Genomic DNA, 57,149 nt, shown 5'->3' on the forward strand with positions numbered 1-57,149 from the left:
AGAGAGGCTGCCCATTTTGTCGATTAACAACAACGGTAAAGCTTAAGACTCAACGACGCCGCAGGCCATCCGGGTGCCGCCGCCGCCCAGGTGGGGTTCATCTTTGTAGGTGTCGCCACCTTCATGAATCATCAGGCTGCGCCCCGGCATATCTTCCATGCTTAGGCGAGGGGCTAGAACGGGTAGATTGGCTTCACCCTCTTCATTAACGGTTAGCACCGGCAGATCGCCTAAATGACCTTCGCCATAGGGGCCTTGGTGCGTGCCGGTTTCTTCGGGGTCATAGTGACCACCTGCTGACAGCGCAGCGGTCATTTCGCCGCTGTCATTCTCGGCAGGGTCGCAGCTGGCGTTCTGGTGGACGTGAAAACCGTAAACACCGGGCTCAAGATCCGTCAGCGAAGGTGTCAGCAGTAAGCCATGATCCGTATGCTCAAGGGATACGGTACCGATTGACTCTTCATTACCCTCGGTGCTGACTTTATGCATCTCGACATCAAGCGTTTCATTGGCTTGTGCCGCTGAGGTGGCGAGCAGCAGCGAGGCGGCAATAGCGGTAAGCGGTGTTGAGAAACGTATAGTTGAATAGCGCATGTTGATCTCCTTCCGAATCCATGGAAACGCTGTAGCAGCGTTGCTTACTCAAGGTAGTTGGCTAGCAGTTACATTGCCAATTTAACGTGCCGAAGCAAAGGATACATCGTGCAAATTCAATAACGTAGCAGCGAGTGCCTGAGTGCGCGGCACCAGTGTGTCCAGCAAACAGTACTCTTCGTCAGTGTGCATTTTTGCACCGACAGGGCCAAGACCGCACAGAGTGGGAATGCCCAGGCTGGCCGTCCAGCCCGCATCAGAACAGCCGCCAGTGAATTCGCCGTCAACAGCAAACCCGATCGCCTTAGCCTGAACCTGATAAAGCTCAAACAGCGCGCTGCTCATACGCGCTTCGAGAGGATAAAATTCAGAGGTTTGTTCTATGATCGCAAGAGTGCCGGGAACGTCGGGTTCCGCGATAATCGCCTCAATGGCTTTATACAGCTGATCACGCTGGGCAGTGGTTACAAAACGAGTGTCCAACTGTGCCGACGCGAAAGGCGCGACGGTATTGCGTGACACGCCTCCGGTGATGGTGCCCACATTGGTGGTGATGCCTGCCTCATAGTCGGTTAACGCATGCAGCTTGATGATTTTTCGAGCGATTGTTTCTATCGCGCTGGCGCCATCGGCATGGCTAACGCCCGAGTGGGCGGCCTTGCCAGTGACTTCGATTAAGAAACCAGCGCCCCCTTTGCGGCCCGTCACCACATTGCCACTGACCCGCCCTGGCTCGACATTTAAGGCGACGCGTGCCCCCTGGGCGGCCGCTTCGATAAATGCCCGCCCATCCGGCGAGCCAATTTCCTCATCGGCGGTAAACAGGGCGCGAACGGGTAGGGGGCAGGTGGGCAGGTGGCTTAGCGCACGCATAACAAAGCAGTTCATCACCAGGCCGCTTTTCATATCGGCAACGCCTGGGCCAAAGCCGATATTGTCTTGCTGGGTATAGCCTCGGCCCGCCACCGTACCGGTGGGGAAAACCGTATCCCGGTGGCCCATGAGTAAGACATGGCCTTGACCCGTTCCCCCCAGATGAGCTTCCAAAATATCGCCTGAGTCAGGGCGCTGGTGGCGTATAACCATGATGCCATCCTGCTCAAGCCACTGAGTGATCAGGTCGGCAACCGCATCGGTACCCGCTTTGTCATAGCTGTTGGAGTCGATATTGACCAACGCCTCAAGGCAATCTTGCATCGCCTGCTGCTGGCCTTCCAGCCACGCGCAAACCTGTTGGGTTAGTTCGTCTTGCATAAGGCTTTCTCTCTCATGATGTCTGATCCTTGGTCACTCAAATCCCAGAATAGCCCCGCCATTAAGATCAGTGCCTCTGAAGCGATGCTCCCCAATAGGTGTTCGTCAGGCGCGTGCTGGGAGCAGGAGGGGTAGGAGTGTGGAACCCATAGCGTGGGTAAGCCCAGGGTTTCGGCAAACACATCGTTGGGTAACGAGCCGCCTAAGTTGGGTAGCAGCGTCGGCGTTTTATAGGTGGAGCGTTGCATAGAGGCCAACGCCCAGCCCACCCAGGGGTCTTCAGGATCGAGTCGTGTCGCCGCCATTTGCGACATGCGCGCAGCGCTTACCTCAATATCGTGATAGCCGTGTTGATCCAGGTGATGGCGTAAATGGACTAGAAAATTGTCCTGGTCGCTGCCCACCACATAACGCAGTTGGCAGTGGGCATAGGCCGTTGGCGGAATAGCATTGGCCGGGGCATCCGGGTTGCCCGCCTTCATGGCGAGTACTTCTAAGGTGTTCCAGCCAAACAGTCGTTCAGCGGGCGATAGTCCTGGCTCACCCCAGTCAGTGTCGATAGTGGGGGCATTGTCGCCGACGCCGACTTCCAATGCGGCGAGCGCTTTACGCACGGCTTCGGGTATTGGGTCAGGCCGTAGGCCTTGGATTTGAATAACACCGTTGGCATCCACCAGTGTGGCGAGTGCATTGGCCAGACGCACCGCAGGGTTTTTTAATACGCCACCCCAGTTGCCCGAGTGGTGAGCGCCTTCACGGGCCTGGAGTTTAAGGTCGAAATTGAAGGAACCCCGTGAACCTAAAAACAGCGTGGGAGCGTCGGCATTCAAACGCGGCCCATCTGAGCCAATAAACACATCGGCGGCGAGGCGGTCACGGTAGCGGTGGCAGATCTCTTTTAAGCCAGGGGAGCCCGTCTCCTCGCCCATTTCCAGCACCAGCTTAACGTTATAGCCCAGGCGCCCGTTGCTCGCTTTCAGCACGCAGCCCAGCGCGGCTAAATTGATGGTGTGCTGGCCTTTGTTATCCGCCATGCCACGCCCGTACCAGCGATCCCCTTGCTGGGTGATTTTCCAAGGCGAAAGCCCTTCAGCCCATTGGTCGTCATAGCCGCGGATGACATCGCCATGACCATAAGTTAATACGCTGAACGATGCTTCTGGCTCAAGGCGTTCAGCAAGCAGAAACGGCCCAAACCCTTCAGTCGGGTTATCAACAATGTCCCAGCTAAAACCGAGCTGCTCAATATCCGGAATGATCTGCTCAGTAAGGTAGCGGTGAAGCTCTTCCTGTCTATTCGATTCCTGGCTTTCGCTGCGGATGGCAATGCGCGGGGCAAGCTGGTCATAAAAATCGCCGCTGTCAAAGTAAGCTTTGGCATGATCTAAGGCGTGTTGGCGCGTCATAGGCACTCCTTTTAACGTTAAATATTGATTACATATGTTTAGGCAAGGTGACAGGCGACACGCGCCTGGCTGCCCTTGCCAAAAGCTTGACCGGAAGCATGCGTAATAGCGCTCAGCTTGGGTGTCTGCTCTGAGCATTGCGGTTGAGCGATTGGGCAGCGGGGGTGAAAAGCGCAGCCTGAAGGTGGCTGAGTGGGGTCGGGCTGGCCTGCCCCCAGGCCTATGTCGGGCACGCCTAGACCTGGCTCCGGGGTCAACGCGGAAGCGAGTAGTGCTTGGGTATATGGGTGGCGTGGTGCGGTGAAGATTTGCTCACGGGTACCCTCTTCGACAATCTGGCCTAGATACATGACCGCGAGCCGGTCCGCGAGATGTTCGACCACGGCGAGGTCGTGGCTAATAAACAGGTAGGTAAGGCCAAACTCATCTTTAAGGTCGAGCAGTAGATTGAGGATCTGCGCCTGGATCGATACATCCAGCGCGGAAGTGGGTTCGTCACAAATCACCAGATCAGGGCGCATAATTAGCGCTCTGGCAATCGCCACCCGCTGGCGCTGCCCCCCTGACATTTGCCCAGGGTATTGCTGGGCGGCGCGTTTGGGTAGGCCGACCAGGTCAAGCATCTGATCGACCTTCGCTGCCTGTTCACGGGGCGTGCCTAGCGCGTGAATACGTAGCGGTAAACCAACGATCTGAGCAATCCGCTGGCGTGGGTTAAGCGACGAATAAGGGTCTTGGAATATCGGCTGTATATGCCGGGCCAGTGCCTTTTGGTTAGCGTTAACAATCGCTTTGCCATTGATCAGCACATCGCCTGAACTAGGGGGTGTCAGCCCCAGCAGCATCTTGGCCAAGGTGCTCTTGCCACAGCCTGATTCGCCCACCAGCCCCATCACCTGGCCGCGCGGAACGCGTAGCGATACCTCATTGACTGCTTTTAGGGTTTGAGGCTTATGTAGCATGCCACCGCCCAGTTTGAACGTTTTAGACAGCGCGCAGAGTTCGAGGGCAAGAGGATCCATACTGTTTGCAGGAGAGGTGGTGTTTGTCATGACGTTACCTCCTGATCGTTTAGTGGCGCTGGGCTGGCTAGCTGATGGGCAAAGTGGCAGCGTGAAAAGTGCTCGCCTGCCACTGCCTGTAAGGGGGGCGTGGTTCGGCACCGCTCATCCGCTTGATCGCAGCGATTGCAAAAGGCGCAGCCCTCGATTTTGCCTACCAAGCTGGGCACTACGCCTGGGATCGCCTGCAAACGACTGCCTGGCAGTGTCTTGCCGGGCGTCGGTATGCAGCGCAACAAACCTTGGGTATAGGGATGGCTGGGGGCTTTAAAGAGGGCCTGTGCAGAGGCGGTTTCAATCACTTCGCCGGCATACATCACGGCGACCCGGTCGGCGATACGCGCAACGACACCCAAGTCGTGGGTGATGAAAATGATCGCCGTGCCAAACTCCTGCTGTAAGTCGCGTAGCAGGTGCAGAATTTGCGCCTGAATCGTCACATCTAATGCAGTGGTGGGTTCATCGGCAATGATCAAATCGGGCTCACACATTAGTGCCATGGCGATCATCACCCGTTGGCGCAGCCCGCCCGAAAGCTGGTGAGGATATTGGCGCATACGCTCTTCGGCGGCGCTGATGCCTACTCGTTTAAGCAAATAGAGGGCGCGATCGTGGGCCGCTTGACGCGATACCCGCTGGTGGCGGCGCAGGGCTTCGCTGAGCTGATTGCCCAGGGTGTAGGCGGGGTTGAGGGCGGTCATGGGCTCTTGAAAAATCATCGCCATGCGTGCACCGCGAAGATTGCTGCGCTCGCGTTCAGGCACCGTAAGGAGATCAACGCCGTCAAAGTTGAGGCAGTCGGCGTTTACCTGCGCCTTGCGCGGCAGTAGGCCCATTAATGCCAGCGAGGTCATGGATTTACCACAGCCTGATTCACCTACAAGACAGAGCATTTCTCCACGCTCAACGTGAAAGTCGATACCCCGTACCGCGTGAAGGGTGCCCTTTGCCACGGGCAAGTCGACGCGCAGCTGTTTAACCGTCAGTAGAGGCGAGCTTGTTGCCGCGGAATGCTCAGCGGTTGATAGATTACTCATTGCGGCCTCCCGGTGCGCTGAGATCGCGCAGTCCATCACCCAGCAAGTTAATCGCCAGCACTAGCATAAACAGCGCACCGCCGGGGATCGTAATCACCCAGGGCTGAAAGAACATATAGGTTTTGCCTTCGGCGATCATTAGCCCCCAGGAGGGCGAGGGTGGCTGCACACCCATGCCTAGAAATGACAGCGTTGCTTCGAGCAAAATGGCGTTGGCGACCTCAAGGGTGGCGACGACAATCAACGCGCCTGCAATGTTAGGAAGCACTTCGCGTAGCAGAATGTAGGGCAGAGGGCAGCCCAACGCCTGGGCGGCTTGCACATACTCGGCATCGCGCAGTTGCTGGGTGGCCGAGCGGGCGACGACCGCGAAACGATCCCATAGCAGCAGGCCTAGCAGTAGCGTAACGGTTAGCATTGATCCGCCGATCAGCGAGGCCATGGCCAGCGCCACTAACACCACGGGCATGGCCAGGCGGGTGGTCAGCAGGTAACTCACCACCGCATCAACGCGACCACCAAAGTAGCCCGCCAAGACCCCCAGAGTGGTACCAATCAGGCCGGAAATCAGCGCGACCACCAACCCAATAAACAGCGAAATTCGCGCGCCAAAGATAAGGCGGCTCAGGTAGTCGCGGCCAAGGCGGTCGGTACCTAAGGGGTGCGTCCAGCTACCGGTGTCGTGCCAAAAAGGCGGCACCATGCGATTAGCGGTGTCCTGTAAGTAGGGATCATGGGGAGCCAGCCACGGTGCTAGAAGCGCCACAATCCCCAACGAGGCAATGATTAAGAGGCCGATGGCCAAGCTGCGATTATTGAGCGTGCTGCGCCATAGACGCGTCTGCCAAGCAGGAGTTAATTGGCTTTGTAGCGCGGTAGCCGATGGGGTAAGAGAGTCTGTCATGGTGTTCTCCGTTAGCGCGCGCGCAGGCGTGGGTCGAGGGCTGCGTTGAGAATGTCGGCCAGCAGCGTCAACACGATATAGAACAGCGCAATGATCAGTACGATGGCCTGAACGACCGGATAGTCATTGCGTGAAATAGCGTTCCACGCCAACTGCCCCAGCCCGCGTAGTGAAAACACGGTTTCGATAACCACTGACCCGCCGAGCATAAACCCGAGCTCCACGGCGGCCAGCGCGACCACCGGGATCACCGCATTGCGCAAGGCGTGTTTGAAGATCACCGTGCCGGTGCGCAGACCCTTGGCCCGGGCGGTGCGAATGTAGTCTGCCTCCAGTACTTCCAGCATGCCGCTGCGGGTCAGGCGCATCATGGCGGGGGTGGCGTAATAGCCCAGTGCAACGGCCGGTAGCACAAAGCCTTGCCAGCTATCGCTACCTGCGGCTGGAAACCATTGCAGCTTGACGGCAAATACGATGATTAGCGTTAAGCCAAACCAGAAGTTCGGCATTGCCTGACCGGTAACCGCAATCGCCATGGCCATACGGTCTATCCAGCTGCCACGTTTGAGCGCGGCGACCACACCGAGGGGAATAGACACGCCCAGCGCAATCGCCAAGGCCAATATTCCTAGGGTCATCGTCACCGGTAGTCGCTCAACGACTAGATCCATTACCTCGCTTTGGTAGTAATATGAACGCCCAAAGTCGAGCTGCACGGCTCCCCACAGCCAAGTGGTAAATTGCTGAATCACCGGGCGGTCCAGGCCGTAATCAACGCGGATTTGTTCTACCTGCTCGGCGGTGGCCTCGGGGCCGCCAATGGAGAGCGCCAAGTCACCCGAGAGCTGCAGCAGACTAAAGCAGAGAACCGAAATAGTCAGAGCGACGCTAAGCGCTATTAGCGTGCGCTTGAAAACAAATGCCCACATAAAGCATCACCCCTTCGCTATAGAAGGCTAGCCGTGGGAAGAGCCACGGCTGCCGATAGTTCAAATACCACGCCGTTACTTCCAGCTTGCCTCGTAAAAGCGCGGTAGTTCGTCGGGGTAAGCAGTGAACTCAAGATCAGCGGTGTGGGCGTAGTAGGTGGAGTAGGAAAACAGCGGTGCCCAGTACGCTTGCTCGGAAATGCGGGCGAACGCTTTTTGGTAGTGCTCTAAGCGCACATCAGGATCTACCGAGGTATCGGCGACTTGTAACCACTCCTGCACCTGGGTGTCCTGCCAGAGATCGTCAATGCCGTCTGTGAAATAAACGCTGACGAAAGCCGAGACATCGTTAATAGAGAAGGAGCCCCAGGCTTTGAACGACATATCGGTTTGGCCGTTACGCTGGAGCTCCAGCAACGCGGGGGAGGTCATAAAACGCAGGTTGGCATTAATACCTACGGCGCGTAGGTCGCCAATCATTGCTTCGGCGTAATCCCGTTCACGGTAGGCATGAAGGTCAATGTCGAAGCCATCGGCGTAACCGGCCTCGGCGAGTAGTTCGCGGGCTTTGTCAGGGTCGTACTCATACTTGATGACGTTCTCTGTTTCACAGCCGAATTGGGTGGGAAAGCAGGGGGCATAAAGAGGCTGGCTGCCGCCGCGCACCAAATCGTTAGCCAGGCCTTCTCTGTTCATTGCATGATTGATGGCTTGGCGTACGCGGATGTCATTTAGCGGTGAATCTTCTCGGGCCGCGGCATCCAGGCCGATATAACCGACTCGCATGGTTTCGCCGCCTAGCACGCTAAGCTGTGGCATAGTGCTTAACGACTCAGCTTGATCCGACGGCACGCGCCAGATCCAATCGACTTGACCGGACATTAATTGCGCCATACGTGAGTCCGCGTCGGCAATGGCCTTGAACTCGATATTGGCGATCTCCGGCTGACCAATAGGACTGTCGGCAAAGTAGTCATCAAAGCGCGTTAGGCTAACCCCATCCCCGGGGCGGACGTTGGTAATCCGGTAAGGGCCGGTACCTACGGGCTCACGACTAAAACCCTCGATACCCACTTCCTGGAAATACTCATCGGGGTAAATCGGCATCGGGCCGGAAAGGTACTCAAGGGCTGCCGGGAAAGGCTCTTTGAGGTGAATGCGCACTTGGTAGTCATCAAGCTTCTCAACGCTTTCGATCCAGTCAACATTTTGGCGTGTCACCACTCGCGATTCGGGGGATACCGCGTAGTTGAAGGTGAATGCCACATCGTCAGCGTTGAAGGCTTCGCCGTTGTGAAAGGTCACGCCTTCGCGCAGCACAAGATCCAGGGTTTTATCATCGGCCCACTCCCATTCGGTTGCCAAGCGCGGCTCGTACTCGTTGGTTTGCGGGTTGCGGTAAATCAGCGTGTCCCAGGCCAAATGGGCGAGAATAACCCCTTCACGCAGATTGTTATGGTAGGGGCTAACGTTTTCAGGTTCGCTGTCAGAGGCATAGACCAGCGTATCGTTGGCCTTGCCAGCTAATGCGGGTGTCGCGATGCTGAGTAAAGCAAGTGACGTAACGCAATAAAGAGTTCTCGATGTTTGCATGCCATACCTCGTTTTTTAATAAGGGAAGGTTATGAGCGTTTGGCGTACTGGCGAGGCTTGTTGTTTTTTAGATGAGCCGCCGCCTTGAATTAAAACTAATCTATTGCTTAGGAGTGCCACAAGTGCAATGTTTAGAACTTATCATTGCCGTTTTGGCAATGTTTGTGGTGAGGGGGAGCCACTATGAATCCACGCGTGTTACAAGAAACGGCGTTACGTTACTTTCTCGAGGTGGTTCGCTGTGGCTCTATTAGTGAAGCCTCAGGGAAGCTAAATGTGGCGCCCTCCGCCATTAGCCGTCAGATTGCCCGGCTGGAAAGCGAGCTGGATACGCTGCTGTTTGAGCGTCGTGCGCGCGGTATGGTGCCCAGCGCGGCAGGAGAGTTGCTGGCGATGCATGCCCGCCATATGCAGCTTGAGGCAGACCGTATTGGCAGCGAAATAATGGCCTTGCGTGGGTTACAGCGGGGCAAGGTACGTTTGGCTAGTTCGGAAGGCTTTGCCGTGGATTTTTTACCAGCGGCAATCGCGGCTTTTCGCAAGCGTTACAGCGGTATTCATTTCCACCTGATGGTGGGGGCGCCCGCCCAAGCGACTCGGTATGTCAGGGAAGGCGATGCAGATATCGGCATTACCTTTAGCCTCAAGCCCGAGGCGGATATTAACGTTGCCCTTAGGCAGCCCGCGCCAATTATGGCGCTGGTTTCTCCGCACCATGAGCTTGCCGTTAAAAAACATATTTCGCTGGCGCAGCTTCAGCACTATCCGCTGGCGTTACCCTCGCCAGACACGACCCTGCGCCAGCTGTTTGATATCTGCTGTAGCCGTCAAAACCTGGCGTTTGAATCCATTTTTAGCAGCGATTACACCGAGGCTTTGATTAACTTCGCCATGCTCGGGGGCGGTGTGGCGCTGGCAGGGGAAATATCGGTGCGCTACCGCATTCAGCAACAGCGCTTAGTGGCGATTCCTATTCGAGACCAGGGCATGGATTCCCGCTTTATTGAAGTCCAGACCCTTGCCAAGCGCACATTGCCGACGGCGACGCAGGCATTTTTAGCGTTTCTAAAAGAGCATATCCCGCCTGGGCAACTGCCGCTCTTTCCTACTCCACCAACAATTAACTGCTGATCACCTGCCTTCTTAGCAAGCGCTGGCGTGAATAGCGTATTGCGCGGATGACATCTCACGGCCAAGCCGCGACAATGGCGCCCTGTTTAGATTGTTAGCTTTAACCGGGGAGCGTTATGACGCCACTCAACATCCTCTATCAGGATGAGTATCTCGTCGCGGTGCATAAGCCGTCAGGGCTTTTGGTGCATCGCTCGGCGTTGGCGCGTGGTGAAACCGAATTTCTGCTTCAACGCTTACGCGACCAGCTTGGCAAGCGGGTTTACCCCGTTCACCGGCTGGATCGGCCGACCTCTGGGGTAATGGTATTTGCTCTCTCGTCGGCAGTGGCTGGCCTGCTCAGCGATGCGTTTAGCGAGCGCCAGGTGGAAAAGCGCTACCTGGCAGTGGTGCGCGGTAAAGCACCGGAAAATGAACGTTTGGATTACCCGCTAAGGGAAGAAGACGGTACGCGCCCCAAGGCGGAAATGCCCGCTATGCCCGCGATGACCGATATTCGCCGCCTGGATAGCGTCGAGCTGCCCGTGCAGGTCGACCGCTACCCGGTGGCGCGCTACTCCCTGGTAGAGGCGCGGCCGATGACCGGTCGCCGCCATCAAATTCGCCGCCATCTTTCCCGGCGTGGCTACCCGATTATTGGCGATGCCAAGCACGGTAAAAGTGTCCACAACCGCTTTTTTGCCGAGCAGATGAAGGCTCCGCGCTTACTGCTCGCCGCGACCTATTTGGCCTTTGACCATCCGCTGTTAGACAAGCGTGTACAATTGAGCTGTGCCTTGGATGACACCATGATCGCGCTGTTTAACCAGCTTGGCTGGGCGGGGCATTTACCGCTGGATAGCGTGCGCACGCCGCCCCACACCACGCCTTCCGCCCTTCAAGCGTTATGAGTGAGTTTGTGATGTCCTCAGCTACTACATCGAGCATGCCGTCCGCCTCGCCTGTGCCTACGGCTAACGTGAAACCTCCTTCTGCAGATTATGATTTTCGCTTTGGCGGCATTCGCCGTCTTTATGGCCAGCGTGCAGCCGAGGCATTTCGTCATGCCCACGTGGTGGTGGTGGGTGTCGGCGGGGTAGGCAGTTGGACGGTAGAGGCGCTGGCACGCTCGGGCATTGGCAAGCTGACGTTGATCGACCTGGACGACGTCTGCGTTTCCAACGTCAACCGCCAGCTCCACGCGCTGGATGGTACTATCGGTCAGCCCAAGGTTGATGTGCTGGCCGAGCGCTGCCGCTTGATTGCCCCGGAAATTGAGATTGTGGCGGATACTGCCTTCGTGACACCCACCAACCTGGCCCAGCGGATTCCCGATGACGCCGATCACGTGGTGGATGCCATCGACAGCGTGATTGCCAAGGCCGCCCTGATCGCCTGGTGCAAGCGACGCAAAATTCCCATCACGGTGACCGGTGCGGCTGGTGGGCAAACCGATCCCACGCGTGTTCAGGTCGCGGATCTCACCCGCACCGAGCACGACCCGCTGTTATCCAAAGTGCGCTCGCGGCTGCGTCGGGATTACGGCTTCTCCCGCAACCCCAAACGGCGCTTCTCGGTAGAGTGCGTCTACTCCGACGAGCAGTTGGTGTATCCCGGCGCCGACGGTGAAGTGTGCCTGCAAAAGCCTGGCAGTGGTGATGCCACGCGCTTGGACTGCGCTTCCGGTTTTGGTGCTGCGACTTTTTTAACCGGCACCTTTGGTTTTGTCGCCGCGTCAAAAGTGCTCGAACGCCTTACCAAAAAAGCCAACCAGCCAAGTGCCACAAACGCCACTCAAGAGGAGAGCCAATGACCGCCCCCGTTCCCGGTATTTATCGCCACTATAAAGGCAGCCTCTACGAAGTGCTTGGCACCGCCCAGCACAGCGAAAACGAAGAGCCGCTGGTGGTGTATCGTGCCCTTTACGGTGACTACGGCCTCTGGGTGCGCCCGATTGAGATGTTTACGGAAACAGTGACGAAAGAGGGCCACACCCAGCCGCGCTTTGCGCTGGAGAAGTCGTTTTAAGGCGGAATTTCGTTATCAAGGAGTGCTCATGCCCCCCTCATCACCCCAGCAGACGCTGAAAGAAGTATTCGGTTTCGATGACTTTCGCGGCGGCCAACAGGCGGTGGTGTCAAGAGTGCTGGAAAGGCACTCCACGGCGGCGATTTTTGCCACCGGCGCGGGGAAGTCGCTTTGCTATCAACTCCCGGCGCTGCATTTGCCGCACTTAACCCTGGTGGTATCGCCGCTGCTGGCGCTGATGCAGGATCAACTGGCGTTTCTGGCCCGCCACGGCGTGGCAGCGGCAAGCATTGATTCCACCCAAGACCGTGATGCTACCCGGGAGGTGATGGAGCGCGCTAAAAGCGGCGAGCTGAAAATCCTTATGATCTCGGTGGAGCGGCTCAAGAATGAGCGCTTTCGCCACTTTCTGCGCCAAGTGCATATTTCACTCATGGTGGTCGATGAAGCCCACTGCCTCTCTGAGTGGGGGCATAACTTCCGCCCTGACTACCTCAAACTGCCGGACTACCAGCGCGATTTTGCTATCCCTCAGGTGCTGCTGCTCACCGCCACGGCGACCCCAGCGGTGATAGCCGATATGGGTGAGAAGTTTGCCATTGCGCCGGAGAACGTGATTACTACCGGCTTTTACCGTTCCAATCTTGAGCTGCTGGTATCTCCGGCCATGGAAGGCCGCCAGCAGCAGCTGATCAACTGGCTAAAGCCGCAGATGCAGCCGGGTAGCGAAGCGCCAACGATTATTTACGTCACCCTGCAACAAACTGCCGAGCGAGTCGCTAAGGTGCTGGCGGCCCAGGGTATCGCTGCCCAGGCCTACCATGCAGGGCTAGATTCCCAGCGACGGGATGAGATTCAGCGGCAATTTATGAGCGGCGAGTCGCCCTGCATCGTGGCCACTATCGCCTTTGGCATGGGCATCGATAAGGGCGATATTCGCAACGTGGTGCATTATGACCTGCCTAAATCCATCGAGAACTATAGCCAGGAGATTGGCCGGGCGGGACGCGACGGCCTGCCTTCTACCTGCCTGACCCTGGCCGGGCGGGATGGCTTGCGGGTGCTGGAAAACTTCGTTTACGGCGATACCCCTGAATATGCTGGTATCTATCGCCTGCTGGAAGAGATCGCTGCGGCAGGCCAAGCGCCGGATCGTCAGTGGGAGGTGCTGCTCAATACGCTTTCCCGCGATACCAATATCCGCCCGTTGCCGCTGAAAACGCTGCTGGTGCGGTTGGAAATGCACGGCATTATCGCCCCGCGCTTCGCATTTCTAGCCGAGTACCGGCTGCGCTATCACATTGAGCCTAGTGAATTAGTTAGCCGCTTTGAAGGCGAGCGGGCGGCCTTTGTTCGGCTTTTAGTCGATAATATTCCTATCGCCCGCACCTGGGGAACGGTGGATTTTGACCGCCTACATCAGGCGGGGCAGGCGCAGCAGATTGACGCTTCCCGTGCTCGCGTCATTACCGCCCTTGAGTACTTTCAAGATAAGGGCTGGCTAACCCTGGAAGGCAAGCGGATGACCGATGTCTACGAGATCTGCCAGCCGAACTTTACCATTGAGGCGCTGGCGAGCCAGCTGTTTGAGGATTGCCTGAATCGGGAGCGAATCGAGATTGAGCGGCTACAGGCAATGCTAGCGCTGTTTGAGTCGGGGAGCTGTCTGACTCGGCGGCTAGCCATGCACTTTGGTGATAGTACCTTTGGTGACAGCACCTTTGATACACCATCCAATACTGAGCAGGGACGCTGCGGGCATTGCTCTGTGTGTTATGGCCACCCGATAAAACTACCGGATGCGCTGCCCGAGCCACCGCTAACGACGGCCGATTTTCAGCGCTACGCCACACCGCTGATTGAGCGCCACACCGAACAGTTCGGACAGCCGCCCAATGCCCAGCGGCTGGCGCACTTTCTGTGTGGCTTGACCATGCCGGTGTTTACACCGCTCAAAGCCCGCAGCCTGAACGGCTTCGCGGTTTTTGAGCAGCGCGCCTACCCAGAAGTGCGTGAGTGGGCGGAGGCGATGCTGGGACAATAAAGGCCGATCAAAGTCCGAACGGTAACCCCAGCCAGTACCAAATAAAGAACAGGCTGCTCCAGCCGGTTAACACGGCGAGGGAGTAGGGCATGGCGATGGTCAGTAGATGGCCGAGGGTAAATGACTTGTTGTAAAGGTGAATGACCGCCAGCACTAACGGTAGATAGGGGTTAATGGGTGAAATCACGTTCGTCGATGAGTCGGCTACCCTGTACGCCGCTTGGATGGCTTCTGGCTCAAGGCCCAACAGCATCAGCATGGGTAGAAAAATCGGCGCCATCAACGCCCACTGCGCAGAGCCACTGTAAAGAAATAGGTTCACGACGGCGGCCAGTAAAATAAAGCACACTAAAGCCAGCGCCGTAGGCATATTAATTTGCAGCAGTAGATCTGCGCCATTCACTGCGCTGACAATCGCCAAGTTTGACCAGTTAAAGATGGCAATAAACTGCGCCACCATAAAGACGATGACAATAAACCCACACATATCGCGCATCGCCGCTTCCATTAAGCGCGGCACATCGCTGGATTGTTTGATCTTACCTACCGAAACGCCGTACACAATGCCGCACAGGCTAAAGAACAGCACGATGATGGGCACCAAACCACTCATAAAGGGCGAAGGTAACAGACCCCCTTCAGCGCTGCGTAAGCCGGAACCCGCTGGCAGAATCAGCAGCAGGATAACCGCGATATAGGCCAGTGCCGCTATACCGGTGTAGCGCAGCGCACGCCGTTCTGTGTCGGTTAACTGTACGCCGTGGCTTTTGTTCTCATCATCACTCTGATCCTGAAAGCGCGCCAGCATGGGCTCGACATACTTGTCGTTCATGACGGTGATAATCAGGGTAATTAACGGCACCGAGGCACACATAAAGAACCAGTTGGACACCACGCTGACTTCGTAGCCGGGGCGAACGCTCTGAACGACTTCCGTCGAGATGCCGGATAGCAGCAGATCTGTGCCCGCAATAAAGAAATTGGCGCTAAAACCGGCAAAAACGGCGATAAAGGCCACCATAATGCCGGCAATCGGGTTCCGGCCAACAGTTTTAAACATGATGGCGGCCAAAGGGGGAATCAGGAAAACCGCCGCATCCGAAACCAGATTGCCGATGATCGAAGTGATGACCACCGCCGGGGTAATAAAGCGCGGCGCCACATTACTCAACATGCGTCGGATGGTGGCATCGGCGAGGCCAGTTTTCTGAATCAGCCCCAGCGCTAATACCATCACCAGTACCAGCCCTAGCGGGCGGAAACTAGTGAAGTTAGTGACTGCCCCGGTCACCATAAATCTTATCCCATCCCAGCTAAGCAGCGAACGAACCTGAACGAGCTCGTCGGTGGCAGGGTGGCGCACAGGCTCGACCCACACGCTCATCACAACCGACAGGCCTAGCGTGACGACAAAAAGTATAAAAAACATAATAAAAGGATGGGGCAGGGCATCGGCTATTCGCGCAATCCGGTGCATTAATCCGGTGTTGCCACCGGACGTTGAGAGTTTGTTCGCTTCCATGTTGTTCTCCGCTTTATATCTGGAAGTGCTGCTTCTTGAAGTGTGCTTTCTTGAACTGCGCTTTCTTGAAATGCTTAGCGAGAGGGGAGTTCACGCTGTATTAGCTGAACAAAATAAGAGGCGCCCACCGGGATAATGTTGTCGTTAAAGTCATAGCTGGGGTTGTGAACACTTACACCACCGGTTTCGCCTTCAACACCATTGCCCAGAAACACATAGCAACCCGGAACGGCTTGCAGCATGAAGGAGAAGTCTTCGCTGCCAGAAATCGGTAAGCAGTCAGGGTTGACCTTTGCATCGCCGACTACTGCGTGGGCAACATCGGTGGCGAGTTGGGTGGCTTGCGGGTCGTTGACCGTGGCCGGGTAGCTACCGGGGTGAATGGTGAGCGTTGCGGTGGCGCCGTAGGCTTTAGCAGTACTGGCAACCAGTTGTTCCAGTCGTTGAATTGCATGCTCCCGTACTGCGTCGTTAAAAGAGCGAATGCAGCCCTGCATGGTGGCGGTATCGGGAATGACGTTGAAGGTGCCCGAGCCGGCATGCAGGTCGGTAAAGGACAGCACGGCGGAATCGAGCGGGGCAGTATTGCGGCTAACGATAGACTGCGCGCCGCTGATAATCGCGCTCACGATCAGCATCGGATCAACGGTGTGCTGCGGCATTGCCGCATGGCCGCCTTTGCCGTGAACGTCAATGGTGAAACGGTCTGAGCTGGCCAGCAGGGGGCCTTCGCGAAACCAGAATTCGCCTTGGGGAATGCCCGGCATATTGTGGATACCGTAAACGCGGTCACAGGGGAAGCGCTCAAACAAACCATCATCCATCATTGCCTTAGCGCCGGCTAAGCCCTCTTCAGCGGGCTGGAAAATAAAGTGTACGGTGCCGGAAAAGTCGCGATGTTTAGCCAGATACCATGCGGCGGCTAACAGCATGGTGGTGTGACCGTCGTGGCCGCAGCCGTGCATTTTTCCCTGGTTAAGAGACGCATGAGCGAACTGATTGTTTTCCGTCATGGCGAGGGCATCCATATCGGCGCGCAGCCCGATGGTACGAGCGGCGAGCGTTTTGCCGCGCAGTACGCCGACGACCCCGGTTTTAGCGATGCCGGTATGAACCTCGTCAAATCCCCACTCTGTGAGCTTGTCCGCCACTAACTTGGCGGTGCGCTGCTCCTCAAAGCCCAGCTCCGGGTGCTGATGAATATCCTGTCGCCAAGCAGTGAACTGTGCGTTGTTACCCGCAATTTCATCGATCATAGGTAGCCCTTTAGGTTTATTGAAACGATAGCACTTAAGCTATAGCTAAATATTATGCTTTGAGTTTTGGGACGAAGTCTTTTAGCTACCTTTAACTGTATACTGGCTTTTTTAGTCAGATATATTGATTTTTGCTTATTGAAGGATGACGAAATGTTATGGCTTATCGAGGATTTACGGACAGCCAGATAGAAGCCTTCATGTGGATTATGAAAACCAGTAGCGCTACGGAAGCCGCCAGTAAGATGCTGATTTCACAACCGGCGATTAGCCGTTTGATAAAACAGTTGGAGGCGCGGCTTGGGTTTGATCTGTTCGAACGCCACAATAATCGCCTGCTCCCGACCCGGCGTGGCACGCTGTTTTATGACGAGGTGGAGCGGGTTTATATTGGTTTACACCATTTGCGACAGTTTGCCGAACGACTGAAAGAGAGAGTGGCAGGCCAGTTAAGAGTGGTCAGCATGCCTTCTTTTGCGGTGAGTCTGGTGCCAGATGCCGCTACGCTGCTTGCCGAGCAGTTCCCTGACCTTGAAATTAGTCTCTACTCCTACCGATCCAGCCAGATAGCGGAGGAAGTGGTGGCCCAGCGCTTCGATTTTGGCATTACCACCGATCCTCGAATCGATCCGCGCTACCAGAGCTTTCAGTACTCTCTACCTGGCATGTGCCTTATTCCGCCAGGGCATCCGCTGGAAGCTAAAGCGCTTATCGACATTGAAGATTTCGCCAATGAAACGCTGATTTGTGGTGAGCCCAATGAGCAAAGCCGTAATCGGATTACTCAGCGACTGAGGAAACATGCCGTTTCGCCCAAAAAAATATGGACAGTCTCGCTGGGGGAGATGGCGATCCGACTAGTAGCGAACGGTGCCGGTCTTGCGGTGTTAAACGCCGTATCGGCCTGTTATGCAAAGCGAGCGGGCGTGGTGGTTCGCCCGCTCGCGTTTGATATTCGTTATGACTTTCAAATTATTTTGCCGCTGGAAAAAGATCTTGAACCCGCTATCAACAACATCAATGCTGAGCTGATCGCGTTAGTCGAGCAGAAAATTTTCGAAAGCCTCAAAATGTTTGGCTAAAAATCGCCTGGCTGTAGGATAAAGGCAACGGGATTGACCTATTACTCCCTTTACTCCCAGGCAGGGAAGGGATCGGGCAGCTGTTTCCACGCCTCTATGCCTTCCACAAGCTCGTCTTCGCTCAAAAGGCAGGCGTCCAACGCTGCGCGCATCCGCGGTTGATCCAGGTTCTGGCCGATAAAGACCAGTTCCTGGCGCATATCCCCGAACCGCTCTTGCCACTTCTCCATAATAAACTGACGCGTTTCGGGATCCGTTGGCCAACGCTCTTCGGGAATCGCCTTCCAGAATACCCCGGCTGGGCCGTGGTGGGCGATGCCACCTGCTTGGCTCCACTGACCGGCGGCTTGGGGGCGAGTGGCCAGCCAGAAGAAGCCTTTCGAGCGCAACAGGCCCTTACCAAACCACTCCTGGTTCAGCAGATCGTGGAATTTCTGTGGATGGAAGGGGCGACGGGCATGATAAGCAAAGCTGCCAATCCCGTACTCCTCGGTCTCTGGCACATGCTCGCCGCGCATCTCTTTGAGCCAGCCCGGTGACAACTGGGCGCGCTCGAAATTGAACTTACCGGTATCCAGCACTTTATCGAGCGGCACGCCGCCTTGAGTGATCGGCACCAGTTCCGCGTCGGGGTTCAGCGAGAGCAGGATAGCCTTCAGCGCTTCTAACTCTTTCTCACTGATCAGGTCAGTCTTGCTGATCAGCAGCACATCACAAAACTCGATTTGATCGACCAGCAGGTCGGCGACATTGCGCTCGTCATCCTCACCTAAGCTTTCGCCCGCTTCGGCGAGGCTTTGCGCTTCGCGGTACTGTTCAAGAAAGTTGGCGCCATCCACTACGGTCACTAGCGTATCCAACCGAGCGACGTGGGAGAGACTCTGGCCGCGTTCATCTTCAAAGGTGAAGGTTTCTGCCACGGGCAGCGGCTCGGAAATCCCGGTGGACTCAATGACCAGGTAATCGAACTTGCCCTCTCGAGCCAACTGGCTGACTTCTACTAGCAAGTCTTCGCGCAGGGTGCAGCAGATGCAGCCATTGCTCATCTCTACCAAGCGCTCTTCTGATCGGTTCAATGCAACATCGCCATCCAGCGTCGACTCACCAGGGCCACCCCGCACCAGCGCACCGTCGATATTCACCTCGCTCATATCGTTAACGATGACCGCCACCCGGCGGCCCTCACGGTTGGCGAGAATATGATTAAGGACGGTGGTTTTACCGGCACCTAAAAAGCCCGACAGTACGGTGACGGGCAGGGGAGAAAACGCAGTCATTGCTAGCACACCTCTAAATGGTTTTATGTTATGTGATAATATAACAATATAAGTGCTTAGAGGAAGGTTTGTTTCAGAGGAGGTCGGGTCAGATTCGTATCTGCTAGTGGATCTCAGCGCTTATATTGCGTTGGGCAATATCCACGTAGAACATCCGGCTCGCTCATGCCAAACAGCGTTTCGATCGCTTCAAACGGTGTGCGGCCTTCCCAGGCCATTTCGATAACACGTGACTGTTCGTCATCAGGTAAGCGGCGAAAGCGCTTAATGGGGGCTTTTGGCATCGTCCACCTCATTGGTGGGCATCAAGGCTGCGGGCAGTGTAGTGCTTTTTAATAGACCAGCGCAGCGCATCGATCACGATGAAACATGCCAAGCTTACACCCAGTACGGGCAGTGCTACGCCAAGCGTGATAGCGACGAACAGCACGCCGAGTTGGGTCGTAAGCGGAAGCATTAGCCAGGGTTCAGTCACCGTTGGGAAGCGCTGACCACTCGCCGTGCGTAGCCGCCGCCACGCCATTACGTAACCCCACACCATCAGCGTCACAAGCCCCGCGGCGATCAACGCCAGCACTATTTGATTAGCGATACCAAACAGTACGCCCATATGCAGATCAATCCCCCAGCGGGTGAGCTTGGCGGCTAGTGGGAAGGTGGTAAAGTCGGTTTGATCGGTCACAGCCATGCTTTGCGGATGCAGCGCCACCTGGTCTACCTGCGTAGGCCACTGGCGATCAATTTCCGCTACCCGCCATGCCTCCTGGGAACTGCTCGGAGGCGTTAGTTGGATGCGCGCTGCGCTAAGCCCCGCCTTACGAGCAGCGCTCAGCGCCCGGTCAAAGTCCTCTAACGTGATAGACGTGGCCACCATTGCCATATGGCCGTGATGCTCAGCATGTTCATCGGCTACCTGGCTATCGGTATCGATCAGTGCCGTTGAGGCACTTGGCGTGCCCCAGCCCCAGGCATGACGAAGTTCCGCAATATTGCTCCCTGCCCACTGTGACCAAGTGAGCCCCGTTGCCGAAAAGAACAGCAGCCCGAAGGAAAGCACTACGCCAAGTGTTGCGTGGCGTTGGCGTGTGGTGTGGGCGCCTGACAGTGCTTTCAGTGTGCGGCGTTGGCGAATCCACAGCGTTATGCCACCCAGCGCGGCAAGCCAAAGCCATGAGGCAGCCAGCTCACTATAGAGACGCCCCGTCTCGCCCATTAACAGCTGGCGGTGAAAATGATCGATCGCTGTGCGCAGCGGTAAAATACCGCTGGTACCGTAAACCGTCGTATCACCGGTCACTTTCAGGGTAATGGGATCGACAAACAGCGCCCGATGTTCAGAAGGCCCCAGCCCTGGCTCGCTAAACATGAGTCGGGTGGTATCGCCTAAAGCCGGTGCAGGGCGCACCGCGCTGGGCAGGGTTGGTGCGCCCAGGTATTGCTGGGCCGTAGTGATCTGTTCGGCAAGTGAATGAGGTTCGCCCTGAGTAGCGCCATATAGGGTGTCATGGTAGAGCCACTCTTCAAGTGGTGGGCTAAGCAAGTAAGCGATACCAGACAGTGCCGCGATAAGAATAAAAGGGCCGACGAAGAGGCCAATATATAGGTGTAAGCGGCTAAGCAGGGCAAAAAGCAGCTTGCCGGTGCGGTTAGAGGAGTGGACTGTCATTGGCTTGAATCCGAGTGGTATCGGTAAATTAGCCAGACAGCTTAGATAGTTTAATTAGCAATCGCTAGCCTGTGCATAGCGGTAAAAAGTCACACGCTTAGCGGCTAGACGGAGCGGGCTTGACGGCCAGGAGTGCACGGAATAGACCATTCATTAGCACCGGTTCGTCGTGGTGAATCTGAAACCCAGCTTCGCTGAGCAGTGGCTGTGCTTGGCGTGTAATGTCGGTGGCAAGTGCCGATGTGACTCCATTCAGAAGACGTCGGCCCGCGCCCACAGATTGACCGTCTGGCTGGAACTTATCCATTACGCACAGCTGCCCACCGGGTTTTAACACGCGGTACGCTTCGGCAAGCCCTCGCTGTGGATCAGGCATTACCGCAATAATCAGATGCATGATGACGGCCTCAAAGTGCTCATCGGGGTAGTTGAGCGCCTCGGCATCCATCACACTACACTCCACATCGTGGCGAAGCTCCTCGGCTCTTTTTGCCGTGCGCTTCACCATGGCCGGAGCGATATCGGTGGCGTGCAATTCGATGTCATGAGGCAGAAAAGGCAGGTCTAACCCTGTGCCAGCCCCTACCAGCAGCACCCGCATACCAGGCTCCCAATCTACTTGTCCAAGCGCAATACGCCGTGGCCTACGAAACGCACGGGCGGCGACCGCATCGTAGAAAGGTGCGTAAACGGTGTAGCGAAGGCGATTCCACGCGGTGGTGTTGAACATAACGCCCCTTTGCAGCTCAACGCTGCGATTGCTGAATGCCGGGTGTCGACTATTTACATCAGACTACCTATAGCATGAAAGCAATCATTCAACCAATAAAGCGTGCTCATGTTGGATGATTTATTTTATATGGCTAATATTATCACCTTATCAAATTTATTGTGTGGGATTTATGAAATGGCAAACGTTATAGTGATCCTTTGGTTGATTTTTTGTAGTAATTTTTGATTGGTCTTAAAGTTGTAGAGATAAGTTTTTGTCATTGTGTTTGATTACCCTTTTTGTAGGCGTGTAGTTAAGCTTTCAACAATATCGATAACTAGCTGTCGATCATTTTGATTTAAAGGCTCTAAAAGCTGTTTCATTCTGCTTGACTGATCATCGATATGAAAACTGGCTTGCCCAAATAACTCAGCTGCCTCGCAGTTGAAAATTTCAGCAAGCTCTATTAAGCGCACAATGTTGGGGATCACCCGCCCGCGCTCGATGCGCGAAACGGCTTCGTTACCAACACCTAGGCGCTCAGCAACTTCCTCTTGGGTCAATTGACTGCGAACCCGCTGTTTGGCAATTGCCCGGCCGATACTGCCTGCAAGCCGTTTCTGTTCTGTTTTATTCACAATGTCCTCCATTAGACCTAGATGGTTGAGGAACGACCTATTGACATGAAGGACTGTTTAGGTTGAATATCATCTTCTAAGGTTGATTTGGATGCCTGTAGTTACTTTTTGTTTCGTTTGGTTACGCCGTGAAATGTGTAATTAAGGGGTAATGATTTAATTGGGTAGCCAAAAAAAATAAAAAGCATAGGTGTGATAGGTGAAAATGCCCGAAGCTATAAAGCATATAACTGAGGGCAGCTTTAGTAGTGTAAGTTATCAATATGTTTTCAGTGTTAATGTTCAAGTTGCTTTGGTTGGTTGTTTGAAGGTTGTTTAAAAGCTTATGAAAGAAGATTGTGAGGTGTTGAATGTTGGGTGGTTTTTCTTTTGTAAGCTTTAGGCGTTTATAAACTTTAGTCGTTGATCGGTTACCGAATGGCGTTTATGCGGCAGATCGGTGCGTTTTTTTAAATACTGTTCAGCAAGAGCGGGAGAGAAGCTTGATGTGTAAATCCGAAGGCGCTTAATAACATGCTCCCTACTTCTGCACCAGAGATTTTTCGACAGTTGGCGGATAAGTTGACCTGCGTCAGTGAAGAGGGCTTTTTTCAACACCTTGTGCGATCCCTGACGGGTATCCTTGGCGTTGATCATGCCGTTGTTGAATATGTCGATAGCCGCCAGGACACTGTGAGCACATTGGCAGCGTGGTCTCAGGGTGAGTTCATTGAGACAGCTCCGTATTCACTACAAAGCACGCCATGCCAACAGGTCGCGGAACACTCACGGTTGTTTGTGCCTGCTTCTGCTCGTCAGCAGTTCCCGGATGATCAGCGGCTGGACTCCCTGAGCGTTGAGGGGTATTTGGGTATCTCCATCGCAGCGCCTGGTGGCGGCTTTTTGGGTGCTATTGCGCTAATGCACTCATCCGTCCTGGAGCTTCCTTCTTATGCCGATGAAGTGTTACGTATCTCTGCGGCGTTGGCTGGCGCAGAGTTGGCGCGTCAGTTAGCAGAAAGCCAAACGCGCGAACGTCTGTTATATAAACAGCAGGCGTTGCAGCGCATTGGTCGACACAACACCGCCCTGATCAACACCATTAATGAGCAGCAACGCTTTCAACACGCCGTTGTTAGCTTGGCAACTGCGGTCTCAGCTGAGAATGGCGAAGCGTTTCTGCGCCGGCTAACCGCCCATATGGCCGAAGCGTTATCCGCTGAAGTGGGGTTTATAGCGCTACTGGACGAGCAGGATTCCGATATCGCGCATACCTTAACGCTGTATGTAAATGGTCAGTGCCAGGATAATTTTGCTTATTATCTTCCCGGCGTTCCTTGCCATAAGGTAATGGTGGAGCAAGAGTGTATCGTTCACGAGGGCGCCGCCATTAGGCTGCCTGCTGAAACCAACGGGGCGCTTTCGTGGGTAAACGGCTATGTTGGGCGGCGGCTGGATGATAGCCATGGTCAGCCGATGGGGCTTATTGGCGTCATGTTTAAGAAGCCGCTGGACGATGTGGATGTTGTGCGCAATGTCTTGCAGATATTTGCTGCGCGGGCCGCTTCAGAGCTTGAACGCCAACAAGACGAAGTACGCATTCGCCAATTGGCTTTTTCTGATTCGGGGACTCAATTGCCCAACCGTGCTGCCTTTATGCGCCACTTAGAGCGAGTGGTCGCCGATACGCAGACCACTGAATTGGCGCTATTGCTACTGGATCTTAATCATTTCAAAGAGATCAATGATACCGCTGGGCATGACCTGGGCGATTTAGTCCTAAAGGCCGTGGCCGAGCGCTTTGCAGCTTCGTTGACGGAGGGACAGTATTTAGCACGCTTAGCTGGTGATGAGTTTGTGGTGGTTTGCCCTGGTGTTGAGGCAAGCAGCGCGTTAGCCACAGCTCAGCAATTGTGCGACAGCATCGCGCAACCGTTTATTGTTGAGCAACACTCCTTTGAGCTTTCTGTGGGAATCGGTCTGGCGCTATATCCTCAGCATGCGGCAATGCCATTAGAGCTGTTGAAACACGCCGACATTGCCATGCATCAAGCCAAGCGGCAAAAGCTTCCCGTATGTGTATTTGAACCCTGGATGGGGCGCGTTGTGGCTGAACAGTTGCATATCGCCAAACGCCTGGCGTCCGCCATTGCCGAAAAACAACTGAGCCTGCACTTTCAGCCCCAGGTAGATTTGCACACCGGCCAGTTAATTGGCGCTGAGGCGCTGTGTCGGTGGCACGATGAGGAACTGGGTGACGTTTCACCGGGTAAATTTATTCCTATTGCCGAGGAGCGCGGCATGATTGTCGCGCTCGGCAGTTGGGTGATAGAGGAAGCCTGCAGGCAACTTGCCGCATGGCGAGAGCAGGGGCGCTCTATGCCTGGCCAGTTAGCGATTAATATTGCCGCCCAGCAGTTTGAAGAGGATGATTTGGTGACTGGCCTGCTCGGTTGCTGTGTCGACTTTGGCGTTGAGGCGTCACAACTTAGCCTGGAAATTACCGAAAGCGGTATCATGGAGAATCCTGAAAAAGCGATTGCTATGACCGAAGTGTTAAAGAGCAAAGGGTTAGGGCTTTCCATTGATGACTTTGGCACCGGGTATTCGTCGCTTGCCTACCTAAAGCGCTTCGCCGCCGATAAAATTAAAATCGATATCTCCTTCGTCCGCGATATGCTCACCAGCGACAACGACCGTGTCATTGTGGCAACGATCATTGCCATGGCAAACACGCTGGGCCTTGAAACCATTGCGGAAGGGATTGAGAACCAAAACCAGATTAACGCATTGCTTGCAATGGGCTGTGCCCAGGGCCAAGGCTACTACTTTGATCGGCCATTGGCAGCTAAAGAGTTTGCCCAGCGCTGGCTGCGCTAGGTGAGTAGGTCGTTTTTGCATTGAGCGTTTTTGAAGGGCGCCCACCAAACTGCTATCTATAATAGACAATAAGCTTAAGGTAGCGCCTGTTCTCCCGGTTCAACGAATCGAGCCCATTCTAATTTTAGCCTCAACCCTTTCAAAAAGCCCGGTTAGTCGGGGTGCCAAGTAGTCTAGACTCATGCTATACCTAAAACGTAACCTCATCTTCACATACGCTCGAGGTGCGCGCTTTAGGATGGTGAGAAAATCAAAAGGACGCATTTAGCTGATCGAATGGACTCTTTCGTATGTCGATTCGGCAAGTAAGCGAATTTGAATTTAGTCAAAGGATTGTACAGGAGCATGACGCTAAATGAGTGGATCGACCCGGTTAAGTAAATTTTCAAGCTGCAAAGGTTTTTTTTCAGTCGCCGTTCTGGGTGGCCTGCTGGTTGGAAGCATCCCTCTTGAGGCTTTTGCATTTGGCTTCGATGATGTCGCTAGAAAAGCAGAGGAACTAGCCCAGCAGGGCTACCGAGCCCCGGAAACATCTTTGCCTGATGAGCTGCGCGAACTCAGCTATATGGAGTATTCGCAAATACAGTTCAAGCGAGATCGCGATGTGTGGAGCGGTAAAGGCGCACCGTTCACCCTGAGCTTTATCCATGAGGGTATGCATTATGACAGTGCCATCCAATTAAACAGCGTTGATCAGGAGGGGGGGGTACATGGCTTTGCCTATAATCCGGATGATTTTACCTACGGTGATTTAGGCATCTCCGACGAAGTGAAGAATAGCGATGGCATTGGTATTGCCGGGGTCAGGATCAACCATGCACTCAATGAAGGTGATCGCAAAGATGAGGTGATGGTCTTTCTGGGGGCTAGCTATTTTCGCGCTATTGGCGAAGGGCAGGTTTATGGGCTTTCTGGGCGAGGACTTGCCGTTGATACAGGGCTACCTTCGGGCGAGGAGTTCCCTCGCTTCAAGGAAATATGGATCGTCGAACCTGGCCCGGAAAGCCAGTACTTGACTATTTTCGCACTGCTTGACTCACCTAGCGTGACCGGTGCATACCGCTTCGTGCTGCGTCCCGGAGAAGACACTATAGTCGACGTACAGTCGCGGCTATATTTGCGTCGGGCTGTCGAGAAACTAGGAATAGCTCCACTCACCAGCATGTATCTTTACGGCCCAGAGCAGCCCTCTTCGACACAACACTATATCCCAGCAATCCATGATTCTAATGGCCTTTTGATCAATGATGCGCAGAATGGCTGGCTGTGGCGCCCGCTAGCCAATCCGGCCAGATTGATGATGAATAGGCATGCAACACCTCAGTTACGCGGTTATGGCTTGATGCAGCGTGGCCACAATTTTAGCGATTATCAGGATATTGCCGCACGTTATGATCTGCGCCCAAGCGCCTGGGTCGAGCCACAAAACGAATGGGGGGCGGGTAGCGTTGAGCTGATTCAGATTCCGACTGACAACGAGACCAACGATAATATCGTCTCGATGTGGCTGTCTGATGAACCCCATGAGCCGGGAACACCGCTGGCATTCGATTACCGTATTACGTTCACAACCAATGAAAGCCGCCACCTTGATCCTCAGCTTGCCTGGGTTGAAGAAACACGTCGCTCACGGGGAGAGGTGATGCGCGATAACCTAGTGCGCGAGCCCGACGGGACACTCGCTTTTGTCCTCGATTTTATCGGGCCCTCGCTTTCCGGTATCGGCAGCGATGCAAATATGACCGTTGAGGCAAGCGTGGGCGATAATGGAGAATTGGCGACTAGCCGCGTTGTTCATAACCCAGCGACCAACGGTTGGCGTGTATTTGTCAATGTGAAGCGGAATAATGGCAGCCAGCCCTTGGATATCAGGGCCAAGCTAATGCTCGATGGCAAGCAAATGTCCGAAACCTGGTACTATAGGCTGCCTGCTAATGGCTGAAATGATGTCTTCATCGCAGGCAACGCCAACGGATATTTATTTAGAGCGCTTGGCGTTGGAGACCCAGAATCGTAAGGAGCGCTACAAGTTACTGGTCGGTGATCTTGATAAGCACGACATGGCGTCGCTACACGCTGCGTTGAGCGAGGATAGTGATGGGGATGGTAATTGGCAGAGAGGTGACAATAGTGATCCTGCAGCGCTGTCAGTAGGTCGGCGCCTGGCGCTTGCCTATGCAGAGCCGCCGCTAGCGCCGCCAGACGTGCTGTCTACGGACACCTCCGGTATTACCCGCCTGCAAACTGCGCCACCGATGAAGCGAACGCCGTTGGCGCCCCAGCAGTGGTCGACCAATCCTTTCGTGAATATTGGTCGCCGCTTCAAGCGCTGGGCAAATGGTGATTTTCGTCGGCGCAGAAGAGAGTCACCCTCCGCGTCCTGGAAGTGGGTCGCCACTAGGCGACGCTGGGTTTTGCTAGTGCTGATTTTCGGTCAAAGTATCATCGCTGCCAATCAGATGCGTACTGTCCTCCCTGGCCAGGGCCTGCAGTGGCTTGAGATAGCTATCCTGTCGTTATTTGTGTTGCTATTCGCCTGGGTATCCGCCGGGTTTTGGACTGCCTTGATGGGATTTTTCCAGCTATTACGAAGCCATGACCGCTACGCCATTGACAGCGAGGTGGGCGACGAGCCGATTGATGATGAGGCACGCACAGCACTATTGGTGCCAATCTGTAACGAGGATGTTGCCAGGGTCTTTGCCGGGGTGCGCGCCACCCTGGAATCCCTGCGCAGTACGGGTAATGACCGGCATTTCGACATCTTTATTCTGAGCGATACGTCCGATCCCGATATTGCCATTCAAGAAACCTATGCCTGGCTGGTGTTGTGTCGTGATCTGGATGCTTTCGGTCAGGTTTTCTATCGCCGCCGACAGCGTCGAGTCAAACGCAAGAGCGGTAATCTCGACGATTTTTGCCGCCGCTGGGGGGCGCTCTATCGTTATATGGTGGTGTTGGACGCCGATAGTGTCATGAGCGGCAAATGCCTGACGCGACTGGTGCAAATGATGGAGGTGCACTCCAGGGTCGGCATTATCCAAACAGCGCCACGCGCTTCGGGGCGCCTCAATCTGTACGCTCGGATGCAACAGTTTGCGACACGAGTGTATGGACCGCTGTTTACTGCCGGGCTCCATTTTTGGCAATTGGGTGAGTCGCATTACTGGGGCCATAACGCGATCATTCGCCTCGCCCCGTTTATGCAGCACTGCATCCTGGCGCCACTGCCCGGTAAAGGCTCGATGTCTGGGGAGATACTATCCCATGATTTTGTTGAGGCGGCGCTGATGCGGCGAGCCGGTTGGGGGGTATGGATTGCCTACAAATTGGAAGGCAGCTTTGAAGAAATGCCACCTAACCTGCTCGATGAACTCAATCGCGACAGACGCTGGTGCCACGGAAATTTGATGAACTTCCGGCTGTTTTTCTCGCAAGGCATCCACCCCGTCCACCGTGCCGTTTTCCTGACCGGTTTAATGTCTTATCTTTCCGCGCCGCTATGGTGTCTTTTTTTAGTGCTTTCGACCGCGCTTTTAGCAGTGCATACCTTTAGCACGCCCGACTACTTTCCTGAGCCGGGAATGTTGTTTCCTGTTTGGCCACAATGGAATCCAACCTTAGCGGTGGGGTTGTTTGGTGTGACGGCGTTACTGCTGTTCTTGCCTAAGCTGCTCAGCGTATTGCTGGTGTGGATACAGGGGAGTCGTCAATTTGGCGGGCCTCTCAAGGTATTGGAAAGTATGATTCTCGAGTCGCTATTCTCGATGCTATTAGCGCCGGTAAGGATGCTGTTTCACACCCGCTTTGTACTGACGTCATTGATGGGGTGGGCGGTTCAATGGCGCTCACCATCACGTGAAAATAGCGACACGACGTGGGGGGATGCGTTCCGCGCACATTGGAGTCAAACCCTAATAGGGGCTGTGTGGGCAGCGGGTGTTTACGTTATGGAGCCTACATTTCTGTGGTGGCTCTCGCCCATCGTCGTCGCTTTGATGCTGTCTATCCCGGTATCGGCACTGTCGAGCCGTGTCTCGTTAGGGTGGTTCTGCTTTCAAAAGCGGCTTTTCCGGATCCCCGAAGAAACACAGCCGCCCCGTGTGCTGCGGCGCATGGTGAGGTTGCTTTCCCACATGAATACCGGAATGGCGGCGCCGTCTTTTGCCCAAATGGTGGTAGATCCTGTGCCGAATGCGTTGGCTACTGCTTTAGGCACATCACGGCATACCGATGCCGAGCCAATACGCCAACGTCGGGCCGAGCGGGTTGCACGCGGAGTCAGGATGGGGCCTGCGGCAATGAGTAAGCTGGAGCGTTTGGATTTTCTAGATGACCCGGTGATGATGTCGCAACTGCACTACCACATTTGGGAAGACAGCAAGGCACATCACAGTTGGTTTGACTGTGGTCTGCCAGGCCGTGAATCCAAGCACCTCCCAACCTTTAACTAGGCAGACGCTCTTTTTTAGCTACTCTCGCATTTAATCAGGCCGGCTGAGAGGCTGGCTTGTATTTGCCGCTATTCACTGACTCGCTCATAACGTTTTCGCACTGAGCGTTTGCGATGGGCTCTCTCCGAACTGCTGCTTGTAGTCGTGGGCGAACTGTCCCAAGTGCCAAAAACCCCAGTAGGTGGCTATTTCCGTGACCGATTGTTGCGGAGATGCCGCCCGCAGCGCCCGGCGCACGCGGTTCAGCCGGGTCAGGCGTAAGAACTGTAGCGGGCTGATGCCCAGGATGGTGGTGAAGCTGTACTGCAGTGTGCGGCGGCTAACGTGGGTAAGCTGACAAAGCTCCTCCATCGTCACGGGGCCTTCCAGATGCTCATCCACGTAGCGCTTGACGCGATCAACCACTTCCTTGCGATGGGCATAGCTGGGTGGCAGCTCAGCACTGGGCTGCTTGACCTGCAATAACTCCAGTAGCGCCATCAGCAGAATGTCTTGATGGATATGGCTGGCGATGGACAGCGTCTGACTGGTGAGTAGACGTTCAATGAGGAACGACACGGCGCGCAGGGTGTCACCGGCCGCTTGGCGACGGGGCATGGCGTGCCAGTGTGTATCCAGGCTGACCCCCTGCCGCTTGGCTGCCGCCGTCAAGGCGGGCAACTGGATCACCAGCCCATAGATGTCGAATCCTTCCGGCGTCACCAGTTCAAAATCACGTCCACCCGGGCGGCACATCACCTCGCCCGCACTGAGCGCTTGTCCATTGATGCGCGAGCCTTGATGGGTAGTGGGAATACCGATCCACAGCGACTCAGGCCATACCCGGCAGTCCTGACGTAGCGCTTGCCCGGTATGCTCCTTGAAGACCTGCATGGTTTCCAGTGCCACCTCATCCAGCCGCCCGTAGAAACTCCCTGGGCTGAGCTGATCGTACTCCTGTTGCCATCGCGTCAGGTTCTGCGCGTGCTCATCGGCATCAAAGGCCTCTTGAATGCACCTTGTTGGTGCAAATGAGCTGTCGAGCGTGGTCATGAAGCGCTCCTCGCAGTGATAAGTTGGCTAATCATAATTTATGTAACGCCTTAACTTTTTGTATTTACTTGAGTAAAGCGAAAGTTAGTGAGTTTGCCAAAACTTGATACTCCCTCTCTATTGATAACGCTATGGTGGAAACAAGCAAGTTTTGTACTTCAGCGCGATGTCAACGCGATCAACAACAGCCATCGTAATAAAAAAGGATAGCCCCATGGCGCAGACCTATCACACGACGGTGGGGAGTCGCAGCTATCGCTTTGCATGCCTGGCAGAGCTGATGGCTAAAGCCACGCCGCCCCGTTCAGGCGACCGTTTGGCCGGAGTAATGGCGGAGAGTGCCGAAGAGAGGGTGGTCGCCCAGATGGTACTCGCCGAGCTCCCGCTTACCACTTTTTTGAATGAAGCCCTGATTCCATACGAAGAGGATGAAATCACTCGGCTGATTATCGATGACCATGACTCCGACGCTTTCGCCCCCATCCGTCACCTCACCGTCGGCGATTTTCGTAACTGGTTGCTCTCCGACCACGCTACCAGTGAGGTGTTAGCAGAAGTAAAAACGGGGATTACCCCCGAAATGGCCGCTGCCGTCAGCAAGCTGATGCGCAATCAGGATTTGATTCTGGTGGCCAAGAAGTGCCGGGTCACCACCGCTTTTCGCAACACAATTGGCCTGCCGGGGCGGCTTTCCACTCGGCTTCAGCCCAATCACCCCACCGATGATGTGACCGGCATTGCGGCCAGCATTCTGGACGGCCTGCTCTACGGCAGTGGCGACGCGGTGATTGGCATCAACCCAGCGACGGATAACGTTGCCCAGAGCGTCAAGCTGATGCGCTTGATGGATGAAGTGATCCAGAAGTATCAAATCCCCACCCAGTCCTGCGTGCTTACCCACGTAACGAATACGCTGGAAGCCATAGAGCAGGGTGCCCCGGTCGATCTGGTCTTCCAGTCGATCGGCGGCACTGAGGCCACCAACCGCAGCTTTGGCTTCGACTTGAGCACCCTGGCCGAAGCCGAAGCGGCGGCGCAGTCGCTCAATCGCGGTACGGTGGGGCGCAACGTGATGTATTTCGAAACCGGCCAGGGCAGCTCGCTTTCTGCCGACGCTCACCACGGGCTCGACCAGCAAACCTGTGAAGCCCGCGCCTACGCCGTTGCACGCAAGTTCAAGCCCTTGCTGGTGAATACCGTGGTGGGTTTTATTGGCCCAGAGTACCTGTTCGATGGCAAGGAGATCACCCGTGCAGGCCTTGAAGACCACTTCTGCGGCAAGCTATTGGGCGTGCCCATGGGCTGCGATGTCTGCTACACCAATCACGCCGAAGCCGACCAGAATGATATGGATAACCTGCTCACGCTGCTCGGCGTGGCGGGCTGCAACTTCATTATGGGTATCCCAGGCTCTGACGACATCATGCTCAACTACCAGACGACTTCGTTTCACGACGCGCTCTATGCACGGCGGGTACTGGGGCTGAAGGCCGCGCCGGAGTTTGAGCGCTGGCTCGAAGAGATGCAGATTTTCCAGGATGTTAGCACCCACCGGCTCAATGACCAGCTGCCCGCCGCCTTTGCCAACAGCCTGCGCCACCTGCCCAAGGAGCCTCGCCATGGCACATGATCCATCATCACCCATCGTGGTGGAGAACCCCTGGGAGCGGCTGAATGCCTTTACCGACGCGCGAATTGGCCTGGGCCGCGCTGGGGTCAGCCTGCCGACCAGCAAATTGCTGGCGTTTCAGTTGGCTCACGCCCAAGCACAGGATGCGGTTCACTGTCCGCTGGATGTAGCAGCGCTGGCCTCCGAGCTGACCCAAGCCCTCGATTTGTCTGAGGCACCGCTGCGCCTGCACAGCCATGCCCAGGATCGTGCCATGTACCTGCAGCGGCCCGACTATGGCCGTCGCCTTAACGACGAGACCCGTGAGCACCTGCAGAAAGCTGCCGCGTCCCAGCAGCGCTATGACCTTGCGATCGTCGTGGTCGATGGGCTTTCTGCGTTGGCTGTACAGCAAAACAGTGCTCCGTTTCTTGGCGCGCTTTATCAGATGCTGAGCAGCGATGCTGCTGATTGGCAGCTAGCACCACTGACGCTTGTCGAGCAGGGGCGGGTGGCGATTGGCGACGAAATTGGCGCACTGCTCAATGCCGACGCCGTGCTTGTCATGATCGGCGAACGACCGGGGCTGAGTTCGCCGGATAGCTTGGGGTTGTATATGACTTGGGCGCCCGAGCCGGGGCTCAAGGACGATCGACGCAACTGCATTTCCAATGTGCGTCCGGCAGGTTTGCAGGTGGAAGAGGCCGCCAGACGCTTCTTTCTGCTGTTAAAAGAGGCCCGTCAGCGCAAATTGTCGGGCGTTAAGTTGAAAGACCGCAGTGAAGACGATGTGCTGGAAGGTGACTCAGCATCAGGCTCGACGCGTAACTTCCTGGTGGCGGATTAACGTCACCCAAAAAGCGACAACCTATAACAACGATCACACAACAAAACGGAACAACGTTGGTAAACCACAGCACGCCGCTGACGACGATTTCGTTCCACACTGAAAGGGCAAAACGATGACACAACCAACGATAGATCAAGCGTACCTGGCAAAACGCCAACTGCGCAAAGGCACCGCTGGCTGGATGCTGCTGGCGGGCCTCGGGGTTTCCTACGTAATTTCCGGTGATTTCGCCGGGTGGAACTTTGGTATTGCTGAAGCTGGCTGGGGTGGCTTTGCGATAGCCGCGTGTCTAATGGCGTTAATGTATCTGGCGCTGGTGCTGTCACTTGCCGAAATGTCGGCGGCGATACCCGCGGCTGGGGGCGGATACAGCTTTGCCCGCCAGGCAATGGGGCCTGCTGGCGGCTATCTGACCGGGTTGGCCGTATTGATCGAGTATGCCCTGGCGCCAGCGGCCATTGTGATCTTCATTGGCGCCGCCGTAGAGTCGTTGCTGGGTATCAACGGCCCGCTGGTCTACCTCATTTTCTACGCGCTGTTCATCGGTATTCACCTGGCGGGTGTGGGGGAAGCGCTAAAAGTCATGATGGTCATCAGTGGCTTGGCAGTGTTTGCCATCCTGGCCACCGCTGTCGCACTGATCGGTGATTTTGATGCCGCCAACCTGTTTGATATTGCTCCCACCGATGCGGCAGGTGCGAGCACCTTTATGCCGTTTGGTTGGTACGGCGTCTGGGCGGCACTACCCTTTGGTATGTGGCTGTTCCTGGCGGTAGAAGGCGTACCGCTTGCGGCCGAAGAGGCTAAAGATCCTGCCCGGGACATGCCCAGAGGCATCATCGGCGCGATGTTGTTCCTGCTCTTCACAGCGCTGTTGGTCGTGGTGCTGCTGGCCGGTGCCGCGGGCGCCGAGATGATCGGTCAAAGCGGCGTGCCGCTGGTGGATGCGCTGAATGCAGCGGGCAATCCGACCTTGGCAACCGTGGTGAACGTGCTGGGCCTGGCGGGGCTGATTGCTTCCTTCTTTTCGATCATCTACGGCTATAGCCGGTTGGTCTTTGCGCTTTCACGGGCGGGGTACCTCCCCAAGGCGCTGTCGCTGACCAGTGGCCGTAAAGTGCCTTATCTTGCCCTGATCGTGCCCGGCGTGTTTGGCTTTCTGGTGTCGTTGAGCGGTGAAGGCGACCTGATGCTGGGCATGGCCGTGGTCGGTGCGACGATCTCTTATGCGCTCATGGCACTCAGCCATATTCTACTGCGGGTAAAACAACCCGACCTGCCGCGTCCGTATAAAACGCCTGGCGGTGTCGTTACCTCGGGGATTGCACTGGTGCTTTCCCTGGTTGCGCTCACCGGGGTATACGCCTTCGACCCACGCGCCTTTAACTACACTATCGTGCTGTTCATTGTTGGCGCAGCCTACTTCTTCCTCTACAGCAAGAATCACCTCGTAGCGAAAACCGCCGAGGAGGAGTTTGCGTTGGTGGTCGCGTCCCCTGAAGATCTGGATGATATTGACTCAGATCCTGTGGTCACGACAGCGAAGCTGTAATTCACAAGACTAATCGCCTAGGCTGAACAAGCCTCTTTGCCCAGCGGCAAAGAGGCTTTTTTGGCTAATGATAAGGAGTCGTCATGGCGTTGACATTTGATAGTCCCAGTGAGCAGCAGCGCTGGTACTCCGTTGATGATGGCGTGATGGGTGGCGTTTCAAAGAGTGGTTTTTGCGTTACCGATGGCGTAGGTCGCTTTCAGGGCGAGGTGTCGCTTGAAAACGGTGGTGGCTTTGCCTCCGTTCGCCGCGAGCCCAATGGGTTCGAGCCAACGCTAGCGGATGCCCAGGGCATAGAGCTGACCGTGCGGGGCGACGGACGTACCTATCAACTGCGCTTGAAAAGCACCTCCCTTGGCAATGCCTCAGCGTACCGAGTGAAATTTACGCCTTCTCAAGATGCCTGGGAGACGCTGTACTTCTCATGGGATGCTTTTGAAGCGGTGAGGCGGGGAACGCTATTGAGTGACGCCCCGGCAGTAACGCCAAGCGAGATTCACCAACTTGGCTTTTTAATCGCTGACCGCACTGCGGGGCCTTTTTGCTTACGGCTCAAACGTATTGCGGCAGTGCGCTAAACTGGGGCTACCCAACCAAGGTCGTCTCGCATGTAGTTTGCCGTTAGGCAACGCTAGCGCAAATCAACAGGAGCCCAGCCCGTGAAGCACTCGCCTGCGTACCGCTTAGCGACGACGATTTTGCATGGCTTTGATGAGTACCGTGCACGTTTTAAGGAAATTACCGCCGATGCCAGCCGTCGTTTCCGTGACGCGGCGTGGCGCGAAACGCAGCAGGCATCCGCCGAGCGCATCAATCTCTATAAGGAAAAGATTGATGACACTCTGGGGCGCTTAAAGCGTACCTTTGATCCCGAGGTGGTGTCTCACTGCGAGTGCTGGCGCGAGGCGCGCAACCACTACGCTGAGTTGATCAGCCACCGACTCGATTATGAGCTCGCTGAAACCTTCTTTAACTCGCTGTTCTGCGCTATTTTCCATCATCGCCATATCCGCAACGACTGGATGTTTGTGTATAGCTCCCGGGAAGATGCCGCCCACCGCTCGGGAATTGACCTATGCCGTCGCAAACAGGTTAATGGCGACTGGCAGGCTGCCCTCAAATGGGCACTTATCGATGCCCCCTTCGAAAATCGCTTTGCGGAAATAGATCAGGATACTCATCTCGGCGCCACCTTCTTACAGCAGCACTTACCCACGGCGATTTTGAACGCCGGTGATGCTGAAATCGAGTTGCTGAATAGCGTCTTTTATCGCAATAAAGGCGCCTATTTGGTGGGGCGAATCCTGGGCGGCGGCGAGCAGGTGCCGCTGGTGCTGCCGGTACTCCATGGCGAAGGGTTTGGTGAGCAGCAGGGGGGCGACCCTTGCCTACACCTGGATACGGTACTGATCGAAACCGACGAGGTGTCGATTATTTTCTCCTTCACCCGCGCCTACTTCCAAGTTGAGGTAGCGGTACCCAGGGAGTTTGTCGATTACCTGCAGCAGCTGATGCCGCACAAACCGGAAGGCGAACTCTACGCTGCCATCGGCTTCTTCAAACATGGTAAAACCGAGTTTTTCCGGGCACTGAATCGTCAGGTGGCGAAGCGCGAGGATCAGTTTATTATCGCCCCAGGCGTGCGCGGCATGGTGATGGCGGTTTTTGTACTGCCTAGCTTTCGCACCGTCTTTAAAATCATTAAAGATAAATTCGACCCGGCCAAAGACGTGACCCACGCCGTAGTGCGAGAAAAGTATCGGCTAGTGAAACGTCATGACCGGGTAGGGCGCATGGCCGATACTCAAGAATTCTCCAATTTTATTGTCCGCCAGGATCATTTTGCGCCGGAGTGCCTGGAGCACTTACTGGAAGTGGCTCCCTCAACCGTTGTGTTGAAAGACGATAAGGTGATTATCAAGCACTGCTATACCGAGCGGATGATGACGCCGCTGAACATCTACCTGGAACAGTGCAGCGACCAAGAGAAGGAGACGGTGCTTAAGGATTACGGCAATGCCATTAAGCAAATGGCCGCGGCGAACATCTTTCCTGGCGATATGCTGCTGAAAAATTTTGGCGTGACACGCCATGGAAGGGTGATCTTCTACGACTACGATGAAGTTTGCTACCTCACCGAGTGCCGTTTTCGGCATATACCCAAATCCCAGGGCAATGACTTCCAGGGGGGTGATACGTTATCTATCGGCCCTAACGATATTTTTCCTGAGGAGTTTGGGCCTTTTATGTTCGCTAATAAGATCCTACGCGACATGTTCATGGCGCAGCACCCCGAGCTATTTGACCCGGATTACTGGCTGGAACTGCAGCAGGCGATCATCGATGGCCGTGTCATCGACGTTTATCCTTACCGCAATAAGCAGCGTTTTGCGGGCAGTATTGGCCAGCTAGTATATTAGTGTCTTACTTAAGAAACAGTGAAACATAAACAACGAGGTCATCATGGCAGCAAGCCCGCATTTGGTGGTGTTTACCGGCTCGGGGATTAGTGCTGAGAGTGGTATCAAGACCTTCCGTGCCAGCGACGGCCTATGGGAAAACCATCCTGTCGAGGATGTTGCCACTCCCGAGGCGTGGCAACGTGACCCGCAGCAAGTGCTGGATTTTTACAATCAACGACGTGATCAGATCCGTCGTGCCAAGCCCAACGCGGCGCACAAGGCGCTAGCTGCCCTGGAGCAAGACGGCTTTAGCGTCAGTATCATTACCCAGAATATTGATGACCTTCATGAGCGTGCAGGCTCCCGCCATGTATTACATCTACACGGCGAGATTTTAAAAGCACGTTCGTCAATCGATGAGCGCATGCGCTACCCGCTGCCGAAAGGCGGCATCGAACTAGGCAATGTGTGCGACAAGGGCAGCCAACTGCGACCCGACGTGGTCTGGTTTGGCGAGTCGGTGCCGCTGTTTGCGGAGGCCTGTGAACTTGTCAGTCAGGCTGACTTTCTACTGGTCGTCGGCACATCGCTGGCAGTTATGCCCGCCGCTTCGCTGCTCTCGTACATTGACTACGACACGCCCTGCGCACTGGTCGACCCGGAGGCGGATATGCTCAGCCCGCCAGGCGTATTGGCAATTAACACCACCGCTGGAGAAGGCGTTCCAGCGTTGGTAAACCGCTGGAAGCAGCAGGGTAATCTACTGTTGTCTTGAAAATTCGAGACTGGATCGGCACAGCCTTCTGCGGGGGCGCTGTAAACCCGTCCATGGGCGCTACTTTTGTCATCTGACCGCCATGGATGGCGGAAATGCCGGAATTGTTGGGAACATTTTCCGGTCATGACAAAAGACCCCCGCTACAGGCTGATCCCGATCTCGTGTTGAGTAATCATTGTGGCTTTATTGAGGCCTTAAGAACCACGCCTTCATCACCTTGGTAATCTGGGTGATTTCCGCTTCAGTGGTGATGTAGGCGGGCATAGTATACAGCCAGCGGCCAATGGGGCGCAGCCACACGCCTCGCTCCCGGGCGAAGTCACCTACGCCTTTCAGCGCCTCGGCGGAGTGCGCTTCGATAACGGCGGTGGCGCCAAGGACTCGAACGTCAGCCACGGCCGGGTGCGTGTTCAGCACCTGGTCTTCAAGTAGCTCACGCTGCAGTTGCTGGCTGAGTGTCGCAATCTTGTCCAGGTAATTCTCTTCCTCGAAGACGCGCAGACTCTCCAATGCCACGCGGCAGGCCAACGGGTTGCCCATAAAGGTAGGCCCGTGCATAAAGGCGTGCTGGGGAGTATCGCCGATAAAGGCGTCATGGACACGATCTGTGGCGAGCGTAGCGGCGTGACCCAAATAGCCGCCGGTCAAACCTTTGGAGAGCACCATGATATCCGGAGTGATGCCCGAATGGTCGGCGGCAAACAGTTTGCCGGTGCGGCCAAAGCCGGTGGCGACTTCGTCAAAAATCAACAGCACCCCAAACTTATCGCACAGTTCCCTGGCGCCAGTAACATAGTCTGGCGAGGTCATGTTGAGCCCGCCTGCCGCTTGTAACAGGGGCTCCATCAGCAGTGCAGCGATCTCTTCATGGTGGCGCTCAAGTACGCTGCGCAGGGCGCTAAGGTCGTGCTCGACCTGTTCAGCGGTGGCATCAAAAGGGGCCGTGGGCGCCGGGGCGAAATGGTGCTGGGGTAGTAGACTGGCGAACAGACTGTGCATGCCTTCTTCAGGGTCGCACACTGCCATGCAGCCGGTGGTGTCACCGTGGTAGGCCTTCATCAGCGAGAGCATCTTGTGCTTACCGGGGTTGCCGGTGAGCACCTGGTACTGGAGGGCCATTTTCATCGCCACTTCCATGCCCACCGAACCACTGTCTGAATAGAAAACGTGGTTCAGCCCGGCGGGGGTAATGCGCACCAGTTCACGAGCTAATTGATCGGCGGGCTTATGCGTCAAGCCGCCAAGCATCACGTGGCACAGCTCGCCTGCCTGTTCGCGAATGGCCGCCACCAAGCGCGGGTGGCCGTAACCGTGGATCATGCACCACCAGGAGCAGGTGGCGTCCAGCAGGTGTTCGCCGCTCTCAAGCACAAAGTGAACGCCGTCGCCGCCGACTACCTTGGGGGCGGGTGTCTGGGTTTTTAGGTGTGCATAAGGATGCCAAACCGGCGTGTTCATAACGGCTCCAGGGATAGGTAGGGGGCGGCAGTCGCGGCACTGGGGGCATCTAGATGGGGAATAATGCCTAAACAGGGAGCCGTCAGCTTGGCGTTTAGATGGGCAATATTGGCCTCAAAGCGGGCTGTGTCAGCCGCAAAAGCGGGGTCTACCACGCTGCCTGCCCAGCCGGCTAATACCAAGCCGTCGGCGCGAATGGCTTCTGCGGTTAGGCGAGCATGATTCAAGCAGCCCAGCTTTAGGCCAACCACCAGAATCACCGGTAGCTCAAGCGCCATCGCCAGGTCGGCAAAATCTTCCTGTTCGTTTAACGGTACGCGCCAGCCGCCGGCGCCTTCAATCAGAGTGATGTCTCTGGGTGTTTGGCTAAGCGTTTCGCGCAGCAAGCTAACGATGGTGCTAATCTCAAGCGGCTGACCCGCCTCTAACGCAGCGAGGTGAGGCGCAATGGCGGGGGCAAAGGCGATGGGATTCACCGTGGCGTAGTCGACCGGCGGCACGCTTTGATGCTGAAGGGCGAGAGCATCACTATTTTGCAGGCCTTCAGGCGTCGCTTGGCTGCCTGAGGCGATAGGTTTCAAGCCCAGCGTGCTCAACTGCTGTTGGCGGGCGGTATATAGCAATCCGCTGGTCACCAATGTTTTACCCGCATCGGTATCGGTGCCAGTCACAAACCAGACGTTCATAGCGATTTTTCCAATTGCAGCGTTAAGCAGTGGTAACTCACGGGTAGGCCTTCCGGCTGACGGAGTTGTTCAAAGCGCGCTCGTGCGGCGGCGATGTCTCTTCGGCTAAGGCTGGCTTGTGGCCGGGCAATCTGAGCGCCAACACCTTTGATAGACGCCATTACCGCCTTCAAGTCAGGGTAATAGAAGCGCTCAACGGTGGCCGTCTGCCGGGTGATGGTTAAGCCGCTTTCGCCGATGGCTCTCTCGACGCTGGCGCGATCAGGCGTTTGCAGCAGCGCTTCGGGTCTCTGCCAGGCACGGGCAACTTCTTTCAACGTTCCTGGCAGCAGCGTCGTAATATGCGCCTGCCCACCGGGCGTGAGAGCCCGGTAAAGCTCAGCCATCACCGCGCCAATGTCGGGGCACCACTGCACCGCCAGGTTGGAAAACACCAGATCAAATGCATGCTTACCAAACGGCAGTGCCGCGGCGTCTCCCGGTTGCCAATGAATGCTTTCACCGTGGTGCTGGCGGGCCTGTTCCAGCATGCCGGGGGCTAAATCTAACCCCGTTATACGAGCATTCGGGTAACGTTCAGCCAACCGCTGTGTCCAGTAGCCGGTACCACACCCCATATCCAACACGTTAAAAGCGTGTGGAGGTAACGAACCCCAAAGCTTCTCGCCTATGTGGCGCTGGGCAGTGGCGAGCACATCATAGCGGGGAGCAGCCCGGGAAAAGGCGTGGGCGACCCGTGCCTGCCAGCTGGCCTCACTGTTCAGCATTAGGTCGCTCATAAAACCGCCATGGTGGCGTTAACCATCTGGTGGGCATGATGGCCAATCGTTGCTGCGAGTGCCTGGGGCTGCGAGAGCATCGGGCAGTGGCCGACATCGCTTAGGGGCTTGCTTACGCGGCGCTGGGCGGGGCTGATGAATGGATCATGGTCGCCGATGAGACGTACCACTGGGCAAGGGGGCGCCGCTAGGCGTGGGCGATTATCAATGGTTGCCAGCCAGTGTAGGCCGGTAGCCAAGGTGGGGCTGTCGGCAGGCGGTGTATCGCCCAATAAATCACGCAGTTGCCGGTGAACTTGCCGGGGGCCGGGCTCACCTTGGGTCTGCCAGCGCAAAAAGTGTTGCCAGGTCGCGGTGGGGTCGCGCTGAAAGGCGCGTTGGAAGGCACTCAGCTCGGCGCTAGTGACGCCACCTTTGGCGCTGACCTCGCCTTTGACACAGAACGTCTCCCCCGCACCGAGCAGAATCAGGCCCCGAGGTGGGGGAAGATATGCCAGTAGCGCCGTAGCAAGTAGCCCACCCAATGACCAGCCGACCCAGACCGCATCGCTGGCTAACGGCTCGGCCATAGTGTCGGCCAGCTCTTCCAGCGTAGCGTTCGCCCTCAGCGGGGGTGCATCGCCGTAGCCGGGCCACTCCACCGCGTGGGAAGATAGGTGAGTGGGCCAGTACGCCTCAAGCGGCTGCCAAATACGCTGGTCGATTCCCCAGCCGGAGAGCAGGATTAAGCGCAGGGGCTGCATAACGCCTCTTGGTGCTGGCAGTGGTGGAGCGCGGCTAACAGTTGATCAATATCGTCGTGCTGATGGCGAGCGCTTAAAGTCACACGCAGACGGGATTCACCCTTGGGCACTGTTGGCGGTCTAATCGCCCCCACCTGTATACCCTTTTGCTGGAGATGTAATGCCCAGCCTAGGGTGCGCGTTTCATCGCCCAGGATCAGCGGCTGAATGGGGGTGGCCGAATCGCTGAGAGCTAGCCCCAGGTGCAGCGCCTCACGGCGAAAGTAAGCGATATTGGCGTTTAGCTGAGCGCGGCGTTCCGGTTCGCCCTGAACGATCTCCAGCGCTTTTAAAGTCGCGGCGGAGATGGCCGGAGGTTGGGCGGTGGTATAGACATAGCTGCGTGAAAACTGGATCAGGTGATCGATTAACTCGGTATCACCAGCAACAAACGCCCCGGCGGTGCCTAATGCTTTTCCTAACGTGCCGACAAGAATCGGCACGTCCTTACTACTCCAGGTGTTGCCCACGCAGCCGCTGGCATTGTCGCCTAGCACGCCTACGCCGTGGGCATCATCGATCATCAGCCAGGCGCTGTGCTGCTGACTGACTTCGACCAGCGTGGCAATATCGGCGATATCGCCATCCATACTGAAAACACCATCGCTGACCACGAGCTTATGCGCGCACTCACTGCGTGCCAGCAGGCTGTTCAGATCAATGGCATCGCGGTGATGAAAGCGCCGCGAGCGGGCACCGCTTAACGCGGCGCCATCAATTAGCGATGCGTGGTTGAGGCGATCCTGGAAAATAGCGGTATGGCGATCTGCCAGCGCTTGCAGCACGCCGAGATTGGCCATATAACCGGTAGAAAACAGCAGCGCACGTTCGCGGCCTGTCCAGCGTGCTAACGCTTCTTCCAGAGCGTCGTGAATCTCTAGATGACCGCTGACCAAGTGCGAAGCACCTGCACCCGCGCCAAACTGGCGCGCGCCTTCCGCCTGGGCTTCACACACGCGAGGGTCTAGGGTGAGGCCCAGGTAGTCGTTACCTGCAAAGTCGAGGGTATTGTTTTTGGCTACCTGACGAGTTCGCCAGCGCTCCGTCTGTTGACGATGAGCGCGGGCGTCGGCCAGACGCTGTTGCCACGCTTCAGACACTGGCGTCTACCGCCAGCTCGGCAACCCTTTCGGCGTGCACCTGCTGCTGTGCCTGTTGGGCAAGGCGTGCTGCTTGAGTATCTTCGCTTTCGCAGGTCTCGCGCTTCTCAGGGTGCAGGCCCAGCTTGGCAAACAGGGCACGGTCACGATCCACTTGGGGGTTGCCAGTGGTCAGCAGTTTGTCGCCATAGAAGATCGAGTTGGCACCGGCCAAAAACGCCAGCGCCTGGGTTGATTCGTTCATCTGCTCGCGGCCAGCGGAGAGCCGTACATGGCTTTGCGGCATCATAATGCGGGCGACCGCAATGGCGCGTATGAACTCGATGGGGTCTAAATCTTCAACATTTTCCAGCGGTGTGCCGGGCACTTTCACCAGCATATTAATCGGCACGGATTCAGGGTGCGGGGAGAGCTTGGCCAGCTGTTGCAACAGGGCGCTACGGTCTTTGGCATCTTCACCCATGCCGAGAATCCCGCCAGAGCAGACCTTCATGCCCGCATCGCGCACGTTGGTGAGCGTTTCCAGCCGGTCGCTGTAGGTGCGGGTGGTAATGATCTCGCCGTAGAACTCCGGCGAGGTATCCAGGTTGTGGTTGTAGTAATCGAGCCCTGCCGTGGCCAATCGACTGGCCTGTTCGCCGTCGACCATCCCCAGCGTCATGCAGGTTTCAAGGCCCACGGCTTTCACCTGACGAACCATCTCTTCGACCAGCAGTAGATCTTTATCCCGCGGGCTTCGCCAGGCGGCGCCCATGCAAAAACGGCTGGCACCTGCCTCTTTCGCTGCCTTGGCTTGTTCGACGACCTTTTCAATTTCCAGCAGCTTCTCTTTTTCCAGCTGAGTGTTGTAGTGGCCGGATTGGGGACAGTATTTGCAGTCTTCGGGGCAGGCGCCGGTCTTGATCGACAGCAGGGTAGAGACCTGCACCGCGTTAGCATCGAAGTGGGCACGGTGAACCTGCTGGGCTTGAAACAGCAGGTCATTGAACGGCAGCGCGAAAAGCGCGTTGATCTCATCCAGCGTCCAGTCGTGGCGCTGCGCATGAAGAAGCTGTTCGTGATGCACGGTCATGGTGTAAACCTTTTTACCTTTAATAGTTGACGAGACTTTAGCGGCGTTGCGCTTTGGGTGTCAACGTTGGAGATTTTTTAGGTTTACGGTGGTGGTGGAAACATTCGTCAAAAGATGATGCGCTCATTTATACTCTGCGCCCTTTTTCACATTCTGGAGCGTGGATGTCTGATGTTGATAGCTCTGTTGACGAGAGCTCTGTGAATCATGATTCAGCCGCTGAACATCCGCGTCCGCCGCGGCGCGAGTTCAAGGCGCGGGGCAGTTTTGTCACCCGCTGCGATAACTGTCAGCTCCCCGTACTGAATTGCCTGTGCCCCTATCAGGTGAAGGCGGAGAGCCATGCTCAGGTGTGGTTATTGACCCACCCCTTGGAGCATTACAAGCCAACCAACACCGGGCGTTTGATTGGTGATGTGATCACGACGACCCAAGTGTTTACCTGGTACCGCACGGCGCCGGATGCACAGCTGGCCGCGTTGTTGAAAGATCCTCTTTACGCGCCCTTTGTGATCTTTCCCGATGATCAGCCCGACTATGCGGATCGGGTGGTTGGCATAGACGCGGTGCATGCGGCGAAAGCGCAGGCGCGCATTCCGGTATTTATTATTCTGGATGGCACTTGGCGTCAGGCGCGGCGCATGTTCCGTAAAAGCGCTTATCTGGATGCTTTGCCCGTGCTGCCATTGAGAACCGAGCGCGAGACGCGCTACCGGCTGCGCAAACCGGCGTCAAAATCGCACCTTTGTACTGCGGAAGTGGCTATTGAGCTGCTGCGCCAGGGCGGGGATACGGTTGCTGCGGGCGTGCTGGATGACTACTTTGAGGTGTTTAACGATAGTTATGCGGCGAGCCGATTGCATCACAAAATCGACCCGCCTACTGCGGCGATGCGGCGCCTAGCCGCCAAACAGAGCACCGGCGATTCTGAATCCGGCCACCCAGGTGCCCACCGCGGAGCCTAGCGTGGCGAGAATAAACACCAGCAGGGTGCGCGATACACGGTTTTTCCACCAGCCTTTCAACTGCGTTACATCGTGGCGTAGCGATGAAAAATCGCGCACTTTGGGTTTGCGCATAAAGAGCTCAACCCCAGCGGCCACAAAGCCAGCGCCGATGGTGGGGTTCAGCGAGGTGAGCGGCGCGGCAAAGAAGGTGGCAATCACGGTCACCGGGTGCGCCATGGCGATAATCGTCGCACCGCCAGAGAGAATACCGTTAATCAAGAACCACTCAAGCACCAGTTGCCAGCCAAGGTCGGTGTTGCGTGAAAAGCCAATCGCAAAGCCGGTAAGCACCAACGCGGTAATCAGCCACGGCAGCGCTTTCCAAAGCTTGGACGGTGGCGGGGTGGCTTCCAGCGATTCGCGCTCTACTTTTGGCTCCGCGGGTAGCGGGGCTTCAAGATGTTCGCCGGTACCTTTGAGGTGGCCTGCGCCGAGCACCACTAACACGTGCTGGTAGCGCCCCGGCGGCGCGTCTTCGGCCAAACGCAGTGCCATATAGCGGTCGCGCTCGCGAATCAACGGTGTATAGAGCGCTTCGGATTCGGCGGCAAACTCGCTGAAGGTGGCCTCCAGCATATCGCCCTCTTTGAGCTTTTCGATGTCCTCTTTGGAGACATCCTGACGCGATAACACGCTGCCAAGCAGGCCTGAAAACAGCGAGAAGCGCTGCCACCAGGGCACATTGCTGTAAATGCGTTTCAGCGTTACGCCGACATCGCGGTCAACCAGCAACAGCGGCAGTTTCAGTCGGTTAGCTTCCTCAACTGCCGCACGCATTTCGGCCCCCGGCTGAATGCCGGATTGATCGGCAATCCGTTGCTGAAAGGCGCCCAGCGCCAGGCTTGCGGCCACCATGCCCGCTTTACCTTGTTTAAAGACTTGGAACAGATCCTGCTCGCCCATTGCATCCGGGTTGGACATGCTGTGGTGGCGGGCGTCACATAACTCAATGGCCACTGCATCAAAGGCGCCGCTTGCTAACAGCGCATGCACGTCGTCGGCACTTTCCGCCGACACATGGGCCGTGCCCAGCAGCGTGTAGCGGGTTTCACCGACAGTGATTGTTTTTAACGGCCCGCTGGTGGCTGGCAGCGAAGTCGGTGTTTCAGCCAGCGACCCCGCTTCTGCGTTGGGCGTTTCGTCGTGAGATGTATCTTCGTGGTTCATTAACAGCTCTCAAATCGATCAATAAGGGGGCAGGCGTGAAGCGCTTAACGCCGCCAGAAAGCGGGGGTAAACAGCACCAGTACCGTAAAAATTTCCAGGCGACCGAGCAGCATAGCCATGACCAGTATCCATTTCGCCAAGCTAGGCATGTCGCCATAGTGAGTGTGGGATTCACCCAGTGCAGGGCCGAGATTGTTGAGGGCCGAGCCCACCGTCGACCAGGCTGTGACCTGATCAACCCCGGTCGCCATGACGCCCACTAGCATTAAAAAGAACAGCATCACGTAGACTGAAAAGAACCCCCATACCGCTTGAGCAATGCTGTCGGGGACACTGACTTTACCTACTTTGACCGCAATCACCGCATTGGGGTGGATCAATCGCATGATTTCACGCATGCCCTGCTTGAGGATCAGAATGATCCTTATCACCTTCATGCCGCCACCGGTAGAGCCGGAGCAGCCGCCAACAAAGGCTGCCACAAACAGTAAAAAGGGCAGGGCGCCGGGCCACATGGAGAAGTCGGCAACGCTGAAGCCCGCGGTGGTGGCCACCGACACGACTTGGAAAACCCCGTGTCTCAGACCGCGCGCGGTGTCGTAGGTGTCGGTTAACCACAGAGAGAGCACGGTGACCACGGACAGCGCGAGTAGAAATAGCATCAAAAAGCGCGCTTCGGGGTCGTGAAAGTAGTGCATCAGGCTTTTTTCACGCCAAGCGATAAAGTGTAGGCTAAAGCTGAACGCCGAAATCAACATAAAACCCACGCATATCATCTCGATGGTAGCGCTATCGAAATAGCCGATGCTGGCGTCGTGAGTGGAGAAGCCACCAATGGCGACGGTGGAAAAGCTATGGCTCAAGGCATCGAACCAGCTCATGCCCGCTAACATATAGGCGATCATGCAGGCCAGGGTGAGCGTGGCGTAGATATACCATAGCGCCTTGGCGGTTTCGGTGATGCGTGGTGTGAGCTTGGAGTCTTTCAGCGGCCCAGGAATCTCGGTGCGATACAGCGCCATACCGCCCACGCCGAGGGTGGGCAAAATGGCGACGGCCAAAACGACGATCCCCATGCCGCCCAGCCACTGGAGCTGCTGGCGATAGTAGAGAATCGACTCGGGTAGAAAATCGATGCCGGTAATCACCGTGGCGCCGGTAGTGGTTAAACCGGAGAACGACTCAAATACCGCATCGGTGACGCCGAGAGAACCTTCGCCGAATAGCATCAGCGGCAGTGAGCCGAACAGCGCCAGCACCGTCCAGAACATCGCGGCGATAATAAAGCCGTCGCGGATACGCAGCTCTTTTTGCGAGCGTCGATTGGGAAGGTAAAGCAGTAATCCCGTCACCACCGAAATCGCAATACCGCTAATAAAGGCACTCCACACGCCGTCACGAAACCAGAGTGAAATCAGCGTTGGGGGGAGCATGGTAAGGCTGAAGAGCATCAGCAGCAGCCCCAAAATGCGCAAAATAACCCGCAGACTCATGGTTGTCGCATGCTCCTGTTATTAGCAGCCAGTGGCCGTGGTTCGAGGGTTATCAAAAGAACGTTAAGCCGACTTGGAACAGGCGCTCCACATCGCGAATGCGGCGCTTGTCGATCACAAATAGAATCACGTGGTCACCGCTCTCAACCATCACGTCGCCGTGGGCGATAATGACTTCCTTGCCGCGCACAATCGCACCGATGGTGGTGCCCTCGGGCAGGTCGATCTCGCGGATGGTACGCCCGACCACCTTGGAGGACTGCTTATCGCCGTGGGCGATGGCTTCAATGGCCTCGGCGGCGCCCCGGCGCAGCGAGTGAACGTTGACGATATCACCCCGACGCACGTGGGTGAGCAAGCTGCCGATGGTCGCCTGCTGGGGAGAAATAGCGATATCGATCTCGCCCCCCTGCACCAAATCCACGTAAGCGGCGTTGTTGATCAGCGTCAGCACCTTCTTCGCCCCCAAACGCTTGGCGAGTAGCGACGACATGATATTGACCTCGTCGTCGTTGGTCAGCGCGCAGAAGATATCGCACTCTTCGATATTCTCCTCTTCCAGCAAGCGCTTGCTGGTGGCACTGCCGTGGAGCACCACGGTGCGATCCAGTCGCTCGGAGAGGGTGGTGCAGCGCTCCAGGCTGTGCTCGATGATCTTGACCTGGTGGCTATGCTCCAAATGCTCCGCCAGCCGCTCGCCGATATTGCCACCCCCGGCGATCACGACCCGACGGAAGTCCCGCTCGACCCGGCGCAGCTCGCTCATCACTGCGCGAATATCCCGGCGGGCGGCGAGGAAGAACACCTCGTCGTCAGCCTCGATGACCGTATCGCCACGGGGAATGATTGGGCGGTTACGGCGGTAAATCGCCGCCACCCGGGTATCCACGTTGGGCATATGGCGGCGCAGAAAGGCCAAATCCTGGCCCACCAGCGGGCCACCGTAGAACGCTTTCACCGCCACCAGCTGTACCAGGCCACCGGCAAACTCCAAGACCTGCAAGGCGCCTGGGTGTTCGATCAGGCGGCGTACATGGTCGGTCACCACCTGCTCTGGGCTGATGAGTACATCAATGGGAATCGCTTCGTGGGCGAAGAGCCCTTTACGGGTCAAGTAGGCGGTGGCGCGTACACGGGCAATCTTGGTCGGGGTGCGAAATAGCGTGTGGGCGACCTGGCAGGCGATCATATTGATCTCATCGCTGTTGGTCACAGCGATCAACATATCAGCGTCTTCGCAGCCTGCCTGACGTAGCACAATGGGGTAGGAGCCCGCCCCGGTAACGGTGCGGATATCGAGTTTGGTATGCAGCTCACGAAGTTTTTTGGCGTCAGTGTCAACGACAGTGATGTCGTTCTCCTCGCGGGCGAGGTGTTCTGCCAGTGTGCCGCCGACCTGGCCGGCGCCGAGAATGATGATTTTCATTGCTGAGCATCGGTTCCATTAAAAGCGCCAGCGCAATATCGTTAAGACCAGGAGACGGTCTTAGGACTCAGTCCTGACGTTGAAGACGTAAATGGTCGTTCAGGTACGTCTATCATGCGCTGCAATAAAGACGGCGGCCAGTGTAAACCAGCCGCCGCCGAAAAGCAGGTGGGGATTACTCTAGCGTAAAGCCGACTTTAACCGTTACCTGCCAGTGGGCCACTTGGCCATCTTCAATATGGCCACGGGTATCGACTACTTCCAGCCAGCGCATGTGCTTAATCGTTTCTGACGCCTTGGCCAGTGCATTCTGAACCGCTTCCTCAATGCCCTTCTCGGAAGAGCCGGTCAATTCCACGTGCTTGTAAGTATGATGACTCATAGTACCTCCTTCCTTGTCATGAAATCACTGCCCCCGACATCAGTGAGCGCCTAGGCAGTGCGCTTCTCTAGTCTGGCATAAAAAAAGCCATCGTGACTGTTCTGGGCTGGAAACAGCTGGCGACCCGCGCCGCTGGAAATGCCCCAGGCAACATCGTTAGGCGTGGTGACATGGGCGTCAGGGGTGCGGGCGAGAAATGCCTCAATCTGCTCACTGTTCTCTTCCGGAAGCACCGAGCAGGTGGCGTAGAGCAGGGTGCCGCCTTCGCGCAGCATCGGCCAAAGGTTGTCTAACAGCTGACGTTGAAGCTTGGCCAGCGGCCGGATATCGTCTTTGCGCCGCAGCTTCTTGATATCCGGGTGACGGCGGATAACACCGGTGCCAGAGCAAGGGGCGTCGAGCAGGATGGCATCAAACGGCGTGCCGCTCCACCAGTCGCGCTCGGTCGCATCGGCGTGTTGGAGAACGGCCTCTACGCCTAGTCGGGTAAGGGTATCTTCCACCCGTGCCAGGCGCTGATTATCGCTATCGATAGCGGTAAGATTGATGTCGAACAGTTCGAGCAAATGGGCCGTTTTGCCGCCGGGGGCGCAGCAAGCATCCAGAACATGTGCACCTGGCCGTGGCGCAAGCACGGGCCCCAGCAGTACTGCCGAGAGTTGGGCGGCCTCGTCCTGAACGCTAATATGTCCCGCTTCGAAGCCAGGCAGCGCCGTGACATCGCAGGGTGTTTCCAGCGTGATGGCGTCTGGGGCGTGGGGGCACAGGTGACCACTCAACCCCTGCTCGGTCAACTGCGACAAGTAGGCTTCACGATCGTTGTGGTGCTGATTCACTCTCAACGTCATCGGGCCTGACTGGTTGTTGGCTTCGACAATCGCCCGCCACTGCTCTGGCCATGCCTGACGCAAGGCGTTAAGTAGCCAGGGTGGATGTTCTAACGCGACGCTCTCATCCCGGTCTACTTGGGCCTGGAGCGCCTCGGATTCGCGCTGCAATCGCCGCAAACAGCCATTTAACACGCGGGTGGCCCACTCCTTATTCAGCAAGCGCGCAGCGCCCGCGGTTTCACCTACTGCCGCGTGGGCTGGAATGCGCATGTACAACAACTGGTAAATACCCAGCAGCAGCAGCGCCTGAACATCGCTGTCGCGCTTTTTAAACGGTTGCTTAAGTAATGTGCCCGCTAAGGCTTCCAGACGCGGTAAGCGGCGGCAGGTGCCAAAGCAGAGCTCTTTGAGCAGCCCGCGGTCGCGAGCCACCACGCTGTGCTCATCCAGCCCCGCCAGTGAGCCTTGGTCGCTGAGCACCGGGGCCAGCGCGCGAGCCGCCGCGGCGCGGACTTCCTGACCACTGCCGCCTTGGGGGGAGCGCTTTTGGCTCATGGTGTTTCTCCTTCGCTGGCCTGAGCCGCTGGTTTACCAAGACGAGTACCGGTAGCAAGGCGCGCGTGGCGGGCATTGAGTAAGTCACGCACGTCCATGGCTTTACCGCCGGGCAGCTGTGCGCTGGTCACACAAAGTACCTCGCTGCCGTTTTCCCCACAGGCAATCCGCAAATGATCGTCGCCGTGGTCTAGTAGCATGCCGGGCTCGCAGGCTGGCTGATCGCCCTCTTCTACGTTCGCCATTAGCAGCCGCAGGCGATCATCGCCTAATGCGCACCAAGCCACCGGCCAGGGGTTAAAAGCGCGAATTTTGCTGGCTAACTGCTGGGCGGGCTGGGCAAAGTCGAGCTCGGCTTCCGCTTTGCTCAGCTTGGCGGCATAGGTGACGCCTTCCTCGGGCTGAGGCGTGGCATGCGCGGTGCCGGTGGCCAGGGCATCCAGCGTGTTGATCAACGCATTGGCGCCTTGAATCGCGAGACGGTCGTGCAAATCGCCGCCGGTGGTGCGGTTCGTAATGGGCGTGCGCACTTCCGTGAGCATCGCCCCGGTATCCAGGCCAGCATCCATCTGCATGATAGTTACACCCGATACGCTATCACCCGCCTCGATCGCCCGCTGTATGGGGGCAGCGCCGCGCCAGCGGGGCAGCAGCGAAGCGTGAACGTTAACGCAGCCGAGACGCGGTATGTCCAACACGGCCTGAGGAAGCAGCAGTCCATAGGCCACAACGACCATAATGTCAGCATTGAGCGCGGCCAGCTCGGCTTGTGCCTCGGGTTGCTTTAACGTCTGAGGCTGATAGACAGGCAGGCTGTGTTCCAGAGCCAGCTGTTTGACCGGGCTGGGCGTTAGCTTACGGCCGCGGCCAGCGGGGCGGTCGGGTTGGGTATACACCGCCACCACCTCGTGCTGGCTTTCCAGCAGCGCGGCAAGGCTAGAGGCGGCGAATTCAGGCGTGCCAGCAAAAACAACGCGCAATCGTGACATATAAAGAGGGCTACCTGGCGTGAATGAGAGAAGTGTTAGGCGTCCTGCATCTGCTTGTGGCGTTTCTGCATTTTCTTGCGGATACGGTCGCGCTTTAGCGGCGACAAGTAGTCAACAAACAGCACACCCTCAAGGTGGTCGTACTCGTGCTGAATACAGTGTGCCAGCAGACCTTCTGCCTCTAACTCATAGGCCTCGCCATTACGATCCAGCGCGTTGAGCTGCACCTTAAGATAGCGCGGCACTTCGGCGTAGTGCTCGGGAATCGACAGGCAGCCTTCCGAAAGTGGCTCTTTCTCGTCGCCAATGGGTGTATAGCGCGGGTTGATGAGCACCAGCGGCTGGGAGTTATCGTCGCTGACATCCATGACGACAATACGGCGATGGACATCGATCTGGGTCGCGGCTAGACCGATACCACGGGCGTCATACATGGTCTCCAGCATATCGTCGACGAGCTGGCGTACCTCATCGTCGACGGTTTCCACCGCAGCGGCCTTGGTGCGCAGGCGCTCATCGGGGAATTCAAGAATAGGAAGTTTGGCCATGGCGTTACAATCACCGTTATGCTGAGTCTAAATTAAGTCAAGCTAGGTAGTGACGAGCGTCTTCTAACCTAGGTACTTTATGATGGGTCACTATATCATGCTGTCAACGTTTCTGGGCATGGGCGCCCGATACGCACTGGGTTTCAGCAGCAACATAATAGCTGCGCTTATGCAGCGCTTCGACATGGAACTAAGAGTGATGCATTTTCTTGGGAGAGCTGGATGGCGGCAAAACAACACGCCTACCGGAGGGCTTTGAGTGGTTTGCTGCTGAGTGCAGTGGTGCTGGTGAGTATTGATGCCACCGCTTGGGAGCGTGATCAGAAAGTGATTAAACTCTCACCTCAGGTGCGTACCTTGCCCCATCGTGAAGCGATCGAGCCCATCGCCTTGGAGGAAACGCGAGCCTTTCTGCGCGAACACCGCGTCGTCGATGATGCCGAGGCGTTGCAGGAACTGGCTTACGTAGTGGCGGGAGATGATCGCCGCTTGATCAGTGGTGCGGGAGATCGGTTATACGTGCGTGGCGATGTGCCACACCATGGTCAGGTGGGTATCTATCGGCAGTCGGAGCCCTACCTGGCAATGGATGGCACGCCGCTGGGCTTAGAACTGATCAATGTTGGCATCGCTCGCCACGTCAGCAGTGAAGGCGATATTGCGCAGCTTGAAGTCGTTAGCTCCCATCAGGAAGTGCGGGTTAACGATATTGTGTTGCCCTTGGAGGAGCGCGAGCTGAGCCGTGAGTTTATGCCTCGCGCGCCGCTCAATGCGGTTGAAGGTCATGTTATTGCCGTGCCAGGGGACGTGCGCTTTATTGGCCGTTTTCAGATCGTTGCGCTGGATCTCGGCACCCTGGATGGTTTGCAGGCGGGTCATGTGTTGCGAGTCAATCAGCAGGGTGAGCTGATCAACGACCCACGTACCCAGGAGCTAGTGCAACTGCCCAGCACAGAAACGGGCAGTGTGATGGTATTCAAGCCCTATGATCGCGTCAGCTATGCCTTGGTGACGCAGGCGTCCCGGATACTGGAAGTGGGCGATGGGGTTGGGTCAGCGACGAACTAACGGGCGGCACACAAAGACGTTTAAAAGGAGGAAGTATGGACGCCCAGGCGTGGCTGGTGGTCAATGCGTTGCCGGGTATGGGGGCGCTGCGTATCGCGCAATTATTAGCCCGTCAGCCGCAGTGGCCGGAAGGCTGGCTGGCAGCACTGCCGAGCCGTGCTGCCAGCGAGTTGCGCCTGTGGCTTGAACATCCCACGCGCAGCCCGTTGCAAAATGTGGTTGATGAAACCCTGGCGTGGCAGCGAAGCGGCCCAAGTCGCCATGTGCTGCATCGAGATCACCCCGCTTGGCCTGCGCTGTTAAATGAATTGCCCGACCCGCCTGTGGTGCTCTGGGCCCAGGGGGATCTTAGCGCCCTGGAGGGCCCCAAACTTGCCATGGTAGGCACTCGTCGCCCCACCGGCGAAGGTACCCATAACGCCCAAACCTTCGCTCGCGATCTAGCCCGCCGCGGCTGGTGCGTGGTCAGCGGTATGGCCTTGGGAGTTGACGGTGTTGCCCAGCGCGCAGCGCTAAATGCCGGTGGGCGCACGATCGCTGTACTCGGCTGCGGCGTAGATGTGATCTATCCCGCCTCTCACCGTGATCTTCACGAACAGCTTAGCTCTCTACCCGGTGGCCTGGTGGTGTCAGAACATCCGCCAGGTACGCTGGCCCGCCCGGCGTTTTTCCCGCGGCGCAACCGAATCGTTACCGGCCTCTCGCTCGGTACCCTAGTGGTCGAAGCCACCGAAAAAAGCGGTTCGCTGGTCAGTGCACGGCTTACTCTAGAGCAAAATCGCGAACTGTTTGTGCTGCCCGGTTCGCTACACAATGTACAGGCCCGCGGCTGCTTGACACTACTGCGTCAAGGCAGTGCGCACCTGGCCTGTAGCGTCGACGATATCATCGCTGATCTTGGCCACTGGGCGGAGGCGTTTATCCCGCCTGAGACGGAAGAACAGCCATCTGAGCAAGAACCGCTACCCGATAGTTTGTCCGACGATAGCTTGCCCGATTCTTTATTAGCGTCATTATCGGCCACGCCGACGCCTATTGATCTCTTGGTGCACGCCACTGGCGTGACGGTCAGCGACTGCCAGCAGCGCCTACTGATGCTGGAGTTAGAAGGCTGGGTTGCACAGCAGGCGGGAGGCTGGGTGCGGTTGCCGCGGCCATGATAGGATAAAGTCATTAAAGGCCTGTTAGCCGTGAGGAGAGAGCATGAGTTTGGCGACCGATCTAGCCCCTGCGATTAGCGCGCTGCGTAGTGGGGGAGTGATTGCCTGTCCCACTGAAGCGGTTTGGGGGCTCAGCTGTGACCCCGAAAACGACGCAGCCTTAGCCCATCTAATGCGCATGAAAGAGCGCGACCCTGCCAAGGGCGTCATCCTTGTTGCTGCCAATATTGGCCAGTTCCACCCCTGGTTGAGCCAGCTTCCCCTCGCGATGCATGCTCCTCTTGCGGCAAGCTGGCCGGGGCCCAATACCTGGCTAGTGCCTGATTATGGCCGCAGCCATGGGCTGGTGCGTGGCGCCCACGAGCGCGTAGCGCTGCGGGTGACCGACCACCCGGTGATGAAAGCCCTGTGCGAAGCCTTCGGTGGTCCGTTGGTATCAACCTCGGCCAACCGTTCGGGGGAACCGCCTGCGATGAGCGCCGCTGAGATCACTGACATCTTTGCTGATGAAGTGGCCCATGTAGTGCAAGGCGAGCTGGGTGGCAATGCAAAACCCAGCACCATTAGAGACCTAGCCACCGGTAAAATCATGCGTTCTTAACCGGCTCTCCAGCTACTTACTATTCTCCATTCACCACTCTCCCATTACTACTTACCAATGCCCCCAGGAGTTACCGTGGCTCACGAGCACCTTGATGACGTTAAACGCTACCTTCTTGATCTGCAGGATCGGCTCTGCACCGGATTGGCGAAAGCCGATGGCGCTGCCCAGTTCCAAGAAGATAGCTGGGAGCGTGCAGAGGGCGGTGGTGGTCGATCACGGGTGATGACCCATGGCGGCGTATTTGAAAAAGGCGGCGTCAACTTCTCCCATGTCTATGGCACCCAGCTGCCGCCTTCGGCCACCGCCGCGCGCCCTGAACTGGCTGGTCGCAGCTTCCACGCGGTGGGCGTTTCCTGGGTGCTGCACCCGGAAAACCCCCATGTGCCTACCAGCCATGGCAACGTGCGCTTCTTTATTGCCGAGAAAGCCGGCGAGCCGCCGGTGTGGTGGTTTGGCGGCGGTTTTGACTTAACGCCGTTTTATCCCGTGATGGAAGACGTGGTGCACTGGCACCGGGTGGCAAAAGCCGCCTGCGACCCCTTTGGCGATGATGTTTATGCGCGCTATAAGGCCTGGTGCGACGAGTACTTTTACCTTAAGCACCGCGATGAAACCCGCGGCGTCGGTGGGCTGTTTTTCGATGACCTGAACGAAGGTGAGTTTGCCGATTGTTTTGCCGTTCAGCGCGCGGTGGGCGACAGTTTCTTAGCGGCTTATTTGCCCATCGTTGAGCGCCGTAAAAATGACGCCTGGGGCGAGCGGGAGCGCGACTTCCAGCTTTACCGCCGTGGCCGCTACGTGGAGTTCAACCTGGTGTGGGATCGCGGCACGCTATTTGGCTTGCAGAGCGGCGGGCGCACGGAGTCAATTTTGATGTCAATGCCGCCAATGGCGCGCTGGGAGTACGCCTTTGAGCCAGAGTCCGGCAGTCCCGAAGCGCGCTTGCAGGATTTCTTACACCCCCGGGACTGGCTCGGCGAATTCGCTGAGGATGCATCAAGGAAAAAGCGGAGAGCTCTCATGACCGATCGCTACTGCGTGTTTGGCAACCCGGTCAAACACTCCAAATCCCCGCAGATCCACGCTGAGTTTGCCCATCAAACGCAACAAACCCTTGAGTACACCGCTGAAGAAGCACCGGTGGATGGCTTTGCCGGTGCGTGGCGGGCGTTTATCGACGCGGGCGGGCGTGGCGCCAACGTTACCGTGCCGTTCAAGGGAGATGCCTTTGCGCTGTGCGACACCTTGAGCCATCGCGCCCGTCGTGCAGGGGCGGTGAATACGCTGATCCTGGGTGGCAATGGCCGTACCTACGGCGATACTACCGATGGCATTGGCCTAGTGCGCGATTTGGCCTATCACCGCGTGGCGTTAGCAGACAAGCGCATTTTGGTGGTAGGCGCAGGCGGCGCCGTGCGCGGCATTCTGGAGCCCCTGCTTGCCGAGGAGCCCAGTGAAATCGTCGTGGTCAACCGCACCGCCGCCAAGGCCGAGCAGCTGGCCAGCGATTTTGCTGATCTAGGGCCTATCCATGGCGGCGGTTTTGATACCGTTAACGGCACTTTTGATGTAGTGATTAACGGCACCAGTGCCAGCCTATCAGGCGATTTACCGCCGTTGCCTGATACGTTGTTCAATACCAATGCCTGGGCCTACGACATGATGTATGGGGCCGAGCCGACGGTATTTTTACAGTGGGCAGGCCCGCACGGCGCGAAGTTGCTTGACGGCTTAGGCATGCTGGTCGAGCAGGCCGCCGAGTCGTTTTTTCTATGGCGTAATGTGCGTCCAGAGACGGCATCGGTACGCGAAATGCTACGTCAGTCGCTGGAGTTTGACGCCTTTTAATGATGAAAGACGTTAGAGAGGCACTCAAAGGGACTCAATATATGCCTCCACATCTGCATGTAGATTGCCAACTAAAGCGACTTCCCTCATGAACAACTGAGTGGCTGGCGATAAGCTAGCCCCTTTTCGGGTGACTAATTCGTAGGGTTCGCTACGCGAGTGCAGTTGGATAGGTAGCCGATACACCATGCCCGCATCAACAAAAGGTTTTGAGGCATCGACGGACATGAGTGCGACTGATTCGCGGTCATGGCCAAGCATTGAGATGCTCGTGAAAGCGGATGCTGTTTCGATAGGGTAGAGCGGAAACGGGATCTTGGCCTCGTGAAACTCGCGTTCCAGCAATAGCCGCATCGGCATATTGGCGGGATACACAATCCACGAGGTGTCAGATAAGTCGGCGAGTGTCAGCGCTGAATGGCGAGTGAGCGGATTGTCAGGATGGCAAATGACCGCCAACTCCTCCTCGTGGATGTCCAGACTGGTGTACAGATGCGGCCTTTGATTCACTCGCGACCGGCAAATGGCGGCATCGAGTCGACCACG

Annotated in this window: 50 protein-coding genes and 1 pseudogene (1 of these 51 running past the window's edge); 21 read left to right on the plus strand and 30 right to left on the minus strand. The window is 56.6% G+C overall.

Features of this window, described 5'->3' with window-relative positions:
• Positions 1–42: 42 nt before the first annotated feature.
• The 8 genes from sodC to HALTITAN_RS21620 form a co-directional block, all read right to left on the minus strand.
• A complete protein-coding gene (sodC, locus tag HALTITAN_RS21585) occupies positions 43–594 on the minus strand; it encodes a superoxide dismutase family protein (protein WP_009288363.1) in 552 nt (183 codons plus the stop codon).
• An 81-nt stretch (positions 595–675) separates the two neighbouring features.
• A complete protein-coding gene (locus tag HALTITAN_RS21590; RefSeq protein WP_009288364.1) occupies positions 676–1,848 on the minus strand; it encodes a M20 family metallopeptidase in 1,173 nt (390 codons plus the stop codon).
• The gene (locus tag HALTITAN_RS21595; protein ID WP_039860522.1) at positions 1,833–3,254 is read right to left on the minus strand and encodes a M20 family metallopeptidase; all 1,422 of its coding nucleotides are present in this window, start codon (positions 3,252–3,254) and stop codon (positions 1,833–1,835) included. The genes HALTITAN_RS21590 and HALTITAN_RS21595 overlap by 16 nt, the downstream gene beginning before the upstream one ends.
• A 38-nt stretch (positions 3,255–3,292) precedes the next feature.
• Entirely contained in the window at positions 3,293–4,306 is a 1,014-nt protein-coding gene (locus HALTITAN_RS21600) for an ABC transporter ATP-binding protein (RefSeq protein ID WP_083868877.1), read from the minus strand.
• A complete protein-coding gene (locus tag HALTITAN_RS21605) occupies positions 4,303–5,352 on the minus strand; it encodes an ABC transporter ATP-binding protein (RefSeq protein ID WP_051052181.1) in 1,050 nt (349 codons plus the stop codon). Before HALTITAN_RS21605 ends, HALTITAN_RS21600 begins: the two co-directional genes overlap by 4 nt.
• Positions 5,345–6,256, minus strand: a complete 912-nt coding sequence (locus tag HALTITAN_RS21610) for an ABC transporter permease (RefSeq protein ID WP_039860523.1) — start codon at positions 6,254–6,256, stop codon at positions 5,345–5,347. The genes HALTITAN_RS21605 and HALTITAN_RS21610 overlap by 8 nt, the downstream gene beginning before the upstream one ends.
• An 11-nt stretch (positions 6,257–6,267) precedes the next feature.
• Positions 6,268–7,185 carry an ABC transporter permease gene (locus HALTITAN_RS21615; RefSeq protein ID WP_009288365.1) on the minus strand — a complete coding sequence of 306 codons (918 nt, stop codon included), beginning with the start codon at positions 7,183–7,185 and terminating at the stop codon, positions 6,268–6,270.
• 75 nt (positions 7,186–7,260) lie between these two features.
• Entirely contained in the window at positions 7,261–8,778 is a 1,518-nt protein-coding gene (locus HALTITAN_RS21620) for an ABC transporter substrate-binding protein (protein WP_009288366.1), read from the minus strand.
• Between the two features lie 183 nt (positions 8,779–8,961).
• On the opposite strand from HALTITAN_RS21620, the gene HALTITAN_RS21625 reads away from it, so the two are divergent.
• The 5 genes from HALTITAN_RS21625 (at position 8,962) to HALTITAN_RS21645 (ending at position 13,960) form a co-directional block, all read left to right on the plus strand.
• Entirely contained in the window at positions 8,962–9,909 is a 948-nt protein-coding gene (locus HALTITAN_RS21625) for a LysR family transcriptional regulator (RefSeq protein ID WP_009288367.1), read from the plus strand.
• A 116-nt stretch (positions 9,910–10,025) separates the two neighbouring features.
• Positions 10,026–10,799, plus strand: coding sequence for a pseudouridine synthase (locus HALTITAN_RS21630; protein WP_009288368.1), 774 nt, complete (start codon positions 10,026–10,028; stop codon positions 10,797–10,799).
• Positions 10,800–10,834: 35 nt separating this feature from the next.
• Positions 10,835–11,701 carry a tRNA cyclic N6-threonylcarbamoyladenosine(37) synthase TcdA gene (gene tcdA / locus HALTITAN_RS21635; RefSeq protein ID WP_039860524.1) on the plus strand — a complete coding sequence of 289 codons (867 nt, stop codon included), beginning with the start codon at positions 10,835–10,837 and terminating at the stop codon, positions 11,699–11,701.
• Positions 11,698–11,916 (plus strand): DUF1653 domain-containing protein, encoded by a 219-nt coding sequence (locus HALTITAN_RS21640; protein ID WP_039860525.1) that lies wholly within the window; start codon positions 11,698–11,700, stop codon positions 11,914–11,916. The genes tcdA and HALTITAN_RS21640 overlap by 4 nt, the downstream gene beginning before the upstream one ends.
• 28 nt (positions 11,917–11,944) lie before the next feature.
• On the plus strand, positions 11,945–13,960 hold the full coding sequence (locus tag HALTITAN_RS21645) for a RecQ family ATP-dependent DNA helicase (protein ID WP_027957811.1): 2,016 nt from the start codon (positions 11,945–11,947) through the stop codon (positions 13,958–13,960).
• 7 nt (positions 13,961–13,967) lie between these two features.
• On the opposite strand, the gene HALTITAN_RS21650 is transcribed toward HALTITAN_RS21645, so the two are convergent.
• Positions 13,968–15,482: an AbgT family transporter gene (locus tag HALTITAN_RS21650; protein ID WP_009288371.1), complete on the minus strand. Its 1,515-nt coding sequence runs from the start codon at positions 15,480–15,482 to the stop codon at positions 13,968–13,970.
• 74 nt (positions 15,483–15,556) lie between these two features.
• A complete protein-coding gene (locus HALTITAN_RS21655; RefSeq protein ID WP_009288372.1) occupies positions 15,557–16,738 on the minus strand; it encodes a M20 aminoacylase family protein in 1,182 nt (393 codons plus the stop codon).
• A 158-nt stretch (positions 16,739–16,896) separates the two neighbouring features.
• On the opposite strand from HALTITAN_RS21655, the gene HALTITAN_RS21660 reads away from it, so the two are divergent.
• Complete coding sequence (locus HALTITAN_RS21660) at positions 16,897–17,820, plus strand: LysR substrate-binding domain-containing protein (RefSeq protein WP_009288373.1); 924 nt, start codon at positions 16,897–16,899, stop codon at positions 17,818–17,820.
• A gap of 50 nt (positions 17,821–17,870) precedes the next feature.
• On the opposite strand, the gene zigA is transcribed toward HALTITAN_RS21660, so the two are convergent.
• The 5 genes from zigA to HALTITAN_RS21685 form a co-directional block, all read right to left on the minus strand.
• Positions 17,871–19,097, minus strand: a complete 1,227-nt coding sequence (gene zigA, locus HALTITAN_RS21665) for a zinc metallochaperone GTPase ZigA (protein WP_039860527.1) — start codon at positions 19,095–19,097, stop codon at positions 17,871–17,873.
• Between the two features lie 113 nt (positions 19,098–19,210).
• Entirely contained in the window at positions 19,211–19,381 is a 171-nt protein-coding gene (locus HALTITAN_RS21670; RefSeq protein WP_022520117.1) for a DUF2805 domain-containing protein, read from the minus strand.
• A gap of 8 nt (positions 19,382–19,389) precedes the next feature.
• Positions 19,390–20,763: a PepSY-associated TM helix domain-containing protein gene (locus HALTITAN_RS21675; protein WP_009288374.1), complete on the minus strand. Its 1,374-nt coding sequence runs from the start codon at positions 20,761–20,763 to the stop codon at positions 19,390–19,392.
• A 97-nt stretch (positions 20,764–20,860) separates the two neighbouring features.
• A complete protein-coding gene (locus HALTITAN_RS21680; RefSeq protein WP_009288375.1) occupies positions 20,861–21,493 on the minus strand; it encodes a class I SAM-dependent methyltransferase in 633 nt (210 codons plus the stop codon).
• A gap of 272 nt (positions 21,494–21,765) precedes the next feature.
• Complete coding sequence (locus HALTITAN_RS21685; RefSeq protein ID WP_081742548.1) at positions 21,766–22,125, minus strand: helix-turn-helix domain-containing protein; 360 nt, start codon at positions 22,123–22,125, stop codon at positions 21,766–21,768.
• A 501-nt stretch (positions 22,126–22,626) separates the two neighbouring features.
• On the opposite strand from HALTITAN_RS21685, the gene HALTITAN_RS21690 reads away from it, so the two are divergent.
• The 3 genes from HALTITAN_RS21690 (at position 22,627) to mdoH (ending at position 29,426) form a co-directional block, all read left to right on the plus strand.
• The gene (locus HALTITAN_RS21690; RefSeq protein WP_009288376.1) at positions 22,627–24,972 is read left to right on the plus strand and encodes a putative bifunctional diguanylate cyclase/phosphodiesterase; all 2,346 of its coding nucleotides are present in this window, start codon (positions 22,627–22,629) and stop codon (positions 24,970–24,972) included.
• Between the two features lie 355 nt (positions 24,973–25,327).
• Positions 25,328–26,914, plus strand: coding sequence for a glucan biosynthesis protein G (locus HALTITAN_RS21695; RefSeq protein WP_051052184.1), 1,587 nt, complete (start codon positions 25,328–25,330; stop codon positions 26,912–26,914).
• A complete protein-coding gene (gene mdoH / locus HALTITAN_RS21700; protein WP_022520112.1) occupies positions 26,907–29,426 on the plus strand; it encodes a glucans biosynthesis glucosyltransferase MdoH in 2,520 nt (839 codons plus the stop codon). The genes HALTITAN_RS21695 and mdoH overlap by 8 nt, the downstream gene beginning before the upstream one ends.
• 84 nt (positions 29,427–29,510) lie before the next feature.
• Here the strand turns inward: mdoH and HALTITAN_RS21705 are convergent, their stop codons facing one another.
• Positions 29,511–30,458, minus strand: coding sequence for a helix-turn-helix domain-containing protein (locus HALTITAN_RS21705; protein ID WP_009288377.1), 948 nt, complete (start codon positions 30,456–30,458; stop codon positions 29,511–29,513).
• A 214-nt stretch (positions 30,459–30,672) separates the two neighbouring features.
• Here HALTITAN_RS21705 and HALTITAN_RS21710 point away from each other — a divergent pair, with 214 nt between their 5' ends.
• The 6 genes from HALTITAN_RS21710 (at position 30,673) to HALTITAN_RS21735 (ending at position 37,646) form a co-directional block, all read left to right on the plus strand.
• Positions 30,673–32,088: an ethanolamine ammonia-lyase subunit EutB gene (locus tag HALTITAN_RS21710; protein ID WP_027957818.1), complete on the plus strand. Its 1,416-nt coding sequence runs from the start codon at positions 30,673–30,675 to the stop codon at positions 32,086–32,088.
• Complete coding sequence (gene eutC, locus HALTITAN_RS21715) at positions 32,078–32,914, plus strand: ethanolamine ammonia-lyase subunit EutC (RefSeq protein WP_039860529.1); 837 nt, start codon at positions 32,078–32,080, stop codon at positions 32,912–32,914. Before HALTITAN_RS21710 ends, eutC begins: the two co-directional genes overlap by 11 nt.
• Positions 32,915–33,029: 115 nt before the next feature.
• Complete coding sequence (gene eat, locus HALTITAN_RS21720; RefSeq protein WP_009288378.1) at positions 33,030–34,469, plus strand: ethanolamine permease; 1,440 nt, start codon at positions 33,030–33,032, stop codon at positions 34,467–34,469.
• An 83-nt stretch (positions 34,470–34,552) separates the two neighbouring features.
• Positions 34,553–35,047 (plus strand): CIA30 family protein, encoded by a 495-nt coding sequence (locus HALTITAN_RS21725; RefSeq protein ID WP_022520108.1) that lies wholly within the window; start codon positions 34,553–34,555, stop codon positions 35,045–35,047.
• A gap of 81 nt (positions 35,048–35,128) precedes the next feature.
• The gene (aceK, locus tag HALTITAN_RS21730; RefSeq protein ID WP_009288379.1) at positions 35,129–36,889 is read left to right on the plus strand and encodes a bifunctional isocitrate dehydrogenase kinase/phosphatase; all 1,761 of its coding nucleotides are present in this window, start codon (positions 35,129–35,131) and stop codon (positions 36,887–36,889) included.
• A gap of 43 nt (positions 36,890–36,932) precedes the next feature.
• Complete coding sequence (locus HALTITAN_RS21735; RefSeq protein WP_009288380.1) at positions 36,933–37,646, plus strand: SIR2 family NAD-dependent protein deacylase; 714 nt, start codon at positions 36,933–36,935, stop codon at positions 37,644–37,646.
• 186 nt (positions 37,647–37,832) lie between these two features.
• Here HALTITAN_RS21735 and bioA read toward each other — a convergent pair whose 3' ends face one another.
• From bioA to bioB, 6 genes are read right to left on the minus strand one after another with little or no spacing between them, the layout of a single operon-like run.
• Entirely contained in the window at positions 37,833–39,107 is a 1,275-nt protein-coding gene (gene bioA / locus HALTITAN_RS21740; protein WP_009288381.1) for an adenosylmethionine--8-amino-7-oxononanoate transaminase, read from the minus strand.
• On the minus strand, positions 39,104–39,793 hold the full coding sequence (gene bioD, locus HALTITAN_RS21745) for a dethiobiotin synthase (RefSeq protein ID WP_009288382.1): 690 nt from the start codon (positions 39,791–39,793) through the stop codon (positions 39,104–39,106). Before bioD ends, bioA begins: the two co-directional genes overlap by 4 nt.
• Positions 39,790–40,572: a methyltransferase domain-containing protein gene (locus HALTITAN_RS21750; protein WP_009288383.1), complete on the minus strand. Its 783-nt coding sequence runs from the start codon at positions 40,570–40,572 to the stop codon at positions 39,790–39,792. The genes bioD and HALTITAN_RS21750 overlap by 4 nt, the downstream gene beginning before the upstream one ends.
• Positions 40,569–41,315, minus strand: coding sequence for an alpha/beta fold hydrolase (locus HALTITAN_RS21755; RefSeq protein ID WP_009288384.1), 747 nt, complete (start codon positions 41,313–41,315; stop codon positions 40,569–40,571). Before HALTITAN_RS21755 ends, HALTITAN_RS21750 begins: the two co-directional genes overlap by 4 nt.
• The gene (gene bioF, locus HALTITAN_RS21760; RefSeq protein ID WP_009288385.1) at positions 41,297–42,454 is read right to left on the minus strand and encodes an 8-amino-7-oxononanoate synthase; all 1,158 of its coding nucleotides are present in this window, start codon (positions 42,452–42,454) and stop codon (positions 41,297–41,299) included. Before bioF ends, HALTITAN_RS21755 begins: the two co-directional genes overlap by 19 nt.
• On the minus strand, positions 42,447–43,526 hold the full coding sequence (gene bioB, locus HALTITAN_RS21765) for a biotin synthase BioB (RefSeq protein ID WP_009288386.1): 1,080 nt from the start codon (positions 43,524–43,526) through the stop codon (positions 42,447–42,449). The genes bioF and bioB overlap by 8 nt, the downstream gene beginning before the upstream one ends.
• A 164-nt stretch (positions 43,527–43,690) precedes the next feature.
• On the opposite strand from bioB, the gene HALTITAN_RS21770 reads away from it, so the two are divergent.
• Positions 43,691–44,491, plus strand: coding sequence for a tRNA-uridine aminocarboxypropyltransferase (locus tag HALTITAN_RS21770; protein ID WP_022520101.1), 801 nt, complete (start codon positions 43,691–43,693; stop codon positions 44,489–44,491).
• Here HALTITAN_RS21770 and HALTITAN_RS21775 read toward each other — a convergent pair.
• The 7 genes from HALTITAN_RS21775 to def all read right to left on the minus strand — a co-directional run bounded on the left by HALTITAN_RS21775 (position 44,426) and on the right by def (position 51,923).
• Entirely contained in the window at positions 44,426–45,700 is a 1,275-nt protein-coding gene (locus HALTITAN_RS21775; protein WP_039860534.1) for a TraB/GumN family protein, read from the minus strand. The two genes, HALTITAN_RS21770 and HALTITAN_RS21775, sit on opposite strands and share 66 nt — an antisense overlap.
• A 44-nt stretch (positions 45,701–45,744) precedes the next feature.
• Positions 45,745–47,193: a TrkH family potassium uptake protein gene (locus HALTITAN_RS21780; protein WP_009288387.1), complete on the minus strand. Its 1,449-nt coding sequence runs from the start codon at positions 47,191–47,193 to the stop codon at positions 45,745–45,747.
• Positions 47,194–47,245: 52 nt separating this feature from the next.
• Entirely contained in the window at positions 47,246–48,619 is a 1,374-nt protein-coding gene (gene trkA / locus HALTITAN_RS21785; RefSeq protein ID WP_039860535.1) for a Trk system potassium transporter TrkA, read from the minus strand.
• Positions 48,620–48,794: 175 nt separating this feature from the next.
• On the minus strand, positions 48,795–49,001 hold the full coding sequence (locus tag HALTITAN_RS21790; RefSeq protein ID WP_008959783.1) for a dodecin: 207 nt from the start codon (positions 48,999–49,001) through the stop codon (positions 48,795–48,797).
• Between the two features lie 50 nt (positions 49,002–49,051).
• The gene (gene rsmB, locus HALTITAN_RS21795) at positions 49,052–50,386 is read right to left on the minus strand and encodes a 16S rRNA (cytosine(967)-C(5))-methyltransferase RsmB (RefSeq protein WP_009288388.1); all 1,335 of its coding nucleotides are present in this window, start codon (positions 50,384–50,386) and stop codon (positions 49,052–49,054) included.
• Positions 50,383–51,375, minus strand: a complete 993-nt coding sequence (gene fmt / locus HALTITAN_RS21800; RefSeq protein WP_009288389.1) for a methionyl-tRNA formyltransferase — start codon at positions 51,373–51,375, stop codon at positions 50,383–50,385. Before fmt ends, rsmB begins: the two co-directional genes overlap by 4 nt.
• A gap of 35 nt (positions 51,376–51,410) precedes the next feature.
• Positions 51,411–51,923 carry a peptide deformylase gene (gene def / locus HALTITAN_RS21805; protein ID WP_009288390.1) on the minus strand — a complete coding sequence of 171 codons (513 nt, stop codon included), beginning with the start codon at positions 51,921–51,923 and terminating at the stop codon, positions 51,411–51,413.
• Positions 51,924–52,145: 222 nt separating this feature from the next.
• On the opposite strand from def, the gene HALTITAN_RS21810 reads away from it, so the two are divergent.
• From HALTITAN_RS21810 to aroE, 5 genes and pseudogenes are all read left to right on the plus strand, one after another.
• Positions 52,146–52,991, plus strand: coding sequence for a hypothetical protein (locus tag HALTITAN_RS21810; protein ID WP_009288391.1), 846 nt, complete (start codon positions 52,146–52,148; stop codon positions 52,989–52,991).
• A 35-nt stretch (positions 52,992–53,026) separates the two neighbouring features.
• Positions 53,027–54,151: a DNA-processing protein DprA gene (gene dprA / locus HALTITAN_RS21815; RefSeq protein WP_009288392.1), complete on the plus strand. Its 1,125-nt coding sequence runs from the start codon at positions 53,027–53,029 to the stop codon at positions 54,149–54,151.
• A 43-nt stretch (positions 54,152–54,194) separates the two neighbouring features.
• Positions 54,195–54,752, plus strand: coding sequence for an L-threonylcarbamoyladenylate synthase type 1 TsaC (tsaC, locus tag HALTITAN_RS21820; protein ID WP_009288393.1), 558 nt, complete (start codon positions 54,195–54,197; stop codon positions 54,750–54,752).
• A gap of 75 nt (positions 54,753–54,827) precedes the next feature.
• Positions 54,828–55,736 (plus strand): annotated as a pseudogene (gene hemF, locus HALTITAN_RS21825) (oxygen-dependent coproporphyrinogen oxidase); the annotation flags it as partial.
• 39 nt (positions 55,737–55,775) lie between these two features.
• Entirely contained in the window at positions 55,776–56,603 is an 828-nt protein-coding gene (gene aroE / locus HALTITAN_RS25045; RefSeq protein ID WP_083868879.1) for a shikimate dehydrogenase, read from the plus strand.
• A gap of 24 nt (positions 56,604–56,627) precedes the next feature.
• On the opposite strand, the gene HALTITAN_RS21830 is transcribed toward aroE, so the two are convergent.
• A protein-coding gene (locus HALTITAN_RS21830) for a LysR family transcriptional regulator (RefSeq protein ID WP_009288395.1) crosses the window boundary here: on the minus strand, positions 56,628–57,149 show its 3' portion. Its footprint extends 438 nt past the window's final position; the window shows 522 of its 960 coding nt (coding positions 439–960); its start codon lies beyond the right edge, outside the window — the gene reads right to left on this strand; its stop codon occupies positions 56,628–56,630.

It is taken from the genome of Vreelandella titanicae BH1, from assembly GCF_000336575.1.
Lineage (GTDB): Bacteria > Pseudomonadota > Gammaproteobacteria > Pseudomonadales > Halomonadaceae > Vreelandella > Vreelandella titanicae.

Excerpts from the sequence above, each read along its gene's own strand:
- sodC (WP_009288363.1), bottom strand. The coding sequence starts at position 594 with ATGCGCTATTCAACTATACGTTTCTCAACACCGCTTACCGCTATTGCC.
- HALTITAN_RS21590 (WP_009288364.1), bottom strand. The coding sequence starts at position 1,848 with ATGCAAGACGAACTAACCCAACAGGTTTGCGCGTGGCTGGAAGGCCAG.
- HALTITAN_RS21595 (WP_039860522.1), bottom strand. The coding sequence starts at position 3,254 with ATGACGCGCCAACACGCCTTAGATCATGCCAAAGCTTACTTTGACAGC.
- HALTITAN_RS21600 (WP_083868877.1), bottom strand. The coding sequence starts at position 4,306 with ATGACAAACACCACCTCTCCTGCAAACAGTATGGATCCTCTTGCCCTC.
- HALTITAN_RS21605 (WP_051052181.1), bottom strand. The coding sequence starts at position 5,352 with ATGAGTAATCTATCAACCGCTGAGCATTCCGCGGCAACAAGCTCGCCT.
- HALTITAN_RS21610 (WP_039860523.1), bottom strand. The coding sequence starts at position 6,256 with ATGACAGACTCTCTTACCCCATCGGCTACCGCGCTACAAAGCCAATTA.
- HALTITAN_RS21615 (WP_009288365.1), bottom strand. The coding sequence starts at position 7,185 with ATGTGGGCATTTGTTTTCAAGCGCACGCTAATAGCGCTTAGCGTCGCT.
- HALTITAN_RS21620 (WP_009288366.1), bottom strand. The coding sequence starts at position 8,778 with ATGCAAACATCGAGAACTCTTTATTGCGTTACGTCACTTGCTTTACTC.
- HALTITAN_RS21625 (WP_009288367.1), top strand. The coding sequence starts at position 8,962 with ATGAATCCACGCGTGTTACAAGAAACGGCGTTACGTTACTTTCTCGAG.
- HALTITAN_RS21630 (WP_009288368.1), top strand. The coding sequence starts at position 10,026 with ATGACGCCACTCAACATCCTCTATCAGGATGAGTATCTCGTCGCGGTG.
- tcdA (WP_039860524.1), top strand. The coding sequence starts at position 10,835 with ATGCCGTCCGCCTCGCCTGTGCCTACGGCTAACGTGAAACCTCCTTCT.
- HALTITAN_RS21640 (WP_039860525.1), top strand. The coding sequence starts at position 11,698 with ATGACCGCCCCCGTTCCCGGTATTTATCGCCACTATAAAGGCAGCCTC.
- HALTITAN_RS21645 (WP_027957811.1), top strand. The coding sequence starts at position 11,945 with ATGCCCCCCTCATCACCCCAGCAGACGCTGAAAGAAGTATTCGGTTTC.
- HALTITAN_RS21650 (WP_009288371.1), bottom strand. The coding sequence starts at position 15,482 with ATGGAAGCGAACAAACTCTCAACGTCCGGTGGCAACACCGGATTAATG.
- HALTITAN_RS21655 (WP_009288372.1), bottom strand. The coding sequence starts at position 16,738 with ATGATCGATGAAATTGCGGGTAACAACGCACAGTTCACTGCTTGGCGA.
- HALTITAN_RS21660 (WP_009288373.1), top strand. The coding sequence starts at position 16,897 with ATGGCTTATCGAGGATTTACGGACAGCCAGATAGAAGCCTTCATGTGG.
- zigA (WP_039860527.1), bottom strand. The coding sequence starts at position 19,097 with ATGACTGCGTTTTCTCCCCTGCCCGTCACCGTACTGTCGGGCTTTTTA.
- HALTITAN_RS21670 (WP_022520117.1), bottom strand. The coding sequence starts at position 19,381 with ATGCCAAAAGCCCCCATTAAGCGCTTTCGCCGCTTACCTGATGACGAA.
- HALTITAN_RS21675 (WP_009288374.1), bottom strand. The coding sequence starts at position 20,763 with ATGACAGTCCACTCCTCTAACCGCACCGGCAAGCTGCTTTTTGCCCTG.
- HALTITAN_RS21680 (WP_009288375.1), bottom strand. The coding sequence starts at position 21,493 with ATGTTCAACACCACCGCGTGGAATCGCCTTCGCTACACCGTTTACGCA.
- HALTITAN_RS21685 (WP_081742548.1), bottom strand. The coding sequence starts at position 22,125 with ATGGAGGACATTGTGAATAAAACAGAACAGAAACGGCTTGCAGGCAGT.
- HALTITAN_RS21690 (WP_009288376.1), top strand. The coding sequence starts at position 22,627 with ATGCTCCCTACTTCTGCACCAGAGATTTTTCGACAGTTGGCGGATAAG.
- HALTITAN_RS21695 (WP_051052184.1), top strand. The coding sequence starts at position 25,328 with ATGAGTGGATCGACCCGGTTAAGTAAATTTTCAAGCTGCAAAGGTTTT.
- mdoH (WP_022520112.1), top strand. The coding sequence starts at position 26,907 with ATGGCTGAAATGATGTCTTCATCGCAGGCAACGCCAACGGATATTTAT.
- HALTITAN_RS21705 (WP_009288377.1), bottom strand. The coding sequence starts at position 30,458 with ATGACCACGCTCGACAGCTCATTTGCACCAACAAGGTGCATTCAAGAG.
- HALTITAN_RS21710 (WP_027957818.1), top strand. The coding sequence starts at position 30,673 with ATGGCGCAGACCTATCACACGACGGTGGGGAGTCGCAGCTATCGCTTT.
- eutC (WP_039860529.1), top strand. The coding sequence starts at position 32,078 with ATGGCACATGATCCATCATCACCCATCGTGGTGGAGAACCCCTGGGAG.
- eat (WP_009288378.1), top strand. The coding sequence starts at position 33,030 with ATGACACAACCAACGATAGATCAAGCGTACCTGGCAAAACGCCAACTG.
- HALTITAN_RS21725 (WP_022520108.1), top strand. The coding sequence starts at position 34,553 with ATGGCGTTGACATTTGATAGTCCCAGTGAGCAGCAGCGCTGGTACTCC.
- HALTITAN_RS21735 (WP_009288380.1), top strand. The coding sequence starts at position 36,933 with ATGGCAGCAAGCCCGCATTTGGTGGTGTTTACCGGCTCGGGGATTAGT.
- bioA (WP_009288381.1), bottom strand. The coding sequence starts at position 39,107 with ATGAACACGCCGGTTTGGCATCCTTATGCACACCTAAAAACCCAGACA.
- bioD (WP_009288382.1), bottom strand. The coding sequence starts at position 39,793 with ATGAACGTCTGGTTTGTGACTGGCACCGATACCGATGCGGGTAAAACA.
- HALTITAN_RS21750 (WP_009288383.1), bottom strand. The coding sequence starts at position 40,572 with ATGAGCGACCTAATGCTGAACAGTGAGGCCAGCTGGCAGGCACGGGTC.
- HALTITAN_RS21755 (WP_009288384.1), bottom strand. The coding sequence starts at position 41,315 with ATGCAGCCCCTGCGCTTAATCCTGCTCTCCGGCTGGGGAATCGACCAG.
- bioB (WP_009288386.1), bottom strand. The coding sequence starts at position 43,526 with ATGACCGTGCATCACGAACAGCTTCTTCATGCGCAGCGCCACGACTGG.
- HALTITAN_RS21770 (WP_022520101.1), top strand. The coding sequence starts at position 43,691 with ATGTCTGATGTTGATAGCTCTGTTGACGAGAGCTCTGTGAATCATGAT.
- HALTITAN_RS21775 (WP_039860534.1), bottom strand. The coding sequence starts at position 45,700 with ATGAACCACGAAGATACATCTCACGACGAAACGCCCAACGCAGAAGCG.
- HALTITAN_RS21780 (WP_009288387.1), bottom strand. The coding sequence starts at position 47,193 with ATGAGTCTGCGGGTTATTTTGCGCATTTTGGGGCTGCTGCTGATGCTC.
- trkA (WP_039860535.1), bottom strand. The coding sequence starts at position 48,619 with ATGAAAATCATCATTCTCGGCGCCGGCCAGGTCGGCGGCACACTGGCA.
- HALTITAN_RS21790 (WP_008959783.1), bottom strand. The coding sequence starts at position 49,001 with ATGAGTCATCATACTTACAAGCACGTGGAATTGACCGGCTCTTCCGAG.
- rsmB (WP_009288388.1), bottom strand. The coding sequence starts at position 50,386 with ATGAGCCAAAAGCGCTCCCCCCAAGGCGGCAGTGGTCAGGAAGTCCGC.
- fmt (WP_009288389.1), bottom strand. The coding sequence starts at position 51,375 with ATGTCACGATTGCGCGTTGTTTTTGCTGGCACGCCTGAATTCGCCGCC.
- def (WP_009288390.1), bottom strand. The coding sequence starts at position 51,923 with ATGGCCAAACTTCCTATTCTTGAATTCCCCGATGAGCGCCTGCGCACC.
- HALTITAN_RS21810 (WP_009288391.1), top strand. The coding sequence starts at position 52,146 with ATGGCGGCAAAACAACACGCCTACCGGAGGGCTTTGAGTGGTTTGCTG.
- dprA (WP_009288392.1), top strand. The coding sequence starts at position 53,027 with ATGGACGCCCAGGCGTGGCTGGTGGTCAATGCGTTGCCGGGTATGGGG.
- tsaC (WP_009288393.1), top strand. The coding sequence starts at position 54,195 with ATGAGTTTGGCGACCGATCTAGCCCCTGCGATTAGCGCGCTGCGTAGT.
- aroE (WP_083868879.1), top strand. The coding sequence starts at position 55,776 with ATGACCGATCGCTACTGCGTGTTTGGCAACCCGGTCAAACACTCCAAA.